Origin of the sequence: Mesorhizobium muleiense (assembly GCF_900099905.1) — a bacterium.
GTDB lineage: Bacteria > Pseudomonadota > Alphaproteobacteria > Rhizobiales > Rhizobiaceae > Mesorhizobium > Mesorhizobium muleiense.
Genome location: NZ_FNEE01000011.1, coordinates 1 through 57,671, shown reverse-complemented (window position 1 = coordinate 57,671; position 57,671 = coordinate 1). Strand labels below are relative to the sequence as shown.

Here is a 57,671-nt window from a genome sequence, read left to right as displayed (position 1 = left end):
CTTCCAGACCGAACAGCTTCGAAGATCACCATTACCGTCAGCGCGGAGCTGGGCCAAACACTCAAGGAGTATGCTGCACTTTACCGTCAGACCTATCGTCAGTCTGAAACCGTGGCAGAACTCATCCCTTTCATGCTGGCGGCGTTTCTGGAAGGCGACCGAGCCTTTGCCAAGGCCCGAAAAGAAGGTCTGCCGACGGAGCTTGCCGAAAAATCGTGACTCCTCCGCTAGAGGCAGCTGGAACATTGCCTAGCTGTCGCGGCCTACCTGCTCCTCGCGAAGCATAGGATCAAACACCTTGGAATGCAGGTATGCGTAAGAGAGGATGTGGAAGGAAATACCGCGCAACAGCCTAAGTTTGCATTTTCGATTGGATGCGGTAGTCGCCTATGAGCGGTCAAAATGAAACGCAGCTGGTTCGCGATCGACCAAACGGCGAGCGCACTGTGCTTTGCTCAGACCGCCACCGAGTGCCTCGCCGTTCCCCCTTTGAAATATGTATCGAACTTGGCCGCGATGGTTCGAACGAAGGGGCGACTTTCAGCCCGTACGACGAAACTGTCGCCATCGAATTCAAGCGCTCGGGCAGGATCGTGGAGGGCGATGGACCTCGAGCGATGAAGGAGCTTCTCGCCGGCTTTGCCGAACCGCTCCACCAGATCGACTGCCGAGAAGGCAAAATCACACATCAGCCGCTCGATTATCCAGCCACGGACGCGATCGTCGTCGGAAAGGGCAACGCCCCGGACGGCAGCCAACCCGCCATCCGCAACCATGCGCCCGTACCCGGCAGTCGAAGCCATGTTCTGCACGTAGCCTTGGCGAAAACGACCGATGGACGAAGGGCCAAGTCCGATCAGTGTCGGGCAGCGATCCTCGGTGTAGCCCTGAAAATTGCGATGCAAAACCCCTGCGCGGGCCGCTATGGCCAGCGCATCGTCGGGCTTCGCGAAATGATCGAGTCCTATTGCCTCATATCCCTTGGCGACAATTGCCCGCGCCGCGAGTTGAGATTGGGCGAAACGCTCGGTGGGACTCGGCAGCCATGCCTCGTCGATCATCGTCTGATGCTTCTTGAACCAGGGCACATGTGCGTAGCCGAACAGAGCCATCCGGTCTGGTTCCAAGGTCAGTGCCTGCGCCACCGTGGAACAGATCGTCTCGCGTGTCTGATTCGGGAGCCCGTAGAGCAGGTCCAGATTGACCGATTCAACGCCCCGCGAACGAACCCCGTCGACGACTGCCTTGGTCTGCAAAAAACTTTGCTCACGATTAATTGCTTTTTGCACTTGCGGATCGAAATCCTGCACGCCGAGGCTCGCCCGCGTTACGCCGATTTGAGCAAGCGCATCAAGGCGCGCCTTGTCCATGTCGTTGGTTCCGATTTCGATGCTGACCGTAGCATCCGGGAGAAGGTCGAAGCTGTCCCGCAAGGCCGCTCCAAGAGCAACCATGTCATCGGGCCTCAGCATCGTTGGCGAACCGCCACCGAAGTGGATTGCACGGACATGTGCCTTGCCGCTCACCAGACCGGCAATCGTGACGATTTCGGCATTCAGCGAGCGCAGATAAGCGGCCACCGGCTCATATTGGTGCGTCTGCTTGGTGTGACAGGCGCAGAACCAGCAGAGCTTGTCGCAGTAAGGAATGTGCAAATACAGCGAGATTTCGTCGCCACTTTCCAGCGCCTCCAACCAGCCACGGTAAATGGCAGCATCGACCCCGGAATGGAAATGCGGCGCCGTCGGATAGCTTGTGTAGCGTGGGACGTTCTCGCTGAGTTTGACAGCTATTTCCGATTGCATCTCGCGTTCACCGTGTTGCCCGCCGAACACTGCACGCATCGCTGAAGCAGACCCTGATCTCGATCAGCCGCGCGCATGGACAAACCGCCGCAGGACTTCTCTACCCTGGATGGGTATCCTGCCGGCAGTTAGGATCGGGTAAAGCGAACGCATGACCTTTCGGCAAGACATTCATACTTCCGGCATTCCTGTTCTTTGCCTCCCTTGCGAGGCACGGCGTCGCGGTGTCTGCGGTGCGCTCGATCCAGACAATTTGGTTGGGCTCGCCAAGACTTGCTCGCGTCGCCGGATCGAGTCAGGAATGGAGTTGACCGGCGAGGCACAGAACGTCGACAGCTACTCGAACGTGCTTTCAGGCGTGGTAAAGCTATCAAAGAGCCTGTCGGATGGGCGCCAGCAGATCGTCGGTCTCCAGTTTGCACCGAATTTTCTGGGACGTCCTTTCAAGGTGGAAAGCTCGATCAATGCGGAAGCGGCAACAGCAGTCACGCTGTGCTCGTTTCCGCGAGCGGCCGTCGAACGGATGATGAAGGCGTCACGGGAATTCGAGCATCGCCTGCTCAAACAGACGCTGAATGAACTCGATGAGGCGCGCGAGTGGATGGTGACGCTGGGGCGCAAGACAGCTCCGGAAAAGGTGGCGAGTTTTCTCCTCATGATGGCCCGGAATATCGATTCCAGTCTCGACGCGGCTTCCAGGTCAGCGTCCTTCGATCTGCCGCTGACGCGTGCCGAAATCTCTGATTTCCTTGGAATTACCAACGAAACCGTGAGCCGCCAACTGACGCGATTGCGGGCTGACGGGGTGATTCGGATTGAGAACGCACGCCATGTGACGGTGGACAGCATAAGCCGTCTGGAGAAGCGCTGTGGCGGCGGACGCGAGCGGCCCTAAGCGGCGAGGCCCATGTCGCATGGCTCCGGGGCGGGCCGTGCTTGCCTTCTAATGCGATGTCGCCGCGCCTTCGAAGAAGCGGCGTCACGGTCGAGACAGACAGCTTTCGGGCTTTGATAGGGACGACGACCAATCGCCAGGTGTGTTTCGGCACATACCGGCGAAGCACGGTCCTTAAGCTGCCACGGCTCGGCCGAACGATCGCGTTCGTTTCCAATGGGATCCGAACAACGTTTGGCAGGGCATCGGCAATAGCATCCAACGCGTCGCAGAGCCTCAGCTTTCGCCTCAATCGATCGCGTCTGCGCCCGCCCAACCCAGGGAACGCCTTCCATGAGGGGGTGAGCCCGCGCTGCGTTCCTCGTTCATTCGCCACCTGCTGATTGCGCCGCCGACACAAAATCGTGCGGCCTGACATAGATCAGGGCGAGGGGGCGGCGGCTGCGCAATTAGTGCGCTGCGGATTTGGCATCCACCAGATTCGAGATCGGGATCTGCAATGAAATTCGGCACAGAGATCGTCCTTCTAAGCGTGTTCGCTTTTGCGGCCCTGGTGGCCGCCGGCTTCGGCGTGGATGAACCTTTCCGCCGACATATGTGGGTGTTGTTCTTCGCAGTGGCTGGTTTCACTGCGATCCTGTTGCGCAACACGGAGTTCAAGCCAGCAGCTCCGATTGACCCATCCGCTTACATGGATGGTCCGATCCGCTACGGCGCGATCGCCACCGTGTTCTGGGGTGTCGTCGGGATGCTGGTCGGCGTGGTGATCGCGCTTCAGCTCGCCTATCCCGATCTCAACATCCAGCCCTGGTTCAATTTCGGCCGTTTGCGGCCGCTGCATACATCCGGTGTCGTCTTCGCCTTCGGTGGCAACGCGCTGCTTTGCACGTCTCTGTATGTCGTGCAGCGCACCTGCCGCGCCCGCCTCTTCGGCGGTGATCTCGCCTGGTTCGTCTTCTGGGGCTACCAGCTGTTCATCGTCATGGCCGCGACCGGCTATCTGCTCGGCATCACCGAGGGCCGCGAGTACGCCGAACCCGAATGGTATGTGGATGTCTGGCTGACCATCGTCTGGGTCGCCTACCTCATTCTGTTCCTTGGCACGATCCTGAAGCGCAAGGAACCGCATATCTACGTCGCCAACTGGTTCTACCTGTCGTTCATCGTGACCATCGCGATGCTGCATGTGGTCAACAACCTGTCGATGCCAGTCTCGTTCCTGGGCTCCAAGAGCTACTCCGCCTTTTCCGGGGTCCAGGACGCGCTGACCCAATGGTGGTACGGCCACAACGCGGTCGGCTTCTTTCTCACCGCCGGCTTCCTTGGCATGATGTATTATTTCGTGCCCAAGCAGGCGAACCGGCCAGTCTATTCGTACCGGCTGTCGATCGTCCATTTCTGGGCGATCATCTTTCTCTACATCTGGGCTGGCCCGCATCACCTGCACTACACCGCCTTGCCAGATTGGGCGCAGACGCTCGGCATGGCGTTCTCGATCATGCTGTGGATGCCGTCCTGGGGCGGCATGATCAACGGCCTGATGACGCTGTCCGGCGCCTGGGACAAGCTGCGCACCGATCCGATCATCCGCATGATGGTGATGGCCGTCGCCTTCTATGGCATGTCGACCTTCGAAGGCCCGATCATGGCGATCAGGGCGGTCAATTCGCTGTCGCATTATACCGACTGGACCATCGGCCACGTCCATTCGGGCGCGCTCGGCTGGGTTGGCATGATCTCGTTCGGCGCAATCTACTACATGGTGCCGAAGCTCTGGAACCGTCACCGGCTCTACTCGCTGCGGCTCGTCACTTGGCACTTCTGGCTGGCGACACTCGGGATCGTCGTCTACGCCTCGGTCATGTGGGTGTCAGGCATCATGCAGGGCCTGATGTGGCGTGAATACGACCAGCAGGGCTTCCTGGTCTATTCCTTCGCCGAAACCGTCGCTGCCATGCACCCATACTACGTCATGCGCGCCATCGGTGGGGCCATGTACCTCTCCGGCGCCCTTATCATGGCCTGGAACATCACCATGACCATCCTCGGCCACCAGCGCGAGGAGGAGCCGATGCCGAGCCCCGTCGCCATCCGACCTGCGCGATCAGGAGCCAGGTAATGGGCTTGATGGACAAACACGCAATCATCGAGAAGAACGCCACGCTTCTTCTCGTTGGCTCGCTGCTCGTGGTGACGGTCGGCGGTATCGTCGAGATAGCGCCTCTCTTCTATCTCGACAATACGATCGAGAAGGTGGAAGGCATGCGCCCCTATTCGCCGCTCGAACTTGTCGGGCGCAACATCTATATGCGCGAGGGCTGCTTTCTCTGCCATAGCCAGATGATCAGGCCGTTCCGCGACGAAGTTGAGCGCTATGGCCACTACAGCCTGGCTGCCGAGTCCATGTACGATCACCCCTTCCAGTGGGGATCGAAGCGCACCGGGCCGGATCTCGCCAGAGTTGGCGACCGCTACTCGAATGCATGGCATGTCGCGCATCTTACCGACCCGCGCTCGGTGGTGCCGGAATCGATCATGCCGAGCTATGGGTTCCTGAAAGACACGCCGATCGACGTGAAGGATTTCTCGACGCATCTGGTCGCCAACAGGCGTGTAGCCGTCCCTTACACCGATGACATGATCGCGCACGCCAATGCGGATCTGGCGGCGCAGGCCGATCCCAATGCCGACACATCAGGCCTTGAGGCGCGTTACCCCAAAGTCAAGATCGGCGACTTCGACGGCAACCCGCAACAGGTCACCGAAATGGATGCCCTGCTCGCCTACCTGCAGATGCTTGGCACACTGGTCGACTTCAAAAATTACGACGAAGCCGCCGGCTACCGCTGAGGAGAACGCTGATGACCTACAATTTGATGCGGGCGTTTGCCGACAGCTGGGGCCTGGTTGCGATGGCGCTGTTCTTCGTCGGGTGCATCGCCTTTGCCCTACGCCCCGGCAGCCGAAGGCTGGCCGACGAAGCTGCCCGCATTCCGCTCGAGGACGAGTGATCATGAGCGACGAGCACATCGATGAGGTCTCCGGCGTCTCAACCACCGGCCATGAATGGGACGGCATCAGGGAGCTCAACAATCCTCTGCCGCGATGGTGGGTGATTACCTTCTACGTCACCATAGCGTGGGCGCTCGTCTATACGACCGCATACCCGGCATGGCCGATGCTGACCTCGGCAACCAAGGGCATGCTCGGCTATTCAAGCCGTAAGGACGTCAAGAACGACCTTGCCGCGGCCGAGGCCGCCAAGGGCAAGTATGTTGCAGCCATCCAGGCAAAGAGCGTCTCGGAGATCTTGACCGACGATGCCTTGCGCGAATTCGCGGTCGCTGCCGGGGCTGCCGCGTTCAAGGTCAACTGTACGCAATGCCACGGCTCCGGCGCTCAGGGGTCGAAGGGCTTTCCCAACCTGAATGACGATGACTGGCTCTGGGGCGGCAGCCCCGACCAGATCAAGCAGACGATCACGCACGGCCTCCGCTTTGCTTCCGATCCGGACACGCGACTGTCAGAAATGCCGGCCTTCGGCGACATCATCACCGCCGACCAGATCGCACAAGTCAGCGCCTACGTGGCCAGCCTTTCCGGCAAGGTCCGCGATGCAAGTCTGATCCAACCCGGCGCCAAGGTCTTTGCCGAGAACTGCGTCGCTTGTCACGGCGACAATGCAAAAGGCAACAGGGAATTCGGCGCCCCCGACCTGACTGACGCGATCTGGCTTTACGGGTCCGGCGAGACGGCCATCGCCGCCCAGGTTCGTGCGCCAAAGCAGGGCGTCATGCCGGCCTGGGTTGGCCGTCTCGGCGAGATCAAGGTCAAGGAACTTGCAGTTTATGTCCATTCGCTTGGCGGCGGAGAATAGGAATGGAAGCCCTATTCTTCGGTCACCCCTGCCAAGCGGACGAGGCCCGGCGCGAGCCGGGCCTCGACACCATTCCTAATGCGATCTGCACAACCCGGCAAGGCTGTCCTACCGCGAGGCTTTTCGACAGGTGCCCCTGACATTGGCTGGGAAAGTGGAGTTGCACGTGCGTGACAAGACGCAGTTGACACGGCTCGAAACAGAAACTGTCAATGCCGCCAAAACCCGCAAGCCCCTTTATGCCGCGCGTCAAAAGATCTTTCCGAAGCGCGCCTCGGGCAACTTTCGCCGCTTCAAATGGCTGGTGATGACGATCACACTTGGCATCTATTACCTGACTGCGTGGCTGCATTGGGATCGTGGCCCATTTGCCCCGGACCAGGCCGTGCTGCTCGATCTCACCAATCGGCGCTTCTACTTTTTCTTCATCGAGATCTGGCCGCAGGAATTCTTCTATGTGGCCGGCCTCCTGGTCATGGCCGGTGTTGGACTTTTCCTGATTACCTCTGCTGTCGGCCGTGCCTGGTGCGGCTATGCATGTCCGCAGACCGTGTGGGTCGATCTGTTCCTTGTCGTCGAGCGTGCGATTGAGGGGGACCGCAACGCCCGCATGAAACTCGATGCCGGCCCCTGGACCGCCCGCAAGCTGATGCTGCGGGTCTCGAAACACGCCATCTGGCTTGTCATAGGGGCGGCGACCGGTGGCGCCTGGATTTTCTATTTCGCTGATGCACCAACACTTGTGGGCGAGCTTTTCACCGGTACCGCCGCACCTGTCGCCTACATCACCATCGCCGTGCTGACGGCGACGACCTACACCTTCGGCGGCCTGATGCGCGAACAGGTCTGCACCTATATGTGCCCATGGCCGCGCATCCAGGCAGCCATGCTCGATGAGAATTCGCTCACCGTCACCTACAATGACTGGCGCGGCGAGCCGCGATCGCGCCACGCCAAGAAGGTGCAAGCCTCGGGGCAGTCCGTCGGCGACTGCGTCGACTGCAATGCCTGCGTCGCGGTCTGCCCAATGGGAATCGACATTCGCGACGGCCAGCAGCTCGAATGCATTACCTGCGCGCTGTGTATCGACGCCTGCGACGGCGTCATGGACAAGCTCGGCAAGGAGCGCGGGCTGATCTCCTACGCGACGCTCTCCGACTACAACGCCAACATGATGCTGGCGACCGCAGGCGGCTCCAGTTCAATCAATCCGTCGCTGGTCAGGACTGCTGTCGGCACCTTCTGCGATCAGGTGGCGCATTTTCACATTCGCAAGATCTTCCGGCCGCGCACCTACGTCTACATGGGCTTGTGGTCGCTGATCGGGCTGGGCCTGCTCTATTCGCTGCTGACGCGCGATCGGCTCGAACTGAACGTGCTGCATGACCGCAATCCGCAATTCGTCACACTATCCGATGGCTCCATCCGCAATGGCTATAGCGTCAAGCTGCTCAACATGATCCCTGAGCCAAGGACAATCGTCGTCACCATGCAGGGTCTGGAGGGTGCCGACATGGTCGTCGTCGGCGACGACATCCCGGCCGGCCGGTCTTTCGCCATCCCGGTCGAACCCGACCGCCTGAAAACGTTGAAGGTCTTCGTTCGCCAACCGGCGGACCAGATCCACGCCCCGGCACAGACCTTCAAGTTCCGTGTCGAGGATAAGGCGAGCTTCGAGTCGAACGAGTACGCCGCCACATTCAACGCGCCAGAGGCCGCCAAATGACCGCCAATGCCCAAAAGCCTCGCGAATTCACCGGCAGGCACATGCTGGCCATCATTCTCACCTTCTTCGGGGTGGTCATCGCGGTCAACCTGACCATGGCCACGCTCGCCAATACGAGTTGGACCGGCCTCGTCGTCGAGAACACCTATGTGGCCAGCCAGCAATTCAACAAGGAGGCCGAGGCCGGCCGCGCTCAAGCAGCGCTCGGTTGGACCGGCAAGCTGACCATCGCATGGGGCGAAGTCCGCTACAGCCTCTCCGACGCTGCAGGCAAGCCGGTTCCTCTGCACGGCGTCAAGGTGCTGTTTCGTCATCCCGCCTACGAGAAAGAGGACAAGTCCGTCACGCTCGCCCTCGCCTCCGGCCAGGAGTTCGCCGCCCAGCATATGCCGAAGGACGGCGTCTGGATCGTCGAAGTCGACACCGATGCCGGCCTGACACGACCCTATCGCGACGTCCGCAGGATTATGATTTCTCATGGAGCGCTGCAATGAGCTGTTGTGCACCGGGCGCTGAAATGGCGCTGGATCTGAACGGCGCCACGTCGGTCCTGCCATCCAGCCAGGAGATCAGGTTGGCGAGCCGATCGCTTGGCGATGATCTTCGGCAGACCGATCTTTCAGTGCCGACGGTTCATTGCGCCGCCTGTATCCAGACGATCGAGGCGGCACTTGGAAAGCTCGATCACGTCGAAAGCGCGCGCGTCAACCTGTCGACGAAGCGGGTCGCGGTCCGGTGGCGAGGAGACGAGGTGCCACCCTTCGTCGCCGCGCTTGGCAGGCTGGGCTACGAGGCGCATCTGTTCACACCCGAGGTCGATGACAAGGACAAGACGCTTGCCGAACTGATCCGCGCTGTCGCTGTTGCCGGCTTTGCGGCGGGGAACATCATGCTGCTTTCGGTCTCTGTCTGGTCCGGCGCCGAAGGTGCTACCCGCGACCTGTTTCACTGGGTCTCGGCGCTGATCGCCATTCCTGCCCTCGCCTTCGCCGGCGGAATCTTCTTCCGTTCGGCCTGGAATGCTTTGCGCCATGGTCGCATGAATATGGACGTGCCCATCGCGGTCGGTGTTTCGCTCGCCTATGCCATGAGCCTCTATGAGACGATCAATCATGGCGACCACGCCTATTTCGACGCGTCGGTATCGCTGCTGTTCTTCCTTTTGATCGGGCGCACGCTGGATCATGTGATGCGGGAGCGTGCCCGGACTGCCGTGAAGGGCCTGTCTCAGATGGCCGCGCGTGGCGCAATGGTGATGCGCGGCGACGGCGCGCGCGACTATCTGCCGGTCGGCGAGATCGAACCAGGCATGCGGTTGTTGATCGCGGCCGGTGAGAGGATCCCCGTCGACGGCAAGATCATCCAGGGAACGTCGGATCTCGACTGCTCGCTGGCCTCAGGCGAAAGCACGCCGAAAAACGTGGCGCCGGGCGAAGCAGTACAGGCCGGCGTGCTCAATCTTACCGGCCCGCTGACGATCCAGGCGACAGCCGCCGCAAAGGATTCGTTCCTGGCGGAGATGGTTCGGCTGATGGAATCCGCCGAGGGCGGTCGCGCGCACTATCGCCGCATCGCTGATCGCGTGTCGGCACTCTACGCGCCCCTGGTTCATCTCACCGCCTTCGTGACATTCCTGGGCTGGATGGCGGCGACCGGCGACTGGCACCGGGCGATGACGATCGCCATCGCTGTTCTCATCATCACATGCCCCTGCGCGCTCGGCCTCGCCGTGCCGATCGTCCAAGTGGTCGCGGCGCGGCGGCTTTTCGAGAGCGGTATCATGGTCAAGGACGGTTCGGCCATGGAGCGCCTCGCGGCGATCGATACTGCCGTGTTCGACAAGACCGGCACGCTCACGCTCGGCCAGCCCCGGCTGGTCAATGCGGACTCGATTGATCCGGGCATGCTGGCAATCGCCGCCGACATGGCCGCGCATTCGCGTCACCCGTTTTCAAAGGCCATGACCGGCTTTGCCGCTCCTGGCGGGCAACACAAATTCGATGCCGTCACAGAGCATCCGGGGTTCGGGATCGAAGCCACTGTCGCCGGAAGCACCTGGCGGCTGGGTCGACGCGGATGGGCTGGATGGAAGGCCCGGACCGGAGGTGAAGGCAAACATGGCTATGGTGGAACGGCCCTGACAAAAGACGGGTTCATTGTCGCGACCTTCGATTTCGAGAATGCGCTGCGCGCCGACGCGGCGGCGGCGATCAAGCGATTGAACGATGCCGGGGTGTCGATGCAAATGCTGTCGGGCGATACCGCCGCAGCCTGCGCCGAAGTGGCAAAGCTGCTGGATATCGACGACTTCGTTCCGTGCCTGCTGCCATCGGGCAAGCTCGAACGCATCGAAACCCTCGCGAAAGTTGGGCACAAGGTTCTGATGGTTGGCGACGGCCTCAACGATACGCCGGCCCTGAGCGCGGCGCATGTCTCGATCGCACCGGCCACCGCCGTCGACATTGGCCGCAACGCGGCAGACTTCGTCTTCCTGCGCGAAAGCCTCCTGGCGGTGCCGCTCGCCCTGGGCGTCTCGCGCAAGGCAGGAAACCTGATCCGGCAGAACATCGCAATCGCAATCGTCTACAATGCGGTGGCAGTACCAATCGCCATCCTCGGGCACGTCACGCCTTTGATAGCGGCGATTGCCATGTCTGCCTCATCGCTGCTTGTTATTGGAAACGCATTGCGCTTGCACGGCTTCATGGCGAATGCGACGGTGCAAGTTATTCAAAAAGTCAGACGCTCCGCAGTCGGCTATTCGGCACAATCCTCGTGACGACCTTGCTCTATCTCATACCAGTGGCCCTTTTTCTGGGTGCACTGGGCCTGTCCGGCTTCGTCTGGGCATTGCGAAGCGGTCAATACGAAGATCTCGACGGAGCCGCCGAGCGGATACTAATTGATCGGGACGACAAACCGGGACGCTGATTTCAATCCGCTGTGCATAAGATGCGCGGATCCCGCTCGTCAGTCGAGCCGGCTCGGTCGGGAACAAGCTGTCCATGCTCCATGACCAGCTTGACCTAAGCTGGGCACTACATTGATTTGTGAAAATCCACTGTCGTGCGAAGGACTGCCTTCCCATGCACCCAGTATGAGGCGGCTGATGCCGCGAGAGTACCTCGCGCGGCCGGACGAGCTTCGCACTGTGCGCACGGGTAACAAGTTGAGCGTCGCGATCGATCACCCGAGCGTGAACTACCAGTGCCGGTTGATCGTGCCCTGGCTGATCCAGATCAGGGTCATATTCGCATCAGTGGTGCTTTATAGGCCAGTCTTCGAAGGAGAATGCATGACTTATGTATCGCGGCCAGACGCGTCCACCTCTGATGGTTGCATGCTTCATTGCCGATCCATGCCAATTTCCGGCCCTGCGCCTTGCAGCAATGCGGTCACCGAAACTCAGCGCAGATCACGGTGTTCCGCACGTGGTATCCACTCGTCACGACGATAATAATAGGCAGAATCCCATGAGCGCCGTTCACATCATCGACTGCCACAACGCGAATGACTACTTCGCCGACAGGGCGGACGGACCGATCACACAGAAGATGCTAAAGACTGTCAACATCCGCGCGGAGCTCCACATTGCTTTGGACCGAAAGCATTTTCGTGAGGCTGTAGTCCAAGCGAACAAGGCGAAGTGCGACGTGCTTCACATCGCTGGGCACGGCAATGGAGACGGGATCGCTTCGTCCAGTGGGCGAGGTAGCCTTCTTTGGGCTGACTTCGTAGAAATGTTCCAAGGCTCGGATCCAGCGCCGAAGATCCTCGTGATGTCAATGTGCTGCGGAGCATCATACGCGTTGGCGGCGGGCACGGAGCTCAGCGGATGTCAGTCGGCTCAGTTCCACCGTTACACGAGGATAGCCGACGGGATGGCGGCACGCTGATGGGCTCTGACGACAATTTTGACATCGTTGTCGTTGGAGCCGGGCCGGTCGGCCTTTCGTTCGCTGCGTCGCTTGCCCAAAGCGAACTCAAGGTGGCAGTTGTTGAACAGAACACATTCGATAGTCTGGCGAATCCGGCTTTCGATGGTCGCGAAATCGCGCTGACCAACGCTTCGATCAGAACCCTTCGCGAGCTCGGCGCCTGGGATGTCATCCCGGCTTCGGACAAATCAGCAATTCAAGGCGCGCGCGTGCTCAACGGCTCGAGCGCATTCGCTCTTCGTTTCGATCCTCCCAGCAACTCTGGAGAACCGCTGGGGGTTTTGGTTCCAAATTGCCGGATCCGCGAGGCGCTGTTCAAAATCGTCCGCTTGCAGGATCGCGCCCGGCTGTTGTGCGGCCACTCGGTCGTCGATGCAACAAACAGCCAAGAAGGAGCAGTCGTAACGCTCTCTAATGGCGCGCGTTTAACTGCTCGGCTTGTTGTTGCCGCGGATTCGCGTTTGTCCGCCACGCGTGATCTGCTGGGCATCGGCGCCGATATCAACCGGCTTGGCCACTCGATGCTGATTTGCCGAGTGAGGCACGAGCGCGCCCACCACCAGATCGCCATCGAATGGTTCGATCACCATCAGACGATAGCGATATTGCCCCTCGCGGAGGGCGTGTCGTCGCTGCTGCTCACATTGCGCTCAAACGAGGCCTATAGACTGCTTGCCTTCGATGACGATTTGTTCCTGTCGGAGTTGACGAAACTGTGTCGAGGGCGCCTTGGAAAAATGACCTTGGCAAGCAAGCGCCATACCTATCCGCTGGTCACGACCTGGGCGCACAAATTCCGGGCCCCGAGCGCCGCACTCATCGGCGACGCTGCCATCGGCATGCACCCGGTGACCGCTCACGGATTCAACATCGGTCTCAGCAGCCAGAAGCAACTCGCCCGTGGAATCATGACTGCGTGCCGCGACGGCCGCAATGTTGGCGACCCCGACATGCTGCACATATACGAAAGGCGGCTGCGCCTGTCGGCGGCGCCGCTCTACCATGCAACGAACATACTGGTTGGACTCTACTCCAGAGACCACCTGGCGGCACGGCTTGCAAGGCATCTGGGGCTTCGCTTTGCCCAACATGTTCCCCTTGTCCGGCATGGGATTTCGGCGGAGCTCCAGCGGTGATACTGCACCAGCAGTTGCATTTTGCGCGATGTGCTGGGCGAGCGATGGGAGAGAGTGCATCATGCGCCGGAGTAATCCTGCTCCCGACGCTGATCTCCGATTGAAGAATTAACCCGTCCTTCAGGGGGGCTGCATAGGCTGCGGACAAGCAGGAGTAAGCAAGCTGACCCGTCCAGCCCTGGAAAAAGAAGATCCGCTGGAGGCGAGAATCCTTCAGGACCAGCTCGCTGATCTGAGGGCAGGCCTTTTCGTCTCAATGCCGATAAGCATTGTGCTGTCCGGGCTGATTTTGACCGTGCAGGCCCTTTCCGGGAACGGTCTTGCTGGCGCGGCCTGGTTTTCGGTCGTTAATGCGATAAATGCCGCCCGCCTTGCACTCGCCCGTCATCAGCTGAAGGAACCCGGAGTCCAGGATGATCTGACACGGGTTTGGCTGCGGCTTCGCTGGTTTGGCAGGCTTGCTCTTCTGGCGGGATTCACCTGGTCATTCCTTGCCGTCCTAACGGCTGGGTACACGACGTCTCAAGCATCGCTGCATCTAATAATTCTGGCGGGCATTTCAGCTGGCGCGGTCACGTACGGCAGCTCATATGCTGCGGCAGCGATATACTTCATCACACCGCCACTCCTCATTGCCGCCGCATGCTTGCTGACGAAGGGAACCCTGGAAAACTACATTCTGGCTTTTGCCGTCCTGCTTTTCGAGGGCGGCCTGGCTCGAGCCTCGTTCGTTGGACAAGCGCGCTTCCGTGACGCGAGCCGCCTGAGACATCAAGCCGAGCGGCTTGCCGCGGAAATGGAGCGCAATTCCAGGGAGGACCATCTTACCGCGCTCCTCAACAGGCGCGGCCTCGAACATGCAATCGATCAGTTTGAGAACACTGATGGGCCCTTTGTGGCCATGCTGATTGATCTGGATGGGTTCAAATCTGTCAACGATACCTACGGTCACAGAACGGGTGACGAGCTGCTTGCCAGGATCGCCCGCCGAATAGAGGAAGAAGCACCGGAGGGCTCAACGCTCGCCCGCATCGGTGGCGATGAATTCGTGCTGGTTTTTTCCTCGCTTAGAAATTCGCCTTCTCCCAGCAATCTCGCATCCAATCTCATATCCAAGCTTGCTCGCCCCTATCCTGGCGTCGCCTCCGTCCGGATCGGGGCATCCATAGGAATATACTCGGCTAAAAACCCGGGGCTGACGGAAATGTTGTTGCGGGCGGACATCGCCCTTTACACAGCTAAGCGCCGTGGCAGGAACGAATTTTGCCTGTTCGATGCCGAGCTCGACCGGGAACTGCAACGCCGCCAGTCAATCGAACGCGATCTTCATTCGGCGATAAAGACGAGAAGCTTGGGCCCTTGGTTCCAGCCAATCGTAAGACTCGACACCGAAGCTGTGATCGGTTTTGAAGGGTTGCTAAGGTGGTCCCATCCGATTCACGGTTCCATCTCTCCGCCCGAAATCATGACAGCGGCACGCGAAACCGGAATGCTCCAGCTGCTAACTCAAGCTGTATTTTCCGAATGTTGCGCTTTTATCGACGCCTTGGTGAAAGCTGACTGTCGTGATGTTCGTGTGACGATGAACGTTTCACCGCGCGAATTGGAGGCCGGCGATATCGACGAAATGGTTCTGAATGGTCTGGCGGCAAAGGACCTCCCTGCAACGATGTTCGAAATTGAGATAACAGAAGAATCGCCCGTGGACCCGGACAGGGTCGATGAAAAGCTCGGACGGCTTTCACATGCCGGCATTTCCATCGCGCTCGATGTCTTCGGCACCGGCTTTTCCACGTTGGCATCGCTCAAGGACAGTCGGATAAGGAAGGTGAAAATAGACCAGGGCTTCATTCGCGGTTTAGCCAAATCGCGGGAGGATCGGCTGCTTGTCAAAACCGTGATCGATCTTGGTCGGACGCTCGGGATCGAGGTCATGGCCGAGGGCGTCGAGACAGAGGCGGATCGGCAAACTCTGCACAAGCTTGGCTGCAAAACCGCTCAGGGCTTCCTGTTCTCCAAGGCGGTGCCACTCAGCCAAGCGCTTGGTTTGGCAGTTAAAGAGCGCCAGGAGTTGTGACCGGCATCCGCCATTCGCTCACGCGCGCCACCTCGCCGGGTTCAGCGGTATCCTGCAAGTGGATGGCTACTCGGCCTATACCAACCTGGAATAAAGGTGCATCATTAGCTAGCTTTCGGTAAGTATCGATCAGAGTTGTATAAGCCTCTGAAATAAGTGTGTTTTCCTTACTGCATCTATCGCCATCTATCGCCTGGAAGCGGAATCATTTGGCGGTAAATTTGACGGCATGCGTTTCAGCGTTCTCTTTCCTGCCATGCAATACCGTCGTCCCGCCGATTGCAAGCGCACTCACTTCTTGCCCATCAAAGCATTGAAATACAATGATCGTTCCTAACAGTTGACGGTAAAATTAATGACGGTAAAATTGGCGGCCGAGAAACCCAAGTTGTGATCCGATCCTCTGTCATTATGTTAACAGATATTGCCCTTAAGCGGCTGAAACCGAAAGACAAAATGTACAAAGTTGCCGACCGTGACGGTATGTACGCTGCGGTGTCTCCGACTGGGCAGATTGCGTTTCGGTACGACTACCGGACCAATGGTCGGAGAGAGACTGTGACGCTGGGCCGATATGGGAACGGAGGTCTCACGCTGGCAGAGGCACGCGACCGCTGCCTTGCCGCGCGAAAAATGGTGGCAGCCGGAAAGTCGCCGGCGCAAGAAAAGCAGCGCGAGAAGCGTCGCCTGTCAGGCACGGCGAGCTTCGGGGATCAAGGCAAGCGCTGGTTAAAGGAAGCGAAGATGGCGGATAGCACCCGCTCGATGCGCAAGGCTATTTTCGATCGCGACATTTTGCCGATTTGGGAAAAAAGACTCCTAACCGAAATAACACCTGACGACTTGCGGGCGCTCTGCGCAAAGGTGAGGGATCGTGGTGCGCCGGCAACCGCCGTCCATATCCGCGATGTCGTGAAGCAGATCTATAGCTACGCCATTCTGCACGGCGAGAAGATCGCCAACCCTGCGGACGAGGTGGGACCAGCCTCAATTGCCACGTTCGAGGCGAAAGACCGCGCTCTGTCGCCTGCAGAAATCCGGATAATGCTGAAAGAGTTGGAAAACGTGCCGACGCTGCCGACGATTCGGGTCGGCCTAAAGTTCATCCTGCTCACGATGGTCCGAAAGAGTGAACTACTCGAGGCGACTTGGGACGAGGTCGATTTCGAGAACGCCGTCTGGAGCATCCCAAAAGAGCGAATGAAGCGGAAGAAGCCGCATAACGTCTACCTGTCACAGCAATCCCTCGATATCATGATCGCGCTCAAGACTTGTGCGGCGAACTCCCGATATGTGCTGCCGTCCCGCTACGATGCCGATGAGCCCATGTCGCGCGCGACGTTCAATCGGGTAACCGCGGCGATTGTCGAGCGGGCAAAGCAGCAAGACTTTCCGCTCGCGCCTTTCACAGTGCACGACCTTCGGCGCACCGGCTCAACACTCCTGAACGAGATCGGATTTAATCGCGACTGGATTGAGAAATGCCTTGCCCACGACGACAGGCGGTCCTCTCGAGGTGTCTACAACAGAGCTGAATATGAGCCGCAGCGTCGTCATATGCTGCAGGAATGGGCGGACATGGTCGATGCGTGGGCGGCAGGCAAAAAGCACACGCCCAGACTCCAGCCGCCTGCAGAGGCAGCGGTTATCCTTGATCCGATTTGACGGGTCTTGCCTTTCGTAGTCTTACGTCAGGCGCAGGCTTGGTCTTGATTTTTCCGACAGATGACGCATTCCGCCGCTCCTCGATCCACGCTTCGACTTCTGCCAAGTCCCAAACAACACAGCGGGCGGTGAGATTGAAGCGTCGTGGGAACTCGCCACGCTGTTCCATCTCATAGACGGTCGTATCAGACAGGGGAACGATTTCTCGCAGCTGCGACCGGCGAACAGTTCGCACTACTCGACGCGACGCGATGTGTGGTAGAACCAGAAGTGGATCCGGCTGCCCAATTTCGATGCCCTTGAATTTATCGACCTCGGAAGACTGCTGCCGTTTGACCATTTGCGTGACCGGGATGGATTGCCTTACTGGCCAACAATCGCGCAACTTTTCGAGGTTTCGTACAGCCCTCAATTGCGACCACGTATCCTCGCCTACTGACGTGAAGACTCAAGGGCATTTCACTGCGGATTATGTCAGGACCGCACCACCAATGGGATCCATCGAGCAGGCGCTGCATAAGGTCCGACAGGCGATCCTTGCTGCAGGCTTCTCGATGCTCGAATATCTCAAGCTGCGCGCTGACAATGACCTTGCGCCAATTGACGCGTTAATCGGCCGGCGCGGCTAGATCGCGGCGGAGGCGAAGCGCCGCGAGATCACGCTCACAGCCGAGGACGCGAAGCGCCGCCGGCTTCGCAGTTACGCCGTCGCCGATCTCACCAATCATGAGAGATTGCCGACATGGACAGCGAGACTTGGTCTTTGGTTAAACGGCAGCAGGCTCGGCGGTCGCAACGGCTACCTTGTCAAATACTGTGATGAGAAACGTTGCATCGCCAACATCTTCATCGAAGATGTGCTCGCATATTTCGAATTCCTGCGTGCCTTAGCGTGGCTGATCACGGAGGACGGCAGAACAGCCGATGCCGACCGACAAAAGGTGAAAGGCAATGAAGGCGAGCATAGTTCCTGCTCCGCTTGGTTGTTTGCGGAACCGGACCGAGTGTTGGAAAATGAAAGTTGGGGACAGTGCTCTCCGGCAGTTGATTGCAGACGCATCACAATGCGTATTACTCCGACTCAACCGCGCGGGGAAAACCAATGGCGAAGAAACCCAATGAGACTACGAGCAAGAAAGTTGCTTCGACGGCATCCAAGTTGCTTCGTTCTAACAGCTCCTCAAAGGCAGTCAAATCGGTCGCGGGATCCGCTCTTACGCAAAGGGTGAAAAAAAAGAAATAGCGCCGGTTTGACAGACATGAAGCAGTTTTGGCCTCATTCAGAAGAGCGCCAAGGAGTTTGGTTTCCGGCGAACTGGTTGTGTCCGAAAAGGTGGACTGCACGTTGGCGTCGACGCCATCCACAAACTGGAGAGCGCAGAGATTGGCGTTTTGGTTTGCCTTGATCCACCAACGGCACCGATGCTGAGAGAGGCTGCATCCGAGGGTGAGGTCGGCCCGCGCTCAAAGCAAGTTCCTAAAGTCCAGATTTAGAAGACGCCCGTCGAACGCCTGGGGGATGATAGATCTTCCGGAAGTAGGAAGACAGCCGGCTGTTTCGCCACAAAAGCTTGGCCGCAAGCGGGTTGAGGGTCAAACGGAAATGATGTTTCCAATGTCTTCAAACAGCAGAATGTCGAAGGGCCAAAACGCAAGGGAAATGGGCCCATCCGGACGGTCGACATCGAAGTGACCCGCGGACCATAGCCGAAAACAAAATAGCCTTTAAGGGCCCGCTCGACTGAATCCAGGAGCGGGCTTTTCTAATTCAGGGCGGGGTTCGAACCCACGAGACCGATGAAGGTCCACCTCCTTATCAGGGATGCGCAATCGACCGCTCTGCCACCTATCCACAACGTTGGTTCGATTGATCGATCTTCAAGCCCCGAGACATTCTCGGTGCGAATACGGCGGACTTTTGCCGCAAGCACGGCATTTCGGCAGCGACCTTCTATAAGTTCAAGGCGAAGTTTGGCGGGATGGAATTGTCCGACGCCCGTCCCCTGACGGCGCTGGAGGACGAGAACGCGCGGCTCAAGAAGCTGCCGGCGGAGCGGATGCTCGACAATGGATCTTGAAGGATGCTGCCGCAAAAATGTATGGTCCGCCCCGTCCGGGCAAGGTGTCGCGAGATCGCGAATGACCTATGGAAGGGCCGATACCCTCGAAGAGCGGCTTGGGTTGAAGCCGCTGGTTGGCCAGCGCATTGCGCCGATCATCATCTTCGCCGCCAGCATCGAACATCACCTGGAGCGGCGTTGTGGAAGCTCAAGGGCGTCAATCCAAAGGGCATTCGACCCGAGACCGACGCGAAGATGATCTCTGATTTGATCGGGATGCTTGAAACATTCGCGTCAACCGCTGCCAGCGGGAGACGAGCGCACCCTTCTTCAGACATGGTCCAATGCGGCCAGTCTTGCATTTGCGATCAGGAATGACATCGCTCATGGCGTGCCACCAACTTGGGCGAGAACGCGCAAGAGACCGTCCAGCGACTATTGGGCCGACGATCACTCTCTCGATCTCGTTCGTCACGCCTTCGCGGTTCTACTGCGCGTCACTGTTGGCGTTTCGACAGAGAAGATGCCGTTGATCGAGCTTGCGAACCCATCTTTGCTACGTGCCCTCCGCCGCGAATTATTCTGAGCGAGATGGCCTGCAAAGACTATAATCCGACCTTCAGAAATACTAAATCGGCAGCGATGGCTTCCTATTTCCCCGCGAGCGCTACACTGGTCACTTCAAGAATGGCGGCACCGTACCGCGGGCGCGCAGGCCAGGATGTCCAGTTCGACGTCACGGAAGGCCAATCGAAGACACGATCGAGGCATTCAACAATCTTGGATTTAACGATCGCACGATGACGATCAATCGTACGGCTACTCGGGCTATATCGCTCGAACTTGGACCGATTGCCCTTGGCCGCTTCCAGGTCGCATTGGTTTCGAGGTTGTGCCGGCATTCAACGAAGCTTTCTACGGCGCGCTCCACGTCGATCATATCGATCACAGCTGGAATGAGAATGACGGCCTCGCTTTTCGCATTCAAAATACACTTGGCCTTGCCGGCTTAGTGGTCGGCGGCAAAGTAGAGTTCTGCAAGATAAGCGGCACCATTCCAATCGGCGGCGCGCTGGTTACCTTGGGCGCGAAGTCGGCGACGGGGTCGACATCGCTTGATACGCCCAATGGCGACAGCACAACCTACCATGTGCGGCTCACGCAGCCGATCTACATGCTCGCCCATGTCGTCACGCCGGTGTTTTCAGGTACGGTCCCCCTGTGGTTCAAGTTGGAACTGACCAAGGGCAAGATCCCTACAACGCTGGGACAGAAGGGGTCGATCCAGATCACACCGACAGGACAGCGCCGTGACTACGTCCTTGTCGTTAGGCTCGATCAGGCCGCCTTTCTCCCGCAAGGGCTGACCGCGTCGGGCAAAGTCGACGTTAATTGGCAGGCACCGACCACGCTGCCGCCGACCGCGGCCGGCATCACGATGCCGCACCAGTAGCGAATTTCTCGCTGTAGCCGGGTTTGAGCGCAGCAAGCGATCTATTCGTCGCACTGCAATCGGCCTATGGCGAACTGAGTGCGAGGCCCTTTTGGAGGGCTTTTCCGTGTTGGCCGAAACGGTAGCTTTGGGTCAGGTCACGACTATGCCTAGCGGGGTGCCTCAACGTTCGTTTCCGACTATTTGTGCCTTAAAACTGCCAACCTGCAACGGCCCAACGCCGCCTGGCAGCTTTTGCGCCTCGTGTCGGCCATAGAGGCGAACTTTACCTCTGCCCGGAAGCAGACATTTCGGTTGACAACGCGCGCCGTCGCGGTCGCGCCATGAACAGGCATGGAATGTGGGTTCAACTGAAATGGATAGCTGGAGACTAGTATTGGCAAAAGTGCTTGCATCGCGGTGCGAACTGACGCTCTCTATTAGCTTAAGGTAAGATCAATTAGCTAAACCTAGTGCCATGGGCGATACTGACATCAACGCCGCTTTCGCGGGGGTGGACATAGCGCGATTTGCCCCGAGGGGGCATGAGCGTTTTGATGGTCCTATTCGAACGTTCTCAGACGCAGATGGGACAACTCTCTCAGCAATATCGGATCGAACGTTTCTTAGGTGGATAATCAGAGAACTCGGCGATCTGAGGGGGAAGCGCATATACGAAATTGGAACAGGAACTGGTTATCTGGTGTCAGTACTCTCCTTGCTAGCCGGCAGGGAAGGAGACGTCCCACTGATATTTGGTTGCGAGATTATTCCCGACCTCTTCGATCAATCACAGCGCGCCCTCATCGGCACTTCTGGTGTGCGCGTGCAATTAGGTGATTGGGTCGATCGACTACCCGAGCTGGGTCTCTTCGACGTCATAATAGCCACTTCTGCGTTTCGTGGCATCCCGCGACTGCTTCGCGAGGCGTTGCGGGTGCCGGGAGGCATGCTCGCTATGCCTGTAGCGATTCCGGGTGGCGGGGACTGCTTTACGATCTTCCTAGCAACCGAGAAAGGACTACTCACGGTCGGCGCTAGGATGTCCGTGTCCGTCCCTACAACCGGTTCCATTGCAGATGAGGACACATGGTACATCCCGCTTGAAAAGCTTATTGATCCGCGACCGAAGTCCTTCTTGCATATTGAAAAGGGCCGAGGCTTTGGTCACCCTGTTTTGGATTCTTTGGCATTCCGGAGCTACCTTTTTGGCGCTGAACCGAATTTCCGCGCTGTGAACCTAGGCGTCGAGCGTACATTCGACCTCACACACTACTCTTTCGGTCTCATCGATAGCGAGCGCCGCTCGGGCGCGCTTTATCACGGCCGCGACATAGTCGTGTTCGGTGATCTGGGCCTCGAATTTGCCGGCACCTTGGCAGCCCATCGGGAACGATGGCAAGCAAATGGGCAGTCGGATCTTAGCCGAGTGCACTATCATATCCCTTGGACCGCGTTCGATGCTGACCAGTTGCCAAGCGGATATGTTGCTGCCCTTGGAGGCTGAGGATGTTGCAGACGGCTCCTCCAGACTTGTCATACGTTTGTCCCGATGTGAGATTTCGGGAAATAGGTTGCATCCCCATCATCGGAATGAAGTGCGCAGCAGAGCTGATGGAAACTCCCTGGGTGTCGCGAGACGTTTCCGCTCTGGATGAACTTGCTGCCCTCCTCACACCCCAGCGTATCGCGGCACGGCATGGGACGCGCTTGGTCACGCTCGAGCATAAGGAACGATGGCGGAACCTCCGGGCGCAACAGAGATTGGGCGATTATCTCGCTGGTCTCGACACAACTGAATTTTATCTCAGGCAGAGTGACGCGTCCTTCGTCGACATCGCGCATCGATTGCCTGTTTCACCTCGATCACGCGAGCCGGCATACTTCGACAACATATGGATCGGTCCGCCAGGAACGGTGCAAACCTTTCATCAAGATAACCACAACGACCACGTCACGAACCATAATTACTTCATTCAGTTGTTTGGGTGGAAATATGTTGCAGTCTGCCACCCACGGGATACCTTCGCGCTCACGGACGGCGCCACAGTGCGAGGGCACCATTGCGATGCCTCGCCGACGGACCCCAATGTCTGGCAACGCGTGCCGTCGTTACGTCATGCAATCGTCGGTCCATGCGACCTCCTGCATATCCCTCCCAGTTACTGGCATTACGTCCAATCCCTCTCAGTTAGCATTTCGGTGTCGCGTTGGTGGTTCGATAACCACTTGGCAGAGATCATTTACAGCGTTGGGCAAGAGCGTTGGGAGCGTCCTGCAATCGTTGTGGCGGATACTAGGACATTCTTGGCTGACCTTGAAGAGTTTGGCGGCGCTTCTGCTTTGAAGCGTGTCCTTTTGCAATTGTCTCCCATCGCAAGATTTGCAATTATAACGGCGTTCAGTGAATTCTATGGCAAAGGAGTTTTCGACTATGTCTGAAGCACCGCTTTCCTTCGAACTGAGTGAAGATCAAGCTAAGGCCCTCAGGTCCCTCGCTGGAGGTAAAGGCATACGCATTTCCGGTTATGTCGATGGGACAACCCTGAAGGTCGACAACATTGCCATCAACGCAGGGATAATCGGTATCAGCAGTTCACCCTTCAAGGACGGCATGGCCCCTTTTATCGCTTGCAATGGCCCGCTCGAAGTTGAAAAATGACAATGGACTACGTCGCGCGTTTTGTTGAAACTGCCCTTGACGAACAAGGCGACATAGCAACGCGCGACTACCTTCGGCTGTTTGGCGACGCTGTTGCACGTCACGTGCCGCCATACTTCCTCGCCGACTACGGCAACAGTTTTAGGTCGCATATTGAGAACCCGGTATGGGTGCTGCAGTCGCTTGTCTCGAATGCGATCAAAGAGGGCGAGGGTTCCCGCGACTTAGCGAAGATTGCCAACGCTTGCACAAGTGCCGGGCTTGTTGACGATCTGAGCCAGCATGTCGAGGATGAGGCAGGTCATTGCCGAATGTACCTTCGTCTCGCCGATCTGGTATTTCCAGACGCATTGCCAGATAATGTGCGCGGGGCCGTTGAGACCCAGTTTCCCCCCATGCAGCACAGCCAGGTCGAGGCCGCTAGCCTCGAAACCTGGAGGGTGCTCGACTATTTGATTCAGGTGAACCTCGGTGAGGTGAGGACCCGCATTCACCAGAAGTTGTTGGAGCCCGTGCTCGAGGCATATTGCCCGCACCGTAACCTAGACATGCTGGGTCGAACGCTATGCAAGTTAAGTGGCGACGAGTGTAGCCACATCCGCTACACTGCAAGACGCATCGGAGAACTGTCCAAAGAATTTGCCTCGACTCGGGTTGAAGAACTCTTTTGGCAGAGATTGCTACAGTTCACCGCATACACAGAGCGCGAATTGGGTAGCCAGAGGGCTGGAGGGTTTGCGACGTCCCTAGTTAGGGATCGGTGATTGCTCCGTGGGGATCGTGTTGGCAGGCACGCTCTTATTCAGGTCGCCTTCGCCGTTGACCCGCGCCGTTAGATCTGTCGACCTCCTGGATGAAAATTCGCTTGCGAACCGCGGGGAGTCAACCGGACAGTTCTCAGGACGGCTGTTGGCGCCAAGCGGTCCGCGCTATGCTGGACGTGTTAGTCCGTTTCTAGACCGGCCAACCCGAAAACAAATAGTCCGCTTGCGGCCCAGAAGCCGACGCATCTGGCCGCCGACAGCGCCTACGGATCGGCAGCGAACCTCGCCTGGTTGGTCAAGGAACGGGAGATCGCGCAGCATATCCCCGTGTTCGATAAAACCGCACGGATGGCACTTTCTCGCGCGCCGACTTCATGTTCAGCGGAACTACTGGTTCGCCCTGAGCGAGGATCGACCGCTATTCTTTTTCGCCGGCCTTCGGACGCCTTGGCATGGTATCGGAAGGTTACTCGGGTCTAGCCGGCGCGGCCGTCTTGTCCCGTTCCTGCCCGCTCCTTCGCTGCGCTCCCGTGTTGGGGACAAGCCAGCCCTGCACGCCGTCTCCTTTGGAGCCGTCCTCCCGGGACAGCGCGTCGGCCGCATCCAAGTCTGACGCTTCGTGAAACGAACGCCACCCTGCGACGGCGTTCGTCACGTCTCTTCGATTGAGTGCCAGGAAGGGCGGGCCTGAGACGTACATTCCCGCTGGAAGCTCTGTGTGATAGCAACGGCTTGGCGCGGGTGTTTGAGCGCCCCCACGGCAGTGCCGGAATGGCGGATCGCTCAATTGCATGGCGGAGAACAAGAACCAGCACTTTGTTCCCCGGGTACATCTATCGCCCTTCAGCGTGTGTGCCGAAGGCAAAGCCATTCACCTGTTTAACCTTGATCGCAACCAATCATTCTTCGATGCCCCGGTGAAGAATCAGTGTTCCAGGGATTACTTCTACGGGCAGGACCCAAGGCTCGAAACCGCAATCCAGACCGTCGAGGGACACTATGGCGACTGCGTTTCGTCGTTGCTCAAGCCACGTGCGGTCATCAAGGATCTTCATGCCACAATCCTCAGGCGTTTCGCCTACCTGCAGCATGTCCGCACAGAAGCCGCCGCGCGTCGATCCGCGGAGTTTGCTTTCGCTGCCACGTCAGTCAAAGGTGCGGACTTCGAACAACCGTCTTTCAAGGAGGCCGTCAAAAGTGCGGTGATCTCGGCGATGCATCACTACGCCAAAACGATGAGCGTCGTAGACGATCTAAAGGTGCGGGTTGTTCGCAACCTTACCTCGGTGCCGTTTCTCACATCAGATGACCCTGCTGCTCTCGCCAACCGCTGGCATCAACAGCACAGGCATGCGCAGCACAGATCTTTTGGAATCTCCAGCGCAGGTGCGCTTCTCTTCCTGCCGCTTTCGCCAACGCTGTTGGCTGTTCTCCTGGATGGCGACGTCTATCAAGCCGAGCACGTCGGTGGCTGGATCGATGTGTCAAATACGGCGGACATTCTTGCGTGCAACCACCAGCAGGTACTGAACTGCGCGGCAAATCTGTACTTTGGCGAGCGTAGCTCTGGGGATGATGTGCAAGCTATAGCGATCTCAGTTGCGCATCTGCGACCCCCGAGTCGGTTTGACGTGGTTATGGCGGTAGCCGACGGCAGAACCGAAACTCATACTCACTACGCAGTCGTAGATGCCCCCGACGCTCGGGAGCATGACGACGTGCTTATCCACGTGAGAACTGTCAGGCCGGTTCCGCCAACGTGGCCCTCGTTCCTGAAGTTTCGAAACAATCGTTTCGTCTTCACCAACGATACGGGCGCAGGCTTCCGCCGTCGGAGGACTGCGACGTCAAGTCTTTGGGGTAGTCCGCCTTGGCGGAAGGTTCGAGGCTAAGGAGACCAATGCTATTCTGGCGCTTCGCCATCATTCTCACCTGGCGGCGTTTTCGGGTTGTTCGGTTTCATCGAAGACCAAGAAGAGGGTGTCGTCATCCTCGTTCATGGCCCTTTCCGCCAATCCTTTTGCCAATCGCAAAGGCAACGCGTTGGCCGATGGCGGGATGCTGGTCCCCGAGTGGGTCATAGAACGGAGGTACGGCGTCGGCTTTGACTTTACAGCTTAGCGTGTGAAGCACGAAGAGCAGCCGCTATCGTTTGCGGGAGTGGCGTCCCATGCGAACTGGGACAGATTGGTTAGGTTAGTCTCCTACGGGCTAAGCCCACCCGACGTCGTCCTTTCTGGAAAGTCTCAAAAACAGATCGAACCAGAATCGATATTCGGCATCTTCACGATTGCCAGACACTTCCAAGGGACACTAGGCGACCGACGTGGTAGCGTCCTTGCCGTGCCTTCGATCTCGGCTTCCATCGCCTCGTCGTCGGATAGGAGTGCCCAATCTTTAACAATGTCATACTGGCTTCGCACATCGATGCCCTCCGTCTTGCCGAGAAGCAGCCTTAGGTACCCCGACGCCTCCCGACCTTCAACACAATGACAATGGCCATCACCAGCCCCGACGCGGCCAAGACGCCGTAAAACCCTTCGGCCGTTATTGCAAAGCCCCAGAAGTCGATTGTGATCTTGTCCATTGGTTCGGTTGCCTTCACCAGATTCCAGGTTCAAACGACAGACTGAACCGTCTGCGCTCGTGTTGCGTTTTACGGCGCAAGCATGAGGCACCCTTGCAGGCGTCAATTGCAAAAGCGCCATCTTAGAAAATTATACCTACAAAATGCGTCGTTTCAGTCCCGGCTGGGGCCGAAATCTGTCCTTCGCGAACCGGTCGCGCGCTGCCTTGGCGTCAATTGCCGTTATTGGGCAGTTTTTGTAGCCTCAACCCCATTTTTTCAGCTCGGCAAGGAAGCGATCCTGCTCCTCCAAGGCTTTCAGCATCGTTCCATGACAGTGGAATCCGTCATGCGCCGCAATTCTCGCTGAATGGACGATTCGTGAAGACCCAGCGCCGTCCTCAGCGCCAGTGAGTCTAAAACACCATGTACCTCTTTCCTGAGGGGCGTATCGAGGTATCCAGCCGCGGCCTTTTGGAGAGCAGATGCTTCCGAAAAATTGTACATACTCGCCGTCTCTTTGGCTTTCCGCATAAGGTACTCGCTAGCCGAGTCGGAGATCGATGACGTCGTGCGCGAGGGCGCTCTCGCCGTCCTTGCAGCTCTCGTTGCCGCCGCTTCGTTCATGAATTTCTGTCTGTTCAGCTTCCAGCGCCCCTGCCATCGACGGATCAAGGTAACGTCTGTCTCCCTCCGCGAGCTGGACATATCATTGAGGACCCGCCTCATGGCTGAAGTCGCCTTCATGGAAGGATTATCCAGCAAGATACTTGCGACCTTGGCAAGGGCCTGATCGTTGTTCTTGACGCCGCTGCCAATTGGGCGGCCGACGCGGCGCTTCTGAATCTCTTCCATTGCTTTGCCTCCAGTTGGTGTCGGTCTGCCCCGTGCGCTCTTTGATATTGTAGCAACGGATGGATTCTCAAGCGATTTAAATAGCTCCGATCAGTTTAAAAGCGCGGAAAATTCCCGCTCGTGAATCCAAAAGCGCGGAAAATTCAGCGACACGTAATTTTCCGCGCTTTTACGGCTTACGGAGAGGCTGAGCGCGAAAAATTCCAGCCGGTGCGGCGTTTGGCAATCGGCGTTTTCATCCGAAAACGGCCCCGCATTATTCCTCTAAAGCTTAGAACTGCCGGCCATAGCGCGGGCGAGCGGCACTGCTGAGGTAAGCAACTCAGCTCCCACCTTGCAGGACCTGGATGACGGACTGCCCGCAGGTGCTGCCCCATCTGCTTTGGACCGCATCTGCGAAATTCTCACGTATCCTGCCTGTGCGCATGTAAGCATAGGGTAGCGCCTGGGCTCGATTGGCCACCACACTAAGAACCACCGTCGGCATGGCGACCGCAGGCTGATGTCCCAAACGCCACTCCAAAAGGATCATCCTCTCATGGATCCCAATGCCATCATTGCGTCCCTGCCAGTCGCCGGGGCTGATCGATCTGTGCTCATCGAAGTCGCTAATGCCGCGTTCGAGCCCGTCATTGAGCGGATTGAACCGAATATTAGGAACGACCCGAAGCCTTTGGGATGCTGATAACTACATCGACAATAGCCTTCTCGGCGTCTCTCCCACAAGTCCGTGGGAAACGGCTCAGGAATTCTTTGCGGCTCTCGCACGCAAGGAAACCTTGTTCACCCATACTTGGCAGCTGGTCGGCAGAGAAGCTCCCCTTGCTGAAGCCTTGGAAGCACACAAGAATCCGGACGTTGGCGTGACGCTGGTAACGGGGTCTGGCGGCGGCGGCAAATCTCGAGCTCCAAGCCATTCTGGACCAAATCGCCGCCGATCAGTCTGCGACTAGGATCAGGCTTGTCTCACCGACAATGGAGATCACCAAGGTGTCTCTAGAAGAGCTTGGTTCCGGTGACCTGCTCCTCGTCGTCGATGATGCTCATGACAGCGACAAGTCTCCAGCCATTGTTCAATTACGCCGCGGCCAACGTGGGTCGTGTAAAATTGCTCATTGTCTTCCGACGATATGGAGTTGAGCATATCCGGGCCCAGGCAAGCAGCTATTCCTTTTCTGGAGACCGTCTGAGCGTCATCGACGTACCGCCTCTTTCCAAGGAGGAGTCGGAGTCGCTTGCCCGCCAGGTGCTTGAACACCTAGGTGGACCTATGGAGCTTGCGGCCAGCATTGCTCATCTCACCCAAGATTGCTCGCTCGCCACAGTGGTCGGGGGCTCAGACCTGCATGAAGCCCCATCTTGTGCAGCGTCCTTTGCTTAGGCGCGGAACCATACGGAGCGATACGGGAAGATTTCTGATTTTGGCCCACGAGAAAGCCAATGAAATCAACGGTCCCGGCACATCCTCCGGGCCTACCAAAATCTTTTAATATCAATGACTTATGTCAAACTTCGCGCTGAAGTGGGCCAATCGAGCTTCGCTTTCCCCGCAGCATTCAGTTTGATTTTCTCGCACGAGCACGATCCAGGGTCATGTCGGGACGCCCATTCATTCTCCGACGCCATCCCAGACGGGGCTAACCAACTTCTAACTCACAGCGATGCGCAGGCCGGTGTCGTCGAAAAGATGCAGATGGCTGGTATCGAATTTTAGATCCACCGTGTCGCCTGAAGCCACCTGGCATTGGCCGGCGACGACCGCCAGCATGGTCTGGCCGCCGCTTGTCCTGGTGTGGACGATTGTCTCGGAGCCGAGGGCTTCGACCAGCGCGACGCGGGCCGCAACGTCTCCCTTTCCGGCATCGGCGAGGCTGATGTGATGTGGCCGCAGCCCGAGCGTCACGTCGCCATTGGCCGCGCTGACGTTCCCGTCGATCTCGAATCCGGCTGAACCGTCCAACGTGAGGCTTGACTGGCCAGCGCCCCCGGGTGCCACCTTTACCGGCAGGAAGTTCATACGCGGTGCACCGATGAAACCGGCGACGAACAGATTGGCCGGATGGTTGTAGAGCTCGAGCGGCGTGCCAATCTGCTCGATGCGGCCGGCGCGCAGCACGACGATGCGGTCGGCAAGCGTCATCGCCTCGATCTGGTCGTGCGTGACATAGACCATCGTCGCCGACAGCCGCTCGTGCAGCGCGGCCAGTTCGGCGCGGGTCGAGATGCGCAGCTCGGCGTCGAGATTGGACAGCGGCTCGTCAAGCAGGAAAGCGGTTGGATTGCGCACGATGGCGCGGCCGATCGCGACGCGCTGGCGCTGGCCGCCGGAGAGCTGGCCGGGGCGCCGGTCGAGATATGGCGCGATTTCAAGCATCCGCGCGGCTTCGGCGATGCGCGCATCGATTTCGGCGCGAGCCATACGGGCGTTCTCCAGTCCGAAGGCCAGGTTCTGGCGCACGCTCATGTGCGGGTACAGCGCGTAGGATTGGAACACCATCGCCAATCCCCTGTCTGCGGCCGGAACGGTGGTCACGTCCTTGCCGTCGATCGCGATGACGCCGCCTGTCGGCCGGTCAAGCCCGGCGATGAGCCGTAGCAGCGTGGACTTGCCGCAGCCGGAGGGGCCGACGAAGACGATCAGCTCGCCGTCAAGGATGTCGAGATTTATGTCGTGCAGGACGCCGACCTTGCCGAAAGCCCTCGATACGCCGGTAAGTGTGATCTGGCTCATGATAGCCTCTATTTCAGACCGGAGCCGGCAATGCCGGTGGTGATGAAGCGCTGAAGGAAAATGAACACCAGCACGACCGGGATCATGGTGACGACGGTCATGGCCAGGATGTAATGCCATTGCACATTGAGTTGGCCGGCATAGGTGTTGAGACCGACCTGCAGCGTATAGACCTCCTTGCGCGACAGGACGATCAGTGGCCAGAGGAAGTCGTTCCAGCGCCAGACGACGGAAAAGATCGCCAGCACCGCCAGCGCCGGGGCGGTCAGCGGCAGGATGATGCGCCAGTAGATCTGCCATTCCGACGCCTTGTCCATGCGCGCTGCATCGATCAGCTCGTCGGGGATCGTCAGCATGTACTGGCGCAGCATGAAGACGCCGGTGGGCGTCGCCACTGTGGGCAGGATCACGCCCCATAGCGAATTGAACAGTCCCATTGCCGAGATCACCGAATAGAGCGGCACCAGGATGACGGAGAGCGGCACCATCAGCGTCGCGACGATAAGCATCATCACAGCGGAGCGTCCCCGAAAATTGTACTTCGACAGTGCGAATGCAGCCATCGAATTGGTCAGGAGCGTAATCAGGGTGGCGACCACGGTGACGAAGACCGAGTTGCGCAGATAAAGGAAGAAGTCAAAGGCGAGGAAAGGCTGGACATAATTGTCGAGCGCGAAGGCAATGCTGCGCTTGGGCGTACGGTTCTTGATGTTGACGCGTATGATCTCGCCCGGGTTGGCGGGATCGACCATCTGCGCGACGGTGCCGAGGCGGCGCACTTCGGCGAGCACGCGCACGCTGCCGTCGTCATTGCGCACTTCGAAGAGCTGCAGCGGCTCCTCATACCCTTCCACGACAGCTTCGGCGGTGACATAGGGCAAAACAGTCGGCGGGAACTCGGCCAGCGCCGCAGGCGTCTTGAACGACGAGTTGACCAGCCACAGCGCCGGGCCGAACATGACAATCAGCCCGCCGATCAGCCAGAACCAGGTGAAAACGTCGGTCCAGTGCCAGCCGGCGCCGCCGCGCCGGCGGAACAGAAATTCCGCAACCCTGCTCATCGCATTTTGCCCCGCTGCTCGTTGCGCCTTGCGATGCCCAGCTGGATCAAGGTCAGCACGACCAGCACCGCTCCCATGAGGATCGAGGCCGCGGAGGCGAGCCCCGGATTGCGCAGCATCGAGGCGAAGCCGACCTCGTAGATGTACTGCGTGAGGAACAGCGTGCTGGTCCCGGGACCGCCTCCGGTCAGCACATAGATCTCATCGAATATCTGCACGGCGCGGATGAGTGTCAGCACCAGCACGACCAGCAGGTTGGGCGCCAGCAAGGGCAGCGTTATGCGCCAGAAGACGCGCATGGGCCGCGTGCCGTCCATCTCGGCGGCCTCATAGAGGTCTTTCGGAATGGCCTGAAGGCCGGCGAGAAGGATCAGCGCATAGAAGCCGACATGGGCCCAGACCGACACCATAATCGCGGCGGTGAAGGCCCAGTTGCGCTCCACCAGCCAGTTGACCGGGGTTCCGCCGGCCTCGAACACCATCAGGTTGAGCAGTCCCTGCCGCTGCAGGATCCAGCGCCAGATGAGACCGACCACGACCGGCGACAAAAGCACAGGGAAGAAGAACACGGCGCGCCAGAAACTGCGCGCACGCAACTCACGGTTGAGCACGAGTGCGGTGACAAGCGCCACGGCGACCATCATCGCCACTTGCAGCACGACGAAGGCCAGGGTGTTCCAAACCGCGATCCAGAACAGGTCCTCGGTGCAGCTCTTCGGGTCGAGATAGCTGCCGCAACTGAACAGCCGCCCATACTGATCGGCGCCGACGAAGGTGCGCTCGCCGAGGAACAGCGCCCCGCCACCGGTCATCGAATAGAGGATGTTGATGACCAGCGGAAACAGCACGAAAATGCCGAACACCAGCATGTTCGGCGCCAGGAAGAACACGGCCATGCCATTGCTGCCCGTGCGCCGCTGCAACATGCGCAGTGGCGCATCGAAAACTTTCGCAAGCCAGCCGACCGGCGCCAGGATCATGGCGCCGGCGCGGGTTGCTATGCCGTTTCGGACGTCTCCCATGACACTGCCGCGACGCTACTTCGATGCCTCGGCCACCTGTGCCTTGATGTCCTCGTCGATGCGGACGAAAGCCTCGTCGAGCTTCAGCTCGCCGGCCATGACCTGACTGATGCGGGTCACCAGCGCGCCATAAACCGGAGTTCCCCATTTCCATGCCGGCAGGGCGGCGGCATTCGGCGCGATCTTGCCCGATGCCTTCAGGAAGGCTTCGAGTGACGCCTTGACGTTCTCGTCATCGGTCTTGTAATCGATCTTGCCGGCGAGAACGCCTTTGTGTGCGGGCAGGAACAGGGTGCGCTCGGTGAATTCGCGCATGATGTCCTCGCGGCCCAGGAAGTCCATCACCTTGCCGACTTCAGCGGGGTTCTTGGTGTATTTGACGGCGACCAGCGCGGCGCCGCCCGGCATGCCGGTGCAGGCGGCGGTGCCGCACGGCGAGCCCGTCGCCACCCAGTCGAAGTTCTTGCCGATCTTGCTGGCCAGGTTGGCAACCTGCCAACTGCCCGAATAATAGTAGGCAATCTGCCCATTGATGAAGTCGTCGGCCCCGGCGCGATAGGTGGTGCCCGACGCCGACACCCAGATTTCCTTGTTCATGCGGCCGTCGGCAACCCAATTGACCAGCTTTTCGGCGAAGGCTTTCGTGCCGGCGTCGATCGGCGCCGGCAGTCGATCACCGCCGATGTAGTTGGCGCCATAAGAGACGTTCGCCGCCGAGATACGATGGCCGCTGCGGTCGATGGCAAAGGCTGCGTTGAGCTGCTGGCTCTGCTGCACCTTGCCGGCGGCGTCGACCCATTCGTCCCAGGTTGCGGTGTCGGCCGGGATCGGCACGCCGGCCTGTTCGAAAAGCGTCTTGTTGACGAAGCCGCCGGTCAGCGTGATCTGGGTCATGAAGCCCGGAATGATCTTGGAACCGTCAGGGCGCATCCAGTCGAACTGGTCGCCGAAATTCGTCTGCCAGTATGCTGGATCGGCAACCACAGGCGTCAGGTCGAGCCAATGATCGGCGAGTTCCTTGATGTTGGTGACGCGGGCGATATCGGGACCCCGTCCTGCCTCGAGTTCGACCGGAAGCTGCTCCTGAACAACCTTGTAGGCGACATTGTCGAGAATGACGTTGATGTCCGGATTGTCTTTCATGAAGCGGTTGAGCAGGTCTTGTATGACCTCACCCTCGACACCGTCCGAGTACCACATCACGCGAACGTCGCCTGCGAACGCGGTCGACGACAGAAGGCCCGCCGAAAGGCCCAGGATTATCGAATTCATTCTCATGGTTCACTCCTCCGCTTTTGCGGTCTTCACCGCTTGATTGTCGCTGTCCGAGCTGCTGCTTGTCGGGCTCCTTTTGATCCAATCCTCACCTGGTTGCGATGGCGTCGGCCGTGAAGTACGTGGCTTCGCCCGTGACCTGCCAGTCGGCCGGATCGACGACACGGTCCTCAGCCTCTATGCGGCCATCCGGATGGAACAGCACGTCGCCGTATTCCGGGTCATTGACATGCAGAAGGTCGTTTTTTCCGTGGCCGAGCGCGAGCGGAGAAAACTGCGCCTCGAATTCCTCCAGCGACCCGTATTGCCGGCGCCGGCCCAAGCGGATGATCCATGCGGCATGATGGCCCGGCACGCGCAACTCGTTTCCAGCGGTCGGCCCGCGACCGACCAACTCGAAGGCGCTGTCGGCCTTCAGCATCGCGAACCCATCGCCGCCGCGCGCCGAAGCGATGTGTTCCTTGACTCTCGCTTCATCGAACGCGCTCTGTGGGTACCAGGCATGGGTAAAGTCGGGCTGCTCGGCAGCGCAGCTGAACAGCACAACTGCCAGGTCGCGGTATTGATGCACGCGCGGCAGAGATCCGGAGCCGCCCCAGTAGGACGGCCGGCCATAACCCGAATGAATCGTCTCGCCCGGATGGTTGATCCATATCTGCGCGTCGGGATTGCCGCCGAGGCGCAGGTGCAGCACCGTTTCCTGATAACCCCATTCGTTCCAGCGATAGGCTGCTGCGCTTCCCATGGCGAAATCGCGGGTCTTGTAGTGGTAGAGCTTGGCGATCCGGTTCTGGCCCTGCGCGAAGCACCATTCCTGCGCGTCGTCGCCGGCCATGCAGGCGATGCCGGTCAGTTCTTGCGGGACGTGGAGCCCATGGTCGCGCAGGCAGAGCGCAAGCTGCGGCAGGGCGTGGAAGCGCATGCCGTAGAAACCTTTGCCCCACAGCATGCGTGCAATGCCGGAAAGTTCCAGCGAACGGGCGGCGCGCAGCGTGTGTTCGTAGGAGCGGCCCTGCGCGCCGGTAAGCATGCCCTGCTGAGCCGAGCGGGCGACGATCTCGAGCAGGCGGTTGATCGCAGCCCCGGCACGCCGGCGCACATCGGCATCTGGCCCAAGCGCGTAAAGAATCGTCAATCCCTTGAGATCGATCGGGAAATAAGGCGCGGAGTTGAATTCCGCCATTTCCCATGCCTCGAAATGATCGAGCCAAGCGCGCACGCGCGCAAGGCCCACGGTCGACTGCTCCGCGCCGGTGCGCCCCGAGCGGACAAAGCGGGCATCGGGCAGGAGATGGCCGCCGAGATAAGCCGCGGTGTGAAACAGAAGCGCGTGGTTTTCGGAAAAGTACCACTGCACGTCGTTGCCCGGCTCATCCATCCAATAGCGATAATTGAGGATCGCCTCGTCAATGCGGTGACGCAGATCGACCGCGATCCTGTCGCCATAGGCACGACGGCACCAGAGCAGTGGAACCAGGATGAAATCGGCGCAATCGTGGCAATCCTCGATCGCCGGCAGTGCGGCAGCAATGATGGCGTCGGTTTCAGGGCCGCCGCGGCCCGTCGCCAGCCGCGCCAGCGCCCGCACGGTATCGGCCTCGGCGAAACTGGAGACCTGTTCCAGGGCTTCGCCGATCCTGTCGGCAAGGATGGCGGGGGCGCGGCCCTGACGCGCCGCATGACAGATCTCGACGCCGAAGACCCGCCGGGCAACAAAGCCTGAAGATGAGAGCGATACGGCAAAATGCCGGAAGTCGGCGGGAAGGTCTTCCGTGGCGGCAATCGTGATGCGTCTTGCCCCCGCTTCGATGCGGCGGCGGAAGATCACGGGCGCCTCGATCGACATGAAGTCGCCCTCGATCACAACAGCTACATCCACGGCAACCGGCAGCGCGACATCCGTCACCAGCGCCACTTCGCCGCCGGAATAAAATGGACGCTCGAAATGCATCGCGTCGAGAGCGGCTTCCATGGCCGCCGCGACGTCGTCTTTGACGGTCGTGGGCAAGACCTGTTCGGCAGCTGGGCCCCGGAGATAGTCGAGTTGGAAGAAGTAGCGTGCGTCACGCTCGGCGAGATCGTCGAACCAGATGCTGATCTCGTTGGCGCCGGCGACGAGATCGACCTCGAAATCCTGGGAAGCCTCGAGGTTGCGCCCGTAGGGCGCCATCCAGCCGGCCTCTATTCCGTTGACGAACAAAACGGCGCCGCCGCAGGTGCGCAGCCGCAGCCGCGCCCGGCCGTCCGAGTCTGCGTCGAGCACGGTACTTGCCCAGGTGGCGACCACGGTCGGGCGGAACCAGAAGCCCGACAGGTCGACGCGCGGCGAGCCGAACGGAAGCCAAACACGGTCCGGCTCGAACACGCCCTGCGGCTTGGGCCGTTTCCCGCGGCGTTCGGCGGCAAACTCGGTTCGGCAGGGATATTCGTGCGGGATGAAATTCTTGTGCTTGGTCAGGAAGAAGAAGGGATCCATCTCCCCTTGCATCGGCTGATCTGCAACATCGTAGCGCTGCTCGGACGTCGGGCCGACGAGCCAATAAACGACGGGGCCGCCGAGCGCGAGCGGCCGGCGCAGCGCAAGATCGTGCTTGATCGGTTCCACGCTGTTCATCGCAGCGTCTCAACGGGCACGGGCGACACGTCGTTATAGGCCTGGTTCTCGCCCGTCATGCCCCAGACGAAGGCGTAGGGGCCGGTTCCGCTGCCCATATGGATCGACCAGGCCGGCGAGATGACACAGTCGCCATTGGCCACGATCAGATGGCGGGTATTGTCCGGCCGTCCCATCAGATGGATTACCCGATCTTCCGCCGCGAGATCGAAATAGAGATAGGCTTCCATGCGCCGCTCATGCAGGTGAGGGGGCATGGTGTTCCAGACGCTGCCCGCAGCGAGATCCGTGATGCCCATCAGCAGCAGACAGGAAGGCGCGACTTCCGGATGAATGTACATGCGCAATGTGCGCTTGTTGGCGCGTCGCTCCTCGCCGAGTTCGAGCGGCTTCGCCTCGGATTTCGTGATCAGCCGATGCTTGATGTCTGCGCCGGCCGGAACCGAGTTCATATAGAACCAGGCGGGCTGCGCGGCGCTGTCGCTTTCGAGCGTCACTTGTTTAGCGCCGCGCCCGACATAGAGCACATCGCGGTTGGCGAGCGCGAAGCGCTGCTGGTCGACGCTCACCGTTCCTGCGCCGCCGAGATTGGCGATGCCCATCTCGCGCGCGGTGAACAGATGCGGCGTGCCGACGTCCGCGCCATCGCCGAAACTCAGCTTCTCTCCGGTTGGGCACGCGCCGCCGACGATCATGCGGTCGACATGGGTGTAGGCGAAGGCGATGCGGCCGGGCTCGAACAGCCGCTCCACCAGGAACTCGGCGCGTAGCCGCTCCGTCCCGTAGCCATCGATGTCGCCCGGACCGGCGCCGAAGAGAACGCGCATCGTCATGCCGCTGCCTCGTCAGCTTCGGCATGGATCATCCCCTCGGTGAGGCAGAGGATCGCAAGGGCCTGGCCGTAGCCGGTAGGCTGGATCGGGATGTCGCGGTAGAACTGGAGATCATGGCCCATGCGGGTGCCATAGGAAACGTTTCCGAGCACGCCGTTCTCATCGATGCTGGCCAGCACCGCGTCGAGTGCGCGCCGGCCCGCTGGACCGCACGCCTCGGGCCCGAAGCCCAGGCGCTCAGCTTTCATGAGACCATAGCCGATGCCGGCGGTGGCCGACATCTCCTCATAGGAGGTCGGGTCATCGAGCAAAGTGTGCCATGCTCCCGATGGCGCCTGCAGGCGCAGCAGCGCTTCGATCTGCGCTTCCAGCACGCCGAGCAGATAGGCTTCGACTGGCTTGCCGACACCGCCATTTTCGATCAGGTCGAGGATGCCGACCGTGATCCAGGCGTTGCCGCGGGCCCAGAGAGCGCCGGCAAAATTATGTCGGCCGGCAAATGTCCAGCCATGGAACCACAAGCCGGTTTTCGGGTCGGCGAGATAGCGCGCATGGACGAGGAACTGGCGAACAGCCTCGTCGATGCAAGCTTGCCGGCCGGCCGCGCGGCCGTGGAAAGCGAGGAACAGGCCGGCCATGAACAACGTGTCGTCCCACAATTCGTCGTCGTTGATCTTGTCTGAGACATTGTGCTGGAACCCGCCCTCGGGCGTGCGAGGCATGTCGCGAAGCAGCCTTTCGGCCCATTGGCAGAGAGGCGTTTCCCAGCGCGGGTCGCGTGTCTCCCCCCAGAGCAATGCCAGCGCCATCATCGGAGCGGTGGTGTTGATGTTCATCGGCGGCAGGCCCGCCCTTAAATGGCGCCCGTACCAGTCTTCGATTGTCTTCAGGAGTTTCGGGTCGCGATTGTGCCGCCAGAGGCAAACGAGGCCGTAGAGGCCTACACCCTGCGGCCATTCCCAGGAATCGAAGCTGATGTAGTCGCCGGCCGTGCCGTCGAGGTTGGGCTCGTCGAAACGGCCGTCATGGCGCAGGCCGGTCATGCCGCGCACGAGCAGGTCGAGCTTTGAGCGCATATCTCTCATGGACGACGCCACCACTCCTCCCAAGTTTGCGCGATGTCGGGCAAATGGGTGCCACAGGAATTTTTATTGCGCAATCTGAAATTTTTTTGCAGCATGAAGGCCTGGTGAGGAAACAGCCTATGGTCGTCAAGGTCGAAAGCGGAAAGCGCGGCACGCCCAGCCGGCGCGTGCGGCTCGAAGACGTCGCCGCGCGCTGTGGCGTATCCGTCAGCACGGCGTCGCGGGCGCTTGCCGGCGGCAAGGGCGTGCGCGGCGACCTTCGGTGGACGATCATCGAAACCGCCAGGAAGTTGAACTACACGATCCCCACGTCGATCGCCGGCCGCAAGGTGATCCTCGCCGCAAGCAACGCTGCGAGGATCGACTATGGCCGCAACCAGTTCACCTTCTATGTGCTCGACGGACTGAACGAGCGCGCAAAAACTCTCGGTGTCGAGCTGGTGTCGCGCTCGATCGCCGACGCCGGTGAGCAGATCGCGCTGCTCAATGAGGCCAGCCAGGACAAGAGCGTCGTCGGTTGCCTGTTTCTGACGCTTGACGACGAGGCGGTGCTGACGCTGACCGGCGGTTTCGGCAAGCCGATCGTGCTCATAAACGGCGACGACCCGGCGATGCACCATTCGAGCCTGACGCCATGCAACCGCTCGGCGGCGCATCTCGCGACGCAGCACCTGCTCGACCTCGGCCACCGGCGCATCCTGTTCCTGATGCGACGCGGGCGGCGCACGATCGAGCGTCGCTTCGAGGGCTGGCAAGATGCACTGCGAGAGCGCGGCCTGGCGGCCGGCGACCTGGCCGTGGAGGTGGCGGATTGGCTGCCGGACCTTGCGGCGGAAGCGATCGCGCGGCGCATCGAGACGCGCGGCCTCGACTTCACAGCTGTGCTCGCCGCGGGCGACAGCCTCGCTATCGGCGCGATGATGGCGATCCGGAAGTCGGGTTACGAGGTGCCTGCCGACGTGTCGGTCATGGGCATGGATGACCTTCCGCAGGCAGCTTTCCAAAACCCGCCGCTCACGACGATGCATATCCCGATGCGCGAGATCGGGGCGGCGTCGCTCGACCTGCTGCTCGCCGATCTCGGCGGGGACCTGCCGCCGCGCCGTATCGAATTCGCCTGCCATATCGTGCAACGCCAGTCGACCGGCCCGGTTCGCGCCTGAGACGTATGGTTCACACGGCTGTCCGGGCCAGGCCATCACTACATCGATGGGGTCACGTTCGAACCGTCGTCGAAGCGTCCGTAACCTCCGCCGAAGAAAAGCAGAGGTTCGCCGTCTCGCAAGGTCGCGGCGGTTACGCGGGCTACGACGATCAAATGGTCGCCGCCCTCATGCCCGGAGATCCGGACGCATTCGAACCGCGACAGGCAGTCACCCAGCAGCGGCACGCCGGCATCGTTCAGGTCGTGCGGGAGGCCGTCGAAGGCTTGACCGACGCGAGCGAAGCGCTGGCTCAGCTCGATCTGCTCCGCGCCCAAAACATGAACCGCGAAATGCTCGCAACCTGCGAAGGCGGCAAAGCGCCTCGAATGCCGGCCGATCGACCAGAGCACGATCGGCGGGTCGAGGGACACCGATGCAAAGCTGTTCGCGGTGATGCCGACGGGACCATCAGGCGTCATCGTGGTGACGACGGTGATACCGGTCGCAAACCGGCCGAGCGCGTCGCGGAACTCGCGCTTGCGGTCGGGGCCGGGCACGAAGCTTTTCATCGGTTGCTGCTCGGGGTTGAGGAAGTGGTACATCAGGCGCCCTCCTGGCCAAGGGCTGCGGTGGAAGCTTCAATCTCGTTGACGCGCATTCGCAGCATCATCATCGCCGCTCCCCGGTTCCGAGCGGAGTCGCCGGGGTGATGTCCGGCACCCGGCCATAGACATGCGGCAGCGAGCAGGTGTTGATGTTCGGCAGCACGCGCTTGCCGAAGGACAGGGCCTCGTCGAGATGCGGATAGCCGGAGAAGATGAAGGCGCGGATGCCCATTTTCCGGTATTCCTCGATCTCGCACATGACTTGATCGGTCGAGCCGACGATCGCGGCGCCACAACCGGAGCGTGCGCGGCCAACGCCGGTCCACAGATGCCGCTCGAGATAGCCTTGTGCGTCGGCGCCGGCGCGGTTCTTTGCCTGGTGGGCGACGCCCAGGGATGTCGCGTCCAGTGCGCGGCCGCGGATAACGCTGCCCTGCTCGTCGTCGAGTTTCGAAACCAGCTCCTCGGCATAGTCGCGGGCTTCGGCTTCGGTGTCGCGCACAATCACGTGGACGCGCAGGCCATAATCCAAAGTGCGGCCATGGGCGGCTGCACGCTCGTGAACATCACGCATGCGGTGCGCCAACACGTCCTTCGCCTCCGGCCACATCAGATACACGTCGCATTGTGCGCCGCAGAGTTCGAGCGCGTCGGGCGAATAGCCGCCGAAATAGAGCAGCGGCCCGCCATTCTGTTGGTAGGGCTTTGCGGGGTCGGCGGTTACTTTCCCGAATTGGTAGACCTCGCCCTGATGGTCGATTTCGTCGCGCGTCCAGGCCTGACGCAGGATCTCGATGACCTCGCGCGAACGCTGATAGCGGAAGCGGCTGTCGGCGAGTTCGCCGGGAAAGTCGGAAGAGATGATGTTGACCGTCAATCTGCCCTTCAGCATGTGGTCGAGCGTTGCGAGCGTGCGCGCCAGCATGATCGGCTGCATTTCGCCGCAACGCACCGCCGCGAGAAGGTTGATCGAATGGGTTATCGGAGCACAGCCCGCCACGAAGGACAGAGTATCCTGGCCAACCTGGTAGGACGAGGGACACAGGATATTGCGAAAGCCCAGTCCTTCGGCTGTCTTGACGATATCGGAGCAATGCTCCCAACTCGACCGCAGCGTACCATCCGGTACGCCGAGATAGCGGAAATCATCGGAACACAAAGCAGAAAACCACGACACTTCAGCAGCATCGAGATCTGCGGACGTCACCGGAACGACCGTCAATGTCGGCACTCCTCGTTGTCAGAGACTGGATTTCCCTGTTGCATATCATTCGTGTTTGTGTAGATCAATAGTGTATCAATTTTGCTTTGGAGACAGTGTGACCACGTCCAGAAACGCCTATGCGCTTCCGATGCATCAAAAGGTCAGCGAAATGCTGATTCGCGAGATCGCGGCCGGGCGGATGATTGAGGGCGAGAAGCTTCCGCCGGAGCGCGACATGGCTGCGGGGCTCGGAATAGCGGTCGGTACTTTGCGCAAGGCGCTTGGCGATCTCGAGCGCAAGGGCTTGCTCAGTCGCATCCAGGGTTCCGGCAACTACGTACGGTCGCAACCCGACGTGGCCAGTGTCTATTCGATGTTCCGGCTGGAACTCCTGGAGGGAGGCGGGCTGCCGACCGCGCGCGTTCTGTCAGTCGATCGGCTAGCGAAACCGATGGACCTGCCGGTGTTCGGGTCGAGCAGCGAGGCCCATAGAATAAGACGGCTGCGGAGCCTCAGCGGCAAGCCGGCGGCGCTGGAGGAGATCTGGCTCGACGGTGCCCGTGTGGAGACGGTTGCTATCGAAGAACTGTCGGATTCGCTCTATCTCTACTACCGCAAGGCGCTCGGCTTCTGGATCTTGCGTGCAGAGGACCGCGTCGGGGTCGGCCAGGTGCCGGGATGGGCGCTGCCTGAATTCGGCCTCGCGCCGGGCGCCGCCGCCGGCTTCATCGAGCGTACCGGCTGGATGCAAGACGGCGCCAGTGCGGAGTTTTCCAGGACCTGGTTTGATCATGGCGTCGCACGCTATGTCGCGCGGCTGCGATAAGGAACGGTTATGGCGAAGCACATTTCCTACGGCATCATCGGCTGCGGCATGATGGGGCAGGAGCATCTTCGCAATATCGCGCTGCTGCCCGATGTCGGCGTCGCTTCGATCTTCGAGCCCGACGCGACGATGCGCGCCCGCGCGGCAGACCTTGCCCCGCATGCATCGATCGCCGGCTCGGTCGCGGAGGTGGCGGACGATCCGCGCGTCGACTGCGTGCTCATCGCCAGTCCGAACTATGTGCATTTCGCGCAGCTTAGGGAAGTCGCTGCTGTCCGTGCGCTGCCCATCCTGGTCGAGAAGCCGCTTTTCACCGATCCGGTCGACGCAGCCGCGGTGAAGGCGTTCGCCGCGACTTTCACCGCACCAGTCTGGGTCGCGATGGAATACCGCTATATGCCGCCGGTCGCTCGATTCATCGAGCAGGCGCAGGACGCCACCGGCGGCATCCGGATGCTGACAATCCGCGAACATCGCTACCCGTTCCTGGACAAGGTGGCCCACTGGAACCGCTTCAACCGTCGATCGGGAGGCACGTTCGTCGAAAAATGCTGCCATTTCTTCGATCTCATGCGGCTGATCCTGAAATCGGAACCGGTAAGAATCATGGCGTCTGCCGGACAGGAAGTGAACCATCTCGACGAGCATTATGATGGCGAAACACCCGATATCTGGGATTGCGGCTACGTGCTGGTCGATTTTGCCAGCGGCGCGCGCGCCATGCTGGAACTGTGCATGTATGCAGAGGGCAGCCGCTACCAGGAGGAGATCAGCGCCGTCGGTGCGCGAGGTAAAGTCGAATGCGTGGTGCCGGGTCCCGGCCGCTTCTGGCCAGCTCATCTCGGTGCGGCGCCGACGCCGCAGTTGATCGTCAGCCCGCGCTTTCCGCAGGGACCGTACACCGTTGAGATCCCGATCGACCCACAATTGTTGACGGCCGGCGATCACAACGGCTCGACCTTTTATCAGCATCAGCGGTTCTGCGCCGCCCTGCGGGGCGAGGGGCCGGTTGAGGTGACGCTGGATGATGGCTGGAAAGCTGTCGCCATGGGTATGGCCGCACAATTGTCGGCAAACCAGGGCACGGCCATTTCCAACCCACTCGACGCATCAGTGACCACTTGATCTTGCTGACCAAGTGGTAGCGGAGACGGCTAAATCGCAAGATCCACGGCGTGAGCCGCCTAAAGCGCGTCGCGTTTGCCCCGGCCTCATGCGACGCGCTTCAGGTTGTTGTTTTTATGCATGTCGTTGTCGCAAAACCGCTGCACACTTTTGCGCGACATGCATTGGTGGGATCAGTCAACCCTTGCCTCCGATTGCCGCTATGGTTCGGACCAGCCTGTCCGCGACACAGGTCGATGCTCCAGCCGCCATGAGCATCTGCGGCAGGATCAACCATTCCAGCGTCCAGGCTGCACCAGAGCGCTCTTGCTCATGGATCAGCGCATGATGCATTCCCGACACTTGGACTGCGTTGTAGCGGCCAAGCGTCACCAGCATCTCGGCGTCGATGGGATTGCGCTTGTGCGCCATGGCCGACGACGAACCGCCGCCCGCCCGTTGCAGCTCGTCGCCTGCCTGCGCCATTAGTGCAATGTCCTGCCCGAACTTGCCGAGGCCGCCCGTCACAAGCGACAGCCAGTTGGCCAGTTCAGCGATGCGGTCCCGCTGGCTGTGCCATTGCGGCGCGTCGCCGAGGCTTAGCTGCCGGGCCAGCGCGGCACGGATGGCGGCGCCCTTCTGTGCGAACTTCTCGAGTGTCCCGGCGGCGCCGCCGAACTGGACGACGAGAATCGATCCCCGCACCGATTGAAGCCGCTCATGGTGGCGCACGAGCGGTTCGCGCCAGCTTGCGACGCGGTCGGCTACGGAAATCGGAATCGCTGCCTGCATGCGGGTTCGGGCCATCAGCGGGCGATCGCCAAACCGATGGCCGAGATCGTCGAAGGCGACCACCAGAGCCGAAAGCCGTTCTTCCAACAGGTCGATACAGGCGCGAATTCTCAGGATCATGGCCGTGTCGATCACGTCCTGGCTGGTCGCACCGAAATGCACATGCTGCGAATGCGGCTCTCCGACAGCATGCCTGATCTGCCGCACGAGTTCCGGCACCATGACGCCGTCGCGCGCCGTTGCGTCCCTCAGGGCCTGGATTTCCGGCCGGAAGTTGTCGAGGACGCGCCCGATGGCGCTTGCTGCAGCCGCCGGGACGATGCCGAGCGCAGCTTCTGCGTCGGCGAGCGCCTTCTCGAATTGCAGCATCGTCGCAAGTTCGGCCTCGACGCCGAGCAGCGTCGCCATCTTCTCATCGCCGAGAAGCCCGGACAGGAGGGGCCCGGACAGAAGGGGATTGTCGAATGCTGCGATCATATGTCGAAGAAGACCGTCTCGTTGATGCCCTGGAGATGAATGTCGAACTTGTAGATGTCGCCATCGCGCGGCGCGACCAGCGTTGACACGCGCTCTTTCTGCTCAATGCGCATCAGGACGGGATCCTCGGCGTTGGCGGTTTCCTCATCGCCGAAATACATGCGGGTGTGAAGGCCGATGTTGATTCCACGCGCGACAATCCAGACCGTCAAATGCGGCGCCATCTTGCGGCCGTCAAAAAACGGCACGCGACCGGGTTTGATGGTTTCGAACAGGCATTCGCCCGTCGTCATGTCGGTGGGCAGCCGGCCCCAGCCGGTAAAGTTCGGGTCGGCGGAGCCGCGCAGATCCGAGGGCGAATTGTAGATGCCGGCGGCGTCCGCCTGCCAGATCTCCACAAGTGCGTCGTTCAGCGGCGAGCCGGCGCCGTCGATCACCCGGATGTTGACCCTGATGCGTTCGCCCCTGGTCTTGTCGTTGACCATCGCGGTGCCAAGGTCGCATTCATAGACGCCCGAGATACCGGCAAAGTTGGGCGTCAGCCCAATATGGACATAGGGTCCCGCGGTCTGCGAGGCACTTTCCTTCAGCCGGCCGAGAGCCTGGACCATCAGTTGCCCTCGATGCGGTTTTCGAACAGCGTCGAGCGGCGGCCGCGCAGTACAATGTCGAATTTGTATGCCCGCGCATCCATCGGTATCGTTGCCTCCATGTCGAGTGCGGCGGTGAGGCCTTCAATAGCGCGGCGGTCGTTGATGGTCCGCACGATCGGGCACCTCCAGATCATCGGGTCGCCCTCGAAATACATCTGGGTGATCAGGCGCTGCGCGAAGCCGTGTCCGAAGATCGAGAAATGGATGTGCGCTGGACGCCAGTCGTTGGGTCCGTTGGGCCAGGGATATGGCCCCGGCTGGATCGTGCGGAAACAATAGGAGCCATCCTCGCCGGTGATGGCGCGGCCGCAGCCGCCGAAGTTCGGATCGAGCGGCGCGCGATAAGTCTCCTTCTTGTGTCGATAGCGTCCGCCGGCGTTGGCCTGCCATACCTCCAGCAACGCACCGGCGACGCCGATGCCGCGCTCGTCGAGCAGGCGGCCATAGACGAGGATGCGCGACCCGATCGCGCTTTCGCCCGGCCCGGCAAAATTGTGTATGAGGTCATTGTCCAGTTCACCGAGAATACTTTGGCCGAAGACCGGCCCGGTAAGCTCCGACAGCGTGTTGTCGAGGGAAAGAAGCGGCCGTTGCGGCGAGCGCAGAACGGACGTCTTGTAGGCCGGCGTGAAGGCCGGCGGATGCCAGTTGCGGTCGCGCGGAAAGAAGCTGCCGATTTCCGGCGTGCGGTTGGCGGGAGAGCGCGAGTTGGTCATGATTAGCCGGCTTGAGCGTCGATTTCGTCGAACGTCTTCCTGGCGATCTTCATCGCATGATTTGCCGCCGGTACCCCGGCATAGATTGCCACATGCAGCAGCGCCTCGCGTATGTCGTCGCGCGTCGCCCCGGTATTGACGCTGGCGCGGATATGCATCGCAACCTCTTCGTCCTGCTTCAGCGCGGCGAGCAGCGCGATGGTGATCATGGACCGCTCGCGCCTGGTGATTTGAGGCCGCGACCAGACGTGGCTCCATGCAGCCTCGGTGATCAGTTCCTGGAAAGGCGTGTCGAATGCGGTCTTGGCCGCCTCTGCGCGGTCGACATGGGCGTCACCCAGCACCGAACGGCGCGTCGCCATCCCTTCGACGTATCGGTCGCCGTGTCGTGGCTTGCTCATTTGCGCTCTCTTGGCATGTCGTTCAGGAAGCCACGGACCAGCCCGGCCAGCCTTTCCGGCTGCTCGACGCATGGGATGTGGCCCGCACCGACGATGATCTCGAACCGTGCGGCGGGGATTGAGCGGGCCAGCGATTCCACCAGCTCAGGCGGCGTCGATCCGTCCTGATCGCCGACAATGCAGAGTGTCGGCACGTTGATCGCGGCGGTCGTCGCGGTGAAATCGGCGTCGCGCATAGAAGCGCAGGCAGCGGCGTAGCCGGCCGGATCCTGGCGCGTCAGCATCGTTTTATAACCCGCCAGCTCCTCGCCGCGATTGTTATGGAAATCCGGCGTGAACCATTTTCGCATCACGTCGTCGGCAAAGCTGGCAATGCCCTCCGACAGGGTCGCGTTGATGCGCCCGTTCCACATCTCGACTGTGCCGATTTTCGCTGCCGTATCGCAAAGGATCAGCCCCTCGATCAAATCCGGCCGCGTCTTGTAAAGGCATTGCGCAATGACGCCGCCGATCGAAAGCCCGCAGATCACCGCGCGCTTTACGCTGAGATGGTCGAGCAGCCCTGCAAGGTCCGTCGCATGGGTCTCGATTGTTTGCGGCGCGCCACCCAGTTCGCTCAGGCCGTGTCCGCGCTTGTCGAACGCAACGGATGTACAGTCGTCGGCCAGCCTTCGCTCGACCTCGTTCCAGATGCGCATATCCGTGCCGAGCGAGTTCGCGAAGACGACCGTCGGCCTGCCAGTTTTGGGACGATGCCGGTAGTGGATCGTCGCGCCATTGATGCGAGCAAAGTTCATACTTGTCATAGCTTTGGCATTCCTTTGGGCCGCATCAGCCGTTTTTGCGCGGCGATGCGGAATGGTGCGTTCGGCGCACCATAGCCTGCATACGCGCCGCGCCGTTCAACGAACTCGATAATGAATCCCTCTCCGAATGTCGGCGCATAGAGCTGAAAAAATTCGCCGTTGTCGTCGCGGTCATAAAGGATGTTGGCCGAGCGTAACCGATCGGCGACCTCCGGATCCAGACCGAAGCGCGCTTCTACGTCGTCGTAGTAGTTCATCGATATCTGAAGCGGTTCGAAGCCGTTGGCCTGCAGCTTCGCCGCCGTCGCAAAGATGTCATCCGTCGCGAGTGCCAGATGCTGGACGCCGGAACCAAAGGTTTCAGCGATGAAATGGCCGGCCAGGGTGCGGTGACTCTCGGCACCGTTCAGCGTGAGGCGGAAGCGCTTGTCCAGACCTTCGATGACCTGGCTGCGCACGAGGCCGGCCGGATCGACGATGTCGACCATCGGGGTCTTGGTCGTCCTGAAGATCGAGACATAGAACAGCAGCCAGCTCGGCATCTCCTCCTGTGCCATGGTCTGCCCGACATGATCGATACGGGTGAGGCCGACGCCATTGCCGGAACTTGCCGACGTGACCGGCGTGAACTCTATGTCCCAGACCTTCGCCAGGTCGGTCTTGGCATCGAGGAAGTAGATCAGTCCGCCGCCGACGCCGCGGATCGCCGGGATCGACAACTCGCCGGGCCCAACCCGCTGGTGAAAGATCTCCGCGCCCAGTGCCTCGGCGCGCGCCACCGTGGCGGCGGCGTCCTCGACCTTCAGGCCCATTGCGTATGCCGACGTGCCATGGACAACAAAGGAAGAATGGGCAAAGCCCTGCCGCTCGGTATTGATGACAATATTGATCTCGCCCTGGCGGTAGAGCGTGACGTCCTTCGAGACGTGCCGACCGGCCTCGACAAAGCCGAGCATGCGCAACAGCGATCCAAGCTGTCCGGCGTCCTGGCGATCGGCCGCGAACTCGATGAACTCGACCCCTCCAACTCCGATGCGGTCGGGCATGGGCGGGATAGCCATGTCAAGTGCCGGTTCTTCACGCCGCACCTGATCCATCAACCATACGAGCGAACGCCGTCCGTCGACGGAGATCGCCTTTGCCGACCCGCCACGGAACTTGTCGTTGAAAATCTCGAGCGACAGATAGCCGTCATAACCGGTTGCGGCGACCGCCTGCATGAACTGTCGCACCGGCAGATCACCTTCGCCTGGCATGTTGCGGAAGTGCCGGCTCCAATAGAGCAAGTCCATTTCGATCAGCGGCGCGTCGGCGAGTTGGACAATGAAGATCTTGTCCGCGGGTATCGAACGGATCGAGCCAAGTTCAATCCTGCGGGCCAGCGTGTGGAAGGAATCGAGAACCAGCCCGACGTTCGGATGGTCGGTCCTGCGCACGATTTCCCACGCATCGCGATGATCGTTGACGTGACGCCCCCAGGCCAATGCCTCATAGCCGACGCGCAGACCGCGCTTGGCGGCGCGCTCGCCAAGCTCGTGAAAATCCGCCGCCGCCCGGTCGATCCCGCCAAGCGAGACCGGCGACACCGACGAGCATACCAGCATCAGGTCGGTGCCGAGTTCCTGCATGACGTCGAACTTGCGCTCGGCACGATCGAAGGCGCGGTTGCGCTGCGGTTCCGGCAAACCCTCAAAATCCCTGAACGGCTGGAACAGCGTTATGGTCAGGCCTGTGTCACCAGCCATTCGGCCGACGTCGCGCGGCGAGCCGTCAAAGGCGAGGAAATCGTTCTCGAAGATTTCGACACCGTCGAAGCCCGCGGCGGAAATTGCCGCGAATTTCTCCGCCAGGTCACCGGCGATCGACACCGTCGCGATCGACGTCTTCAAACGCGCCTCCTTCCTGGTTTTGTTATGAACGAACCAGTTCGTACATAAACTAAGGCAACGCTGCCGGCATCGCAAGTTCGGCGCTCAGCGTTCTGCGGGAGCTTCGTCCTTGGCGACAAAACGCAACAGCATCTCCACGCTGTTGCGTTTGAGCCGCTCGAGTTGTGCCGGCGCGCCGAAGTCGCGTCCGAAGATCATCGAAAAGGTGGTGCGATTGGAAACGTTGAAGAAGCACAGCGCGCTTATCTGCCAATGGAGTTCGACCGCGTCGAGTCCCGGCCGGAACACGCCCACTTCGACACCGCGTGAATAGATGCGAGAGATATGGTCGATCGCAGTCACGTTCAGTTCGCGGATCGCATCCGATTGTTCGAGATATTGGCCGTGATGGATATTCTCGATCATCACCATGCGGATGAATTCCTCGTGTCGGTGATGGTGGTCGAACGTGAACTCCACCAGGCGTGTCAGTGCCGCCACGGGCGGCAGGCCTTCGATATCAAGTTGAGCCTCGCCCTCGCGCACCTGGCGATACGCGTTCTCGAGCGCGCGCAGGTAGAGGCCTTCCTTGTCGCCGAAGTAGTAGTAGATCATGCGCTTGCTGAAGCGTGTGCGCGCTGCAATCTCGTCTATGCGCGCGCCCGACAAGCCGTTCAGGGCAAACTCCTTGGAGGCGATCTCCAGGATGTTGCGGCGCGTGCCCTCAGGGTCCTGGATACGCGTCGTGCTCGCGTCCGGCTTCGGCTTTCGTTCTTTCTTGATAACGGCCATGCAGTTGAGTTCCCGCCCCGGCGTGCCGGCATTTGACTAAACTAACCAGTTAGTACATTATTCGCAAATCGCGACAGGCTCATTTACCGGCGCGTTTGGCGTGAACACAAGGGCGATCCGGGAATTGCCGCATTTGGGCTGGGAGGCGGCCCGCACAGGGAGGAATTTCGCGAGATGGACGACAGCCTTGTCGACCTCCTTTGCCGTCTTGCCGACGAGCACAAGGGCGCCGCCGGCGGCGACAACGAAAAGGTCGTGATTGGCCTCGTCGGACGCGGTATTCAGTCCTCGCGCACTCCCGGCATGCACGAGCGTGAAGCCCGGCGCCTCGGCATCGGCTATTCGTACCTTTTGCTCGATTTCGACAGGCTCGGATTGCCAGACGCGGCGATCGGCGACTTGATCGCGGCGGCGGAAATTGCAGGCTTTCACGGCCTCAACATCACGCATCCGTTTAAACAGGCTGTCATTCCCGTCCTCGATGCATTGTCGCCGGAAGCGCGCGTGATAGGCGCGGTGAATACGGTCGTCTTTGCTGGCGGACGCAAGGAAGGCCACAACACCGACAGCTGGGGTTTCGCGGAGAGTTTTCGCGAAGCGATGACAGGCGCATCGATGGGCTGTGTCGCAATGTTCGGCGCCGGCGGAGCGGGCGCCGCAGTCGCAAACGCGCTGATGCAAATGGGCGTTGGCCGGCTGTTGGTCCTCGACAGCCAACCCGGTCGCGCCTCGGATCTTGCGTCGCGCATGGGCGCCTTGTTCGGCGGTCGCGTCGAGACGTGGCCGGACCCGGCCGCAGCCGTGCGCATGGCAAACGGCATCGTCAACACGACCCCGGTGGGCATGGCGAAATACCCCGGAACACCGTTCGACACGGCTCTTCTGACAGCCGAAAAATGGGTCGCCGACATAATCTACTTTCCGACCGAAACAGAGTTGCTGGTCGCAGCCCGTACGATCGGCTGCAGAACGCTGCCGGGCATCGGCATGGCGATCCATCAGGCCGTCCGCGCGTTCGAGCTGTTCACCGGGCGCAAGGCCGACCGCCGCGCCATGGCAGATCATTTCGAGGCCGCCGCATAAGGCAATGACGCCTATAACCATATGAAGACCATAGGGAGGAAATCGACATGAAAGCTGAAATGAACCGACGCATGTTTATGGTCGCCGCCGGCGCACTCGCCGCCGCGACCGCCATTCCCGCCTTCGCCCAGGACAAGCCGAAGCTGCGTTTCTCGGCCGTGTTCTCGGAACAGGACATCCGGGCCGAGATGATGAAGATGTTCGCCGAAGCCATCAAGGACGACTTTGCCTTCGAGGGTTATTACGGCGGCAACCTGTTCAAGCAAGGCACCGAACTTGTCGCCATCCAGCGCGGCAACCTCGAGATGGGCAACGTTGCCCCGCAGGACATCTCCAAGCAGATTCCAGCGTGGTCCATCGTCACCGCCGGCTACCTGTTCCGTGACGCTGCGCACGTGAAGGCGTTCTTTGCCAGCGATGCCGGCGCGGAGCTGAAGAGGATGACCGAGGACCAGCTCGGCGTGAAGGTGCTCGGCCCTACCTATTTCGGCCTGCGTCAGGTCGGCCTGAAACCGGACAAGGAAATCAAGACTCCCGCCGACATGGCCGGCATCAAGCTGCGCATGCCGGGTGGCGACGCCTGGCAATTCCTCGGCCAGGCGCTCGGCGCGAACCCGACGCCAATGGCCTACGCCGAGGTCTATACCGGCCTGCAGACAGGCGCGATCGATGGGCAGGACAACCCGTTGCCCAACGTCGAGAACATGAAGTTCTACGAGGTCATGTCGCAGATCGTATTGACCTCGCACCTTGTCGGATTCGACCTTCTCAGTATCTCGAAAAAGGTGTGGGACGAGATGGGGGCCGAGAAGCAGGCAAAGGTCCAGGCCGCGGCGGACAAGGCGATCGACTTCTCGACAGAGAAACACCTGACGCGCGAGAAGGAACTCGTTGAAACATTCAAGGGCAAGGGCCTGAAGATCTACGAACCCGATGTCGCAGCATTCCGCAAGCATGTGCAGGAGCAATATCTTGCCTCCGACCTGGCCAAGGAATGGCCTGCCGGGATGGTCGACAAGATCAACGCGCTTTGACGCGACGAACGCGCCGGCCGGTCCGCTTGCGACCGGCTGGCCGGTTTGGCCAGACGCTCGTCAGGGAGGCATCATGAACCCGGGATTGAGAAAGGTCGGCGGCTGGCTCTACCGGCGCGCCGAGAACGCGATCGCCATCGCCATCGGCGCCATGTTCGCCGCGTTTCTGCTGCAGGTTGCTTTTCGCTACCTTCTCAACTGGCCGACCGGCTGGAGCAACGAGCTCACCGTCGTACTCTGGATCTGGGTTGTGCTGTTCGGCGCAGCGTTCGTCGTTCGTGAAGAAGAGGAAATCCGTTTTGATCTCCTCTACGCCACAGTCGGTCCGGACATCAGGCGGGTAATGACGCTTGCCTTCGCAATCGCTCTCGTCGCGCTCTATGGCTGGTCCTTTCCGGCTGTCTTCAGCTACGTGACCTTCATGAAGGTCGAGAGCACCGCCTACCTCAAGATACGCTTCGACTGGCTGTTCTCGATCTATCTCGTCTTCGTGGTCGCCGTGATCGCCCGTTACCTGTGGCTGGCGTGGCGTGCTCTGCGCGGCGAAGCACCGGCGGAATTCGACCCCACGAAAGCGAGCTCCGGCGTATGAATCTCGCGAGTCCCTTTTCGCTGTCAGTCGTTGCGATCACAGCGCTGGCCCTGCTTGGCCTGCCGATCGGTCACTCGATGATCGCCGGGTCGATCCTCTATCTCTGGCTTGCAGGGCTCGACATGGGCACGTCGGCCGAGCAACTCCTCAACGGGCTCTACACAAGCTACATTCTGCTTGCCGTACCGATGTTCATTCTCGCCGCGGAGTTGATGAACGCCGGGACCATGACCGACCGGCTGCTGCAATTCTGCAACGCCGTCGTCGGCCGTTTCCGCGGCGGTCTGGCGCAAGTCAACGTGCTGCAGTCGATCATCTTCGCCGGCATGTCCGGCTCGGCCATCGCCGACGCCGCGGGCACCGGCAAGATGATGCAGCAACTCATGACCAGGGATGGCAAGTACCCGGCGAGCTATGCCGCTGCGCTGACAGCCGTCACCTCCGTCGTCGGCCCGATCATTCCTCCGTCGATTCCTCTGGTCATCTACGCGCTGATCTCGGACGCATCCATCGGCTACCTGTTCATTGCCGGTATCGTGCCGGGCCTTCTTCTCGCCCTGTCGCAGATGATCATCGTCGCCATCGACGCGCGCCGGAAGAACTTTCCGGTCGAGAAGCCGGTGCCGCTCAGGGAATTGCCGGGGATCACCTTGCGCGCATTTCCGGCGCTGATGCTGCCGGTCGTCCTGCTGGTCGGCATAAGGGGCGGCGTGATGACCCCGACCGAGGCCGCGGCGGTCGCCGCCGGCTACGCGCTGCTCATCTCGGTCGCGATCTATCGCAGCGTGACGCCGGGCCAACTCTACCATGCGCTTCTCAACAGCGCCCGCACCACGGCCTCGATCGGCATGCTCATCGCCGGCGCCCTGGTGTTCAACTACGTTGTCACGGTCGAGAACATTCCGCAGTCCCTGTCGGTGATCCTGAAGTCCTGGGATCTTTCGCCGATGGGTTTCCTGATCCTGGTCAACATCCTGCTGCTGATCCTGGGCTGCGTGCTGGAAGGGACGACCATCCTGCTGGTAATCGTGCCGGTGCTGATTCCGACGGCGCAGGCGCTCGGTGTCGACATGGTGCATTTCGGCGTAATGGTCGTCGTCAACATCATGCTCGGGCTCGTCACCCCGCCCTACGGGTTGCTGCTGTTCATCATGACCCGCATCGCAGAGGTGCCGCTGCGCGACCTGGTGCACGACGTAATGCCGTTTCTCTACGCCATGATTGCCGCCCTGATGCTGATCACCTTCTTCCCATCGCTGGTGCTGTGGCTGCCGCGCCTGCTGGGCTATCAAGGATAGGACCATGACCAAGCCAATCTTCGTCCTCAACGGCCCAAATCTCAACCGGCTCGGCATGCGCGAGCCGGAGATCTATGGCAGGACGACGCTCGCAGAAATCGAGGCGATGTGCCGTGACGCCGCCGGCGACCATCCAATCCGTTTTCACCAATCGAACATCGAGGGCGAAATCGTCAATTGGGTGCATGAGGCGATCGACGACGGCGCGGGCATTTTGGTCAATCCCGCGGGTTTGAGTTTTATTTCGATCCCGGTGCTCGATGCGCTCAAAATGTTTCCGGGCCCGATCGTCGAACTGCATATCTCGAACATCCATCGCCGCGAGGAGATCTATCATCGGTCGCTGGTATCGAAGGTCGCCACCGGCGTGATCGCGGGGCTCGGCGCCGCGGGCTATCCGCTCGCGATCCGCTGGCTCATCGACCAGATAGACGGATAGTTTGTCGCCATGCCTGAACCCTGTATCATCGCTGTTGCGATCACCGGCTCGCTGCCGCGCAAGGAAGACAATCCTGCGGTGCCGATCAGCGTGGCCGAACAGATCGAGTCGACCCAGGAAGCCTTTGAAGCAGGTGCGTCGCTGGTGCACATCCACGTGCGCAATGACGATCAGAGTTCATCGTCTGAACCAACGCGCTTCGCTGCTGTTCAGGCGGGGGTGCGTAGGCATTGCCCCGGTATGATCGTCCAGTTTTCGACCGGCGGGCGCGGTCGTGATCCTGCCGCGCGTGGCTCGGCACTTTATCTGAAGCCGGACATGGCCTCGCTTTCGACCGGTTCGGTCAACTTCCCATCCATCGTCTACGAGAACCATCCCACCCTGATCGGTGATCTCGCAACCGCGATGAAGGCAAATGGCGTGCTGCCGGAGATCGAGATCTTCGACCTCTCGCACCTTCACACTGCCAGGCGGCTGGCCGACGGTGGGCTTATCGGCGAGCGCCCGCACATCCAGTTTGTCATGGGCGTGCAAAACGCACTGCCTGCGCAGGAGAGATTGCTCGATGTGCTCCTCACGGAAGCGAAACTCCTGTTTCCACAATCCACCTGGACAGCGGCCGGAATAGGCCGCAACCAGACGATCGTCATGGAATGGGCGTTGGCGCGCGGAGCAGACGCAGTGCGCACCGGACTTGAGGACAATATCAGGATCACCAGGGAACGCCTGGCGCGCAGCAACGCCGAGCTTGTTGAAATCGCGGCGGCCTCAGTCGGGAAGTTTGGCCGGCGTGTGGCCACCGTCAATGAGGCGCGCCAAACGCTTGGTCTGGCGTCAGGATCGTAATTCCTGGGCCGCAATTTCGCGCCGCGCTGTCGGACCTGTTGCGCCTTGGCCGGCGTCCTGGAATTACGGTGACAGTGCACTATTTTCTTTCCCCGCCTGGCCGCGTTTTCCCGATTTCACGGCTTTTCCGGTTTGCTCCGCAATCCGGTCCAGAAGTGGTTCGCCGCCCTCCGGCCGTTCAGATGCCGACATCGGCAGCGCGGCGATGCTAGTCGAGCCGTGCGTTCAACTACACACAGGAAGGCCTCCGATCGGTAGGTGCGGCGAACGGCGGCAACGACGTGCGAATAGGATGGTTGAGTGTATGATCGAAAATGCCGTAGCTGCAGTCTAACGCGAAATGCCGAGCGTCTGTGATCCATCGGTCATTGCAGCGGCGATGAACCGGAATCATGACCCCAAGCCGACCTTCAGCAACCCGTTTTGCTGCCCGATAGCCGACATTCGTGGCAACCAGCGCTGATGGCCGGAGAGCGCCTTACGCAAGCCGCGACGTGAACGGCAGCTTCGCGCCCGATCTTGGTCATTCCGGGTACCATTGCCACTGCCCAAAACCAGACATTACCGGCGTCTGCGAGAGCACGTGTAGCCCTTACACCCTCCATTCAATAATCCGTCGATCGGCTGACCTCGTCCCACTTGAGCGCGGCCGCGGCTCGGACGGCATCCGTCTGTGCTATGCGCTCTAAGGCATCACGTCCCAGAATCAGTTGCTCGGGCAGATTATCCTCACGCGATAAGTCGAAGATCACATTGGCGACCTTGCCAGGGTCGCCGGGCTCGTTTCCCGCATAATTCTCGGTCATCCGCATGATCTCGCCTATTGTCGGATCGTACTCGTCGAGCAGTGCCGGCGCGTGGCCACGGGCAACCCGCGTCCAGTTGGTGCGGATGCTGCCCGGTTCGATGGCAATGGTCTTGACGCCGAAGGGTAAAACCTCCTTGGCCAGTGATGCGGTGAAACCACTGACCGCCCATTTGGCGGCGGCATAAGCGGTGGACCCCGGACTTCCGAAGCGAGCGGAGCTGGACGAGATGTTGATGATGTGTCCCGATTTCTGCCTCCGCATGACCGGGAGCGCGGCGCGGGTCAGGTTCACTACACCATAGAAATTGGTGTCGATCTCGGCTTTGAAGTCAGCCTCGGAGGTCTGTTCAAACGGAGCAAGATGAGCGTAGCCGGCATTGTTGAGCAGCACGTCAAGACGACCGAACGTCCGGACCGCTGTGTCAACGGCATTCTGTGCGGCCTTCATATCGGTGACGTCGAGTTCAACGAGAGCGACGTTTTCGGGATAGCGCTGCTTGAGTTCCGAAAGGCGGCTGACGTTTCGGGCGGTCGCCACAAGGTTGTCTCCCCGTGAAGGCACGAGTTCCGCCGTGCTTCGGCCGATGCCACTGACGCTACCTGTAATGAGCCAAGTCTTGGGCATTTGTTCTCCGGGTCATCTCGCAAGGGTCGCGGAAGCGAACCGCTTTACGAAAGCATCGCTGCAGCGCTGCGAAGATTCAAATGTGCTAGAGGGTCATATCTCCGCTCGGATGGGCTAGGCAGAGCTATCCCAAGGGTCAGGCCTTTGCGTAGATCCATTATTAAACGTGATGGACTGTCTATCGGTGCGCGACATGCCCGGGTTCGTCATTTGCTCGTTCGACCAGCGTGCCGACCAAAGACACGCGTAGAACGCTATGTTGAGGGCGTGCGTTCAGTCGACTGCATCAAAGCTGTGAATGACCGATACCGCGGTTTAGAATCTCCCCGCGCTGGGTGTACCGGCGACAGGCAAGAGACACAGCCGTTGTTCGCTGCTCAAAGCGGCATCCTCTGACGTTTTGCGGGAGATCACCCCATGCTCGCAACGGGTCTACCATAGACCTTCGCATCGCCTGACCGACACTGCCGTTCGATAGTCGCGCGGACCGAGGCGGCGCAATCTCCTCCGCAGACACTAGGTGGCCATCCATGGAGGCGCATGCCAACCCACGGGGGCCAGCGGCGGAGGTGGCCGATACGGCCGTGGGTAAGGCGATCAGCAGGAGACAATCATGAGCTTTGGACAACACCTCACACCCCGGTAGGCCGGAGCCTGACGAGTTGGTTCCGGCGCGCTACGCGCTGCGGAGCCGTTAGCGGCGACCCGATTAAACGGGCTGAACTCGTGAGCCCGCAATTGATAGCCTTATGACCGCGCAGAAGCGGGCGTGGCTGAGTTGAGAACTGAAAAGGATCATTAAATGGCTAAATTTGAGGTCGGCTACGTTATTGGTAGCCTCGCGTCTCAATCTATCAACCGACGGCTTGCGCTCGCGCTCGTCAAACTCGCTCCTTCGAATTTGAGGCTCAGGGAAATCCCCATCCGGGATCTGCCGCTCTACAGCTACGATTATGACTCCAATTATCCAGAGGTCGCAAATCGCTTCAAGAGTGCCATAGCTGATACCGACGCCGTCCTTTTCGTTACACCAGAGTACAATCGTTCGATACCCGGCGCGTTGAAGAACGCGATAGATTGGGCTAGCCGGCCGTACGGGCAGAATGCGTTCACGAGGAAGCCATCGGCGGTGATAGGAACGTCTCCCGGTTTGATTGGCACCGCCGTCGGCCAGCAGCACTTGCGCACTGTCCTCGGCTTCTGCGATTCGCCGCAGATGAACGCGCCGGAGGCTTACATCCAGTTCACGCCGGACCTTATCGGCGATGATGGCGAAGTGTCGCGCGAATCCACAGCCGAATTCCTGAAGACCTTCATGGTGGAATTCAGTGGCTTCATCGAACGGGCACGTACCGTGCCGGTTCCCGCCTGACCGATCCGGGGTTCGACGCCGCCCGGCTGGAGGACCCCGTGCTGTACGCTTCGCTGGGCACGGTGTTCGATGGGGGGCCCGCCCTGCTGCGGACCTTCGCGACCGC

51 protein-coding genes and 2 pseudogenes (1 of these 53 running past the window's edge) are annotated in these 57,671 nt (G+C 60.2%); 32 read left to right on the top strand and 21 right to left on the bottom strand.

Translation table 11 applies throughout. The features are described from left to right. Positions 1–219: the 3' portion of a DUF2274 domain-containing protein gene (locus BLT09_RS19465; protein WP_029354949.1), read on the top strand. Its footprint begins 24 nt before the window's first position; 219 of the gene's 243 nt are visible here — the last part of the coding sequence; the start codon falls outside the window, past its left edge; its stop codon occupies positions 217–219. A 236-nt stretch (positions 220–455) separates the two neighbouring features. Here the strand turns inward: BLT09_RS19465 and hemN are convergent, their stop codons facing one another. Next, positions 456–1,805, bottom strand: coding sequence for an oxygen-independent coproporphyrinogen III oxidase (gene hemN, locus BLT09_RS19460; RefSeq protein ID WP_091595897.1), 1,350 nt, complete (start codon positions 1,803–1,805; stop codon positions 456–458). Between the two features lie 151 nt (positions 1,806–1,956). Between hemN and BLT09_RS19455 the strand changes: the two genes are divergently transcribed. The 12 genes from BLT09_RS19455 (at position 1,957) to BLT09_RS19395 (ending at position 17,119) form a co-directional block, all read left to right on the top strand. Next, positions 1,957–2,700, top strand: coding sequence for a Crp/Fnr family transcriptional regulator (locus BLT09_RS19455; protein ID WP_091595785.1), 744 nt, complete (start codon positions 1,957–1,959; stop codon positions 2,698–2,700). Positions 2,701–3,199: 499 nt separating this feature from the next. Beyond that, entirely contained in the window at positions 3,200–4,819 is a 1,620-nt protein-coding gene (gene ccoN, locus BLT09_RS19450) for a cytochrome-c oxidase, cbb3-type subunit I (RefSeq protein ID WP_091595783.1), read from the top strand. Next, the gene (ccoO, locus tag BLT09_RS19445; protein ID WP_091595781.1) at positions 4,819–5,550 is read left to right on the top strand and encodes a cytochrome-c oxidase, cbb3-type subunit II; all 732 of its coding nucleotides are present in this window, start codon (positions 4,819–4,821) and stop codon (positions 5,548–5,550) included. The genes ccoN and ccoO overlap by 1 nt, the downstream gene beginning before the upstream one ends. A gap of 11 nt (positions 5,551–5,561) precedes the next feature. Beyond that, complete coding sequence (locus tag BLT09_RS19440; protein ID WP_024502864.1) at positions 5,562–5,711, top strand: cbb3-type cytochrome c oxidase subunit 3; 150 nt, start codon at positions 5,562–5,564, stop codon at positions 5,709–5,711. A 2-nt stretch (positions 5,712–5,713) separates the two neighbouring features. After that, positions 5,714–6,577, top strand: a complete 864-nt coding sequence (gene ccoP / locus BLT09_RS19435) for a cytochrome-c oxidase, cbb3-type subunit III (RefSeq protein WP_029354960.1) — start codon at positions 5,714–5,716, stop codon at positions 6,575–6,577. 166 nt (positions 6,578–6,743) lie between these two features. Next, positions 6,744–8,303 carry a cytochrome c oxidase accessory protein CcoG gene (gene ccoG / locus BLT09_RS19430; protein WP_091595896.1) on the top strand — a complete coding sequence of 520 codons (1,560 nt, stop codon included), beginning with the start codon at positions 6,744–6,746 and terminating at the stop codon, positions 8,301–8,303. Next, positions 8,300–8,797, top strand: coding sequence for a FixH family protein (locus tag BLT09_RS19425; protein WP_091595779.1), 498 nt, complete (start codon positions 8,300–8,302; stop codon positions 8,795–8,797). The genes ccoG and BLT09_RS19425 overlap by 4 nt, the downstream gene beginning before the upstream one ends. Beyond that, positions 8,794–11,082 (top strand): cation-translocating P-type ATPase, encoded by a 2,289-nt coding sequence (locus tag BLT09_RS19420; protein WP_091595777.1) that lies wholly within the window; start codon positions 8,794–8,796, stop codon positions 11,080–11,082. The genes BLT09_RS19425 and BLT09_RS19420 overlap by 4 nt, the downstream gene beginning before the upstream one ends. Next, positions 11,079–11,234 carry a cbb3-type cytochrome oxidase assembly protein CcoS gene (ccoS, locus tag BLT09_RS19415; RefSeq protein WP_084831491.1) on the top strand — a complete coding sequence of 52 codons (156 nt, stop codon included), beginning with the start codon at positions 11,079–11,081 and terminating at the stop codon, positions 11,232–11,234. Before BLT09_RS19420 ends, ccoS begins: the two co-directional genes overlap by 4 nt. Positions 11,235–12,198: 964 nt before the next feature. After that, complete coding sequence (ubiM, locus tag BLT09_RS19405) at positions 12,199–13,377, top strand: 5-demethoxyubiquinol-8 5-hydroxylase UbiM (RefSeq protein ID WP_244529104.1); 1,179 nt, start codon at positions 12,199–12,201, stop codon at positions 13,375–13,377. Between the two features lie 256 nt (positions 13,378–13,633). Beyond that, positions 13,634–15,454, top strand: a complete 1,821-nt coding sequence (locus BLT09_RS19400; RefSeq protein WP_236387765.1) for a putative bifunctional diguanylate cyclase/phosphodiesterase — start codon at positions 13,634–13,636, stop codon at positions 15,452–15,454. 411 nt (positions 15,455–15,865) lie between these two features. Beyond that, positions 15,866–17,119 (top strand): tyrosine-type recombinase/integrase, encoded by a 1,254-nt coding sequence (locus BLT09_RS19395; RefSeq protein ID WP_091595769.1) that lies wholly within the window; start codon positions 15,866–15,868, stop codon positions 17,117–17,119. On the opposite strand, the gene BLT09_RS19390 is transcribed toward BLT09_RS19395, so the two are convergent. Further along, entirely contained in the window at positions 17,100–17,459 is a 360-nt protein-coding gene (locus tag BLT09_RS19390; RefSeq protein WP_425284473.1) for a helix-turn-helix transcriptional regulator, read from the bottom strand. The two genes, BLT09_RS19395 and BLT09_RS19390, sit on opposite strands and share 20 nt — an antisense overlap. 151 nt (positions 17,460–17,610) lie before the next feature. Between BLT09_RS19390 and BLT09_RS34325 the strand changes: the two genes are divergently transcribed. The 9 genes and pseudogenes from BLT09_RS34325 (at position 17,611) to BLT09_RS19345 (ending at position 25,929) form a co-directional block, all read left to right on the top strand. Then, on the top strand, positions 17,611–17,748 hold the full coding sequence (locus BLT09_RS34325; protein WP_164746654.1) for a hypothetical protein: 138 nt from the start codon (positions 17,611–17,613) through the stop codon (positions 17,746–17,748). A gap of 1,245 nt (positions 17,749–18,993) precedes the next feature. After that, positions 18,994–19,188, top strand: a pseudogene (locus BLT09_RS19380) (transposase); the annotation flags it as partial. An 883-nt stretch (positions 19,189–20,071) separates the two neighbouring features. Beyond that, positions 20,072–20,632 (top strand): hypothetical protein, encoded by a 561-nt coding sequence (locus BLT09_RS19375; protein WP_091595768.1) that lies wholly within the window; start codon positions 20,072–20,074, stop codon positions 20,630–20,632. A gap of 457 nt (positions 20,633–21,089) precedes the next feature. Next, a complete protein-coding gene (locus BLT09_RS19370; protein ID WP_091595766.1) occupies positions 21,090–22,118 on the top strand; it encodes a protein-L-isoaspartate O-methyltransferase family protein in 1,029 nt (342 codons plus the stop codon). A 2-nt stretch (positions 22,119–22,120) separates the two neighbouring features. Next, positions 22,121–23,053, top strand: coding sequence for a cupin-like domain-containing protein (locus tag BLT09_RS19365; protein ID WP_091595764.1), 933 nt, complete (start codon positions 22,121–22,123; stop codon positions 23,051–23,053). Continuing rightward, entirely contained in the window at positions 23,046–23,273 is a 228-nt protein-coding gene (locus BLT09_RS19360) for a hypothetical protein (RefSeq protein WP_091595762.1), read from the top strand. The genes BLT09_RS19365 and BLT09_RS19360 overlap by 8 nt, the downstream gene beginning before the upstream one ends. A 2-nt stretch (positions 23,274–23,275) precedes the next feature. Then, a complete protein-coding gene (locus BLT09_RS19355) occupies positions 23,276–24,037 on the top strand; it encodes a hypothetical protein (RefSeq protein WP_091595760.1) in 762 nt (253 codons plus the stop codon). 237 nt (positions 24,038–24,274) lie between these two features. Continuing rightward, positions 24,275–24,417 (top strand): annotated as a pseudogene (locus tag BLT09_RS33765) (IS5/IS1182 family transposase); the annotation flags it as partial. Positions 24,418–24,828: 411 nt separating this feature from the next. Further along, the gene (locus BLT09_RS19345; RefSeq protein WP_091595756.1) at positions 24,829–25,929 is read left to right on the top strand and encodes a DUF4238 domain-containing protein; all 1,101 of its coding nucleotides are present in this window, start codon (positions 24,829–24,831) and stop codon (positions 25,927–25,929) included. A 563-nt stretch (positions 25,930–26,492) separates the two neighbouring features. On the opposite strand, the gene BLT09_RS35495 is transcribed toward BLT09_RS19345, so the two are convergent. From BLT09_RS35495 to bglB, 9 genes are all read right to left on the bottom strand, one after another. Next, the gene (locus BLT09_RS35495; protein ID WP_268929511.1) at positions 26,493–26,624 is read right to left on the bottom strand and encodes a hypothetical protein; all 132 of its coding nucleotides are present in this window, start codon (positions 26,622–26,624) and stop codon (positions 26,493–26,495) included. 297 nt (positions 26,625–26,921) lie between these two features. Further along, positions 26,922–27,458 (bottom strand): hypothetical protein, encoded by a 537-nt coding sequence (locus tag BLT09_RS33755; RefSeq protein ID WP_126043593.1) that lies wholly within the window; start codon positions 27,456–27,458, stop codon positions 26,922–26,924. A 1,648-nt stretch (positions 27,459–29,106) separates the two neighbouring features. Then, entirely contained in the window at positions 29,107–30,189 is a 1,083-nt protein-coding gene (locus BLT09_RS19320; protein WP_091595748.1) for an ABC transporter ATP-binding protein, read from the bottom strand. Between the two features lie 8 nt (positions 30,190–30,197). Then, positions 30,198–31,250, bottom strand: a complete 1,053-nt coding sequence (locus tag BLT09_RS19315) for a carbohydrate ABC transporter permease (protein WP_091595746.1) — start codon at positions 31,248–31,250, stop codon at positions 30,198–30,200. Further along, on the bottom strand, positions 31,247–32,272 hold the full coding sequence (locus tag BLT09_RS19310) for a carbohydrate ABC transporter permease (protein ID WP_091595744.1): 1,026 nt from the start codon (positions 32,270–32,272) through the stop codon (positions 31,247–31,249). The genes BLT09_RS19315 and BLT09_RS19310 overlap by 4 nt, the downstream gene beginning before the upstream one ends. Positions 32,273–32,287: 15 nt before the next feature. Continuing rightward, on the bottom strand, positions 32,288–33,550 hold the full coding sequence (locus tag BLT09_RS19305) for an ABC transporter substrate-binding protein (protein ID WP_091595742.1): 1,263 nt from the start codon (positions 33,548–33,550) through the stop codon (positions 32,288–32,290). Between the two features lie 85 nt (positions 33,551–33,635). Then, the gene (locus BLT09_RS19300) at positions 33,636–36,161 is read right to left on the bottom strand and encodes a hypothetical protein (protein WP_236473703.1); all 2,526 of its coding nucleotides are present in this window, start codon (positions 36,159–36,161) and stop codon (positions 33,636–33,638) included. Next, positions 36,158–36,994: a 5-dehydro-4-deoxy-D-glucuronate isomerase gene (kduI, locus tag BLT09_RS19295; protein WP_091595740.1), complete on the bottom strand. Its 837-nt coding sequence runs from the start codon at positions 36,992–36,994 to the stop codon at positions 36,158–36,160. Before kduI ends, BLT09_RS19300 begins: the two co-directional genes overlap by 4 nt. Further along, positions 36,991–38,079 (bottom strand): beta-galactosidase BglB, encoded by a 1,089-nt coding sequence (gene bglB / locus BLT09_RS19290; RefSeq protein ID WP_091595738.1) that lies wholly within the window; start codon positions 38,077–38,079, stop codon positions 36,991–36,993. The genes kduI and bglB overlap by 4 nt, the downstream gene beginning before the upstream one ends. 119 nt (positions 38,080–38,198) lie before the next feature. Between bglB and BLT09_RS19285 the strand changes: the two genes are divergently transcribed. Next, complete coding sequence (locus BLT09_RS19285; protein WP_091595736.1) at positions 38,199–39,242, top strand: LacI family DNA-binding transcriptional regulator; 1,044 nt, start codon at positions 38,199–38,201, stop codon at positions 39,240–39,242. Positions 39,243–39,280: 38 nt separating this feature from the next. On the opposite strand, the gene BLT09_RS19280 is transcribed toward BLT09_RS19285, so the two are convergent. Together BLT09_RS19280 and BLT09_RS19275 are read right to left on the bottom strand one after the other, a co-directional pair. Beyond that, positions 39,281–39,826: a flavin reductase family protein gene (locus tag BLT09_RS19280; RefSeq protein ID WP_091595734.1), complete on the bottom strand. Its 546-nt coding sequence runs from the start codon at positions 39,824–39,826 to the stop codon at positions 39,281–39,283. A 67-nt stretch (positions 39,827–39,893) separates the two neighbouring features. Continuing rightward, on the bottom strand, positions 39,894–41,051 hold the full coding sequence (locus BLT09_RS19275; protein ID WP_091595732.1) for an LLM class flavin-dependent oxidoreductase: 1,158 nt from the start codon (positions 41,049–41,051) through the stop codon (positions 39,894–39,896). 130 nt (positions 41,052–41,181) lie between these two features. Between BLT09_RS19275 and BLT09_RS19270 the strand changes: the two genes are divergently transcribed. Then, a complete protein-coding gene (locus tag BLT09_RS19270) occupies positions 41,182–41,859 on the top strand; it encodes a GntR family transcriptional regulator (protein WP_091595890.1) in 678 nt (225 codons plus the stop codon). 9 nt (positions 41,860–41,868) lie between these two features. Next, positions 41,869–42,984, top strand: coding sequence for a Gfo/Idh/MocA family protein (locus tag BLT09_RS19265; RefSeq protein ID WP_091595730.1), 1,116 nt, complete (start codon positions 41,869–41,871; stop codon positions 42,982–42,984). A gap of 177 nt (positions 42,985–43,161) precedes the next feature. On the opposite strand, the gene BLT09_RS19260 is transcribed toward BLT09_RS19265, so the two are convergent. The 7 genes from BLT09_RS19260 to BLT09_RS19230 all read right to left on the bottom strand — a co-directional run bounded on the left by BLT09_RS19260 (position 43,162) and on the right by BLT09_RS19230 (position 49,468). After that, positions 43,162–44,232, bottom strand: a complete 1,071-nt coding sequence (locus BLT09_RS19260; protein WP_091595728.1) for a 3-carboxy-cis,cis-muconate cycloisomerase — start codon at positions 44,230–44,232, stop codon at positions 43,162–43,164. Beyond that, entirely contained in the window at positions 44,229–44,843 is a 615-nt protein-coding gene (gene pcaG / locus BLT09_RS19255) for a protocatechuate 3,4-dioxygenase subunit alpha (RefSeq protein WP_091595725.1), read from the bottom strand. The genes BLT09_RS19260 and pcaG overlap by 4 nt, the downstream gene beginning before the upstream one ends. Continuing rightward, on the bottom strand, positions 44,843–45,601 hold the full coding sequence (gene pcaH / locus BLT09_RS19250) for a protocatechuate 3,4-dioxygenase subunit beta (RefSeq protein WP_091595723.1): 759 nt from the start codon (positions 45,599–45,601) through the stop codon (positions 44,843–44,845). Before pcaH ends, pcaG begins: the two co-directional genes overlap by 1 nt. 2 nt (positions 45,602–45,603) lie before the next feature. Next, a complete protein-coding gene (pcaC, locus tag BLT09_RS19245) occupies positions 45,604–46,002 on the bottom strand; it encodes a 4-carboxymuconolactone decarboxylase (protein ID WP_091595721.1) in 399 nt (132 codons plus the stop codon). Next, positions 45,999–46,799, bottom strand: coding sequence for a 3-oxoadipate enol-lactonase (gene pcaD / locus BLT09_RS19240; RefSeq protein WP_091595719.1), 801 nt, complete (start codon positions 46,797–46,799; stop codon positions 45,999–46,001). The genes pcaC and pcaD overlap by 4 nt, the downstream gene beginning before the upstream one ends. Positions 46,800–46,804: 5 nt before the next feature. Next, positions 46,805–48,697, bottom strand: a complete 1,893-nt coding sequence (locus tag BLT09_RS19235) for a bifunctional sugar phosphate isomerase/epimerase/4-hydroxyphenylpyruvate dioxygenase family protein (protein WP_091595717.1) — start codon at positions 48,695–48,697, stop codon at positions 46,805–46,807. An 84-nt stretch (positions 48,698–48,781) separates the two neighbouring features. After that, positions 48,782–49,468, bottom strand: a complete 687-nt coding sequence (locus tag BLT09_RS19230; protein WP_091595715.1) for a TetR/AcrR family transcriptional regulator — start codon at positions 49,466–49,468, stop codon at positions 48,782–48,784. A 174-nt stretch (positions 49,469–49,642) separates the two neighbouring features. On the opposite strand from BLT09_RS19230, the gene BLT09_RS19225 reads away from it, so the two are divergent. The 6 genes from BLT09_RS19225 to BLT09_RS19200 all read left to right on the top strand — a co-directional run bounded on the left by BLT09_RS19225 (position 49,643) and on the right by BLT09_RS19200 (position 54,760). Then, positions 49,643–50,551 carry a shikimate dehydrogenase gene (locus BLT09_RS19225; protein ID WP_091595713.1) on the top strand — a complete coding sequence of 303 codons (909 nt, stop codon included), beginning with the start codon at positions 49,643–49,645 and terminating at the stop codon, positions 50,549–50,551. Between the two features lie 47 nt (positions 50,552–50,598). Beyond that, positions 50,599–51,585, top strand: coding sequence for a TRAP transporter substrate-binding protein DctP (dctP, locus tag BLT09_RS19220; protein ID WP_091595711.1), 987 nt, complete (start codon positions 50,599–50,601; stop codon positions 51,583–51,585). Between the two features lie 73 nt (positions 51,586–51,658). Beyond that, entirely contained in the window at positions 51,659–52,177 is a 519-nt protein-coding gene (locus BLT09_RS19215) for a TRAP transporter small permease (protein ID WP_091595709.1), read from the top strand. Beyond that, entirely contained in the window at positions 52,174–53,475 is a 1,302-nt protein-coding gene (locus tag BLT09_RS19210) for a TRAP transporter large permease (RefSeq protein ID WP_091595707.1), read from the top strand. The genes BLT09_RS19215 and BLT09_RS19210 overlap by 4 nt, the downstream gene beginning before the upstream one ends. 4 nt (positions 53,476–53,479) lie before the next feature. Next, positions 53,480–53,914, top strand: a complete 435-nt coding sequence (locus BLT09_RS19205; protein ID WP_091595705.1) for a type II 3-dehydroquinate dehydratase — start codon at positions 53,480–53,482, stop codon at positions 53,912–53,914. Between the two features lie 9 nt (positions 53,915–53,923). Then, positions 53,924–54,760: a 3-oxoadipate:acetyl-CoA acetyltransferase gene (locus BLT09_RS19200; RefSeq protein ID WP_091595703.1), complete on the top strand. Its 837-nt coding sequence runs from the start codon at positions 53,924–53,926 to the stop codon at positions 54,758–54,760. Between the two features lie 605 nt (positions 54,761–55,365). On the opposite strand, the gene BLT09_RS19195 is transcribed toward BLT09_RS19200, so the two are convergent. Then, positions 55,366–56,193, bottom strand: coding sequence for an SDR family NAD(P)-dependent oxidoreductase (locus BLT09_RS19195; RefSeq protein ID WP_091595701.1), 828 nt, complete (start codon positions 56,191–56,193; stop codon positions 55,366–55,368). Positions 56,194–56,995: 802 nt separating this feature from the next. Here BLT09_RS19195 and BLT09_RS19190 point away from each other — a divergent pair. Next, positions 56,996–57,565 carry an NADPH-dependent FMN reductase gene (locus BLT09_RS19190; RefSeq protein ID WP_091595698.1) on the top strand — a complete coding sequence of 190 codons (570 nt, stop codon included), beginning with the start codon at positions 56,996–56,998 and terminating at the stop codon, positions 57,563–57,565. Positions 57,566–57,671 lie beyond the last annotated feature (106 nt).

Coding starts and splice junctions, on each gene's coding strand:
- BLT09_RS19260 (WP_091595728.1), bottom strand. CDS start 44,232: ATGATCGCAGCATTCGACAATCCCCTTCTGTCCGGGCCCCTCCTGTCC.
- BLT09_RS19400 (WP_236387765.1), top strand. CDS start 13,634: ATGCCGATAAGCATTGTGCTGTCCGGGCTGATTTTGACCGTGCAGGCC.
- BLT09_RS19305 (WP_091595742.1), bottom strand. CDS start 33,550: ATGAGAATGAATTCGATAATCCTGGGCCTTTCGGCGGGCCTTCTGTCG.
- BLT09_RS19390 (WP_425284473.1), bottom strand. CDS start 17,459: ATGGTCAAACGGCAGCAGTCTTCCGAGGTCGATAAATTCAAGGGCATC.
- ccoP (WP_029354960.1), top strand. CDS start 5,714: ATGAGCGACGAGCACATCGATGAGGTCTCCGGCGTCTCAACCACCGGC.
- BLT09_RS19210 (WP_091595707.1), top strand. CDS start 52,174: ATGAATCTCGCGAGTCCCTTTTCGCTGTCAGTCGTTGCGATCACAGCG.
- BLT09_RS33755 (WP_126043593.1), bottom strand. CDS start 27,458: ATGGAAGAGATTCAGAAGCGCCGCGTCGGCCGCCCAATTGGCAGCGGC.
- BLT09_RS19320 (WP_091595748.1), bottom strand. CDS start 30,189: ATGAGCCAGATCACACTTACCGGCGTATCGAGGGCTTTCGGCAAGGTC.
- ubiM (WP_244529104.1), top strand. CDS start 12,199: ATGGGCTCTGACGACAATTTTGACATCGTTGTCGTTGGAGCCGGGCCG.
- BLT09_RS19225 (WP_091595713.1), top strand. CDS start 49,643: ATGGACGACAGCCTTGTCGACCTCCTTTGCCGTCTTGCCGACGAGCAC.
- BLT09_RS19425 (WP_091595779.1), top strand. CDS start 8,300: ATGACCGCCAATGCCCAAAAGCCTCGCGAATTCACCGGCAGGCACATG.
- BLT09_RS19355 (WP_091595760.1), top strand. CDS start 23,276: ATGGACTACGTCGCGCGTTTTGTTGAAACTGCCCTTGACGAACAAGGC.
- BLT09_RS19420 (WP_091595777.1), top strand. CDS start 8,794: ATGAGCTGTTGTGCACCGGGCGCTGAAATGGCGCTGGATCTGAACGGC.
- pcaD (WP_091595719.1), bottom strand. CDS start 46,799: ATGAACTTTGCTCGCATCAATGGCGCGACGATCCACTACCGGCATCGT.
- BLT09_RS19285 (WP_091595736.1), top strand. CDS start 38,199: ATGGTCGTCAAGGTCGAAAGCGGAAAGCGCGGCACGCCCAGCCGGCGC.
- hemN (WP_091595897.1), bottom strand. CDS start 1,805: ATGCAATCGGAAATAGCTGTCAAACTCAGCGAGAACGTCCCACGCTAC.
- BLT09_RS19300 (WP_236473703.1), bottom strand. CDS start 36,161: ATGAACAGCGTGGAACCGATCAAGCACGATCTTGCGCTGCGCCGGCCG.
- dctP (WP_091595711.1), top strand. CDS start 50,599: ATGAAAGCTGAAATGAACCGACGCATGTTTATGGTCGCCGCCGGCGCA.
- pcaC (WP_091595721.1), bottom strand. CDS start 46,002: ATGAGCAAGCCACGACACGGCGACCGATACGTCGAAGGGATGGCGACG.
- BLT09_RS19205 (WP_091595705.1), top strand. CDS start 53,480: ATGACCAAGCCAATCTTCGTCCTCAACGGCCCAAATCTCAACCGGCTC.
- BLT09_RS19360 (WP_091595762.1), top strand. CDS start 23,046: ATGTCTGAAGCACCGCTTTCCTTCGAACTGAGTGAAGATCAAGCTAAG.
- BLT09_RS19270 (WP_091595890.1), top strand. CDS start 41,182: ATGCATCAAAAGGTCAGCGAAATGCTGATTCGCGAGATCGCGGCCGGG.
- bglB (WP_091595738.1), bottom strand. CDS start 38,079: ATGAGAGATATGCGCTCAAAGCTCGACCTGCTCGTGCGCGGCATGACC.
- BLT09_RS19230 (WP_091595715.1), bottom strand. CDS start 49,468: ATGGCCGTTATCAAGAAAGAACGAAAGCCGAAGCCGGACGCGAGCACG.
- BLT09_RS35495 (WP_268929511.1), bottom strand. CDS start 26,624: ATGGACAAGATCACAATCGACTTCTGGGGCTTTGCAATAACGGCCGAA.
- ccoN (WP_091595783.1), top strand. CDS start 3,200: ATGAAATTCGGCACAGAGATCGTCCTTCTAAGCGTGTTCGCTTTTGCG.
- ccoO (WP_091595781.1), top strand. CDS start 4,819: ATGGGCTTGATGGACAAACACGCAATCATCGAGAAGAACGCCACGCTT.
- BLT09_RS19215 (WP_091595709.1), top strand. CDS start 51,659: ATGAACCCGGGATTGAGAAAGGTCGGCGGCTGGCTCTACCGGCGCGCC.
- kduI (WP_091595740.1), bottom strand. CDS start 36,994: ATGACGATGCGCGTTCTCTTCGGCGCCGGTCCGGGCGACATCGATGGC.
- BLT09_RS19265 (WP_091595730.1), top strand. CDS start 41,869: ATGGCGAAGCACATTTCCTACGGCATCATCGGCTGCGGCATGATGGGG.
- BLT09_RS19365 (WP_091595764.1), top strand. CDS start 22,121: ATGTTGCAGACGGCTCCTCCAGACTTGTCATACGTTTGTCCCGATGTG.
- BLT09_RS34325 (WP_164746654.1), top strand. CDS start 17,611: ATGGGATCCATCGAGCAGGCGCTGCATAAGGTCCGACAGGCGATCCTT.
- pcaG (WP_091595725.1), bottom strand. CDS start 44,843: ATGGTCCAGGCTCTCGGCCGGCTGAAGGAAAGTGCCTCGCAGACCGCG.
- BLT09_RS19315 (WP_091595746.1), bottom strand. CDS start 31,250: ATGAGCAGGGTTGCGGAATTTCTGTTCCGCCGGCGCGGCGGCGCCGGC.
- BLT09_RS19280 (WP_091595734.1), bottom strand. CDS start 39,826: ATGTACCACTTCCTCAACCCCGAGCAGCAACCGATGAAAAGCTTCGTG.
- BLT09_RS19195 (WP_091595701.1), bottom strand. CDS start 56,193: ATGCCCAAGACTTGGCTCATTACAGGTAGCGTCAGTGGCATCGGCCGA.
- pcaH (WP_091595723.1), bottom strand. CDS start 45,601: ATGACCAACTCGCGCTCTCCCGCCAACCGCACGCCGGAAATCGGCAGC.
- BLT09_RS19440 (WP_024502864.1), top strand. CDS start 5,562: ATGACCTACAATTTGATGCGGGCGTTTGCCGACAGCTGGGGCCTGGTT.
- BLT09_RS19395 (WP_091595769.1), top strand. CDS start 15,866: ATGTTAACAGATATTGCCCTTAAGCGGCTGAAACCGAAAGACAAAATG.
- BLT09_RS19310 (WP_091595744.1), bottom strand. CDS start 32,272: ATGGGAGACGTCCGAAACGGCATAGCAACCCGCGCCGGCGCCATGATC.
- BLT09_RS19370 (WP_091595766.1), top strand. CDS start 21,090: ATGGGCGATACTGACATCAACGCCGCTTTCGCGGGGGTGGACATAGCG.
- BLT09_RS19190 (WP_091595698.1), top strand. CDS start 56,996: ATGGCTAAATTTGAGGTCGGCTACGTTATTGGTAGCCTCGCGTCTCAA.
- BLT09_RS19455 (WP_091595785.1), top strand. CDS start 1,957: ATGACCTTTCGGCAAGACATTCATACTTCCGGCATTCCTGTTCTTTGC.
- BLT09_RS19200 (WP_091595703.1), top strand. CDS start 53,924: ATGCCTGAACCCTGTATCATCGCTGTTGCGATCACCGGCTCGCTGCCG.
- BLT09_RS19345 (WP_091595756.1), top strand. CDS start 24,829: ATGGCGGAGAACAAGAACCAGCACTTTGTTCCCCGGGTACATCTATCG.